The organism is Azospirillum sp. UENF 111221, from assembly GCF_058780625.1.
Genome location: NZ_JBSNCH010000003.1, coordinates 755095 through 810792 on the forward strand (window position 1 = coordinate 755095; position 55698 = coordinate 810792).

54 protein-coding genes and 1 pseudogene (1 of these 55 only partly in view) are annotated in these 55698 nt (G+C 67.8%); 30 read left to right on the forward strand and 25 right to left on the reverse strand.

Annotation, left to right across the window (positions count from 1 at the left end; genetic code table 11):
* Nucleotides 1–18: 18 nt before the first annotated feature.
* From ACWPN3_RS11565 to ACWPN3_RS11585, 5 genes are all read left to right on the forward strand, one after another.
* Entirely contained in the window at nucleotides 19–549 is a 531-nt protein-coding gene (locus ACWPN3_RS11565) for a YbaK/EbsC family protein (RefSeq protein WP_492242895.1), read from the forward strand.
* A gap of 231 nt (nucleotides 550–780) precedes the next feature.
* The gene (purU, locus tag ACWPN3_RS11570) at nucleotides 781–1455 is read left to right on the forward strand and encodes a formyltetrahydrofolate deformylase (protein WP_492261396.1); all 675 of its coding nucleotides are present in this window, start codon (nucleotides 781–783) and stop codon (nucleotides 1453–1455) included.
* Between the two features lie 19 nt (nucleotides 1456–1474).
* Nucleotides 1475–1651, forward strand: a complete 177-nt coding sequence (locus tag ACWPN3_RS11575; RefSeq protein ID WP_492242897.1) for a hypothetical protein — start codon at nucleotides 1475–1477, stop codon at nucleotides 1649–1651.
* 73 nt (nucleotides 1652–1724) lie between these two features.
* Nucleotides 1725–2999 (forward strand): MFS transporter, encoded by a 1275-nt coding sequence (locus ACWPN3_RS11580; protein WP_492242898.1) that lies wholly within the window; start codon nucleotides 1725–1727, stop codon nucleotides 2997–2999.
* Nucleotides 3000–3200: 201 nt separating this feature from the next.
* Nucleotides 3201–3866: a substrate-binding periplasmic protein gene (locus tag ACWPN3_RS11585; RefSeq protein WP_492242899.1), complete on the forward strand. Its 666-nt coding sequence runs from the start codon at nucleotides 3201–3203 to the stop codon at nucleotides 3864–3866.
* A gap of 137 nt (nucleotides 3867–4003) precedes the next feature.
* Here the strand turns inward: ACWPN3_RS11585 and fae (ACWPN3_RS11590) are convergent, their stop codons facing one another.
* From fae (ACWPN3_RS11590) to ACWPN3_RS11600, 3 genes and pseudogenes are all read right to left on the reverse strand, one after another.
* Nucleotides 4004–5392, reverse strand: coding sequence for a formaldehyde-activating enzyme (gene fae / locus ACWPN3_RS11590; protein ID WP_492261397.1), 1389 nt, complete (start codon nucleotides 5390–5392; stop codon nucleotides 4004–4006).
* A 343-nt stretch (nucleotides 5393–5735) separates the two neighbouring features.
* A pseudogene (locus ACWPN3_RS11595) lies at nucleotides 5736–6293 on the reverse strand (ATP-binding cassette domain-containing protein); the annotation flags it as partial.
* Nucleotides 6294–6439: 146 nt separating this feature from the next.
* Nucleotides 6440–7330 (reverse strand): glycine betaine ABC transporter substrate-binding protein, encoded by an 891-nt coding sequence (locus tag ACWPN3_RS11600; protein WP_109096722.1) that lies wholly within the window; start codon nucleotides 7328–7330, stop codon nucleotides 6440–6442.
* A gap of 596 nt (nucleotides 7331–7926) precedes the next feature.
* On the opposite strand from ACWPN3_RS11600, the gene ACWPN3_RS11605 reads away from it, so the two are divergent.
* The 11 genes from ACWPN3_RS11605 to pabB all read left to right on the forward strand — a co-directional run bounded on the left by ACWPN3_RS11605 (nucleotide 7927) and on the right by pabB (nucleotide 22244).
* The gene (locus ACWPN3_RS11605; protein ID WP_492242901.1) at nucleotides 7927–9207 is read left to right on the forward strand and encodes an aromatic ring-hydroxylating oxygenase subunit alpha; all 1281 of its coding nucleotides are present in this window, start codon (nucleotides 7927–7929) and stop codon (nucleotides 9205–9207) included.
* 44 nt (nucleotides 9208–9251) lie between these two features.
* Nucleotides 9252–10373, forward strand: a complete 1122-nt coding sequence (locus ACWPN3_RS11610) for an FAD-binding oxidoreductase (protein ID WP_492242902.1) — start codon at nucleotides 9252–9254, stop codon at nucleotides 10371–10373.
* 65 nt (nucleotides 10374–10438) lie between these two features.
* The gene (locus ACWPN3_RS11615; RefSeq protein WP_492242903.1) at nucleotides 10439–11635 is read left to right on the forward strand and encodes a GlxA family transcriptional regulator; all 1197 of its coding nucleotides are present in this window, start codon (nucleotides 10439–10441) and stop codon (nucleotides 11633–11635) included.
* Between the two features lie 167 nt (nucleotides 11636–11802).
* A complete protein-coding gene (locus ACWPN3_RS11620; RefSeq protein WP_492242904.1) occupies nucleotides 11803–13848 on the forward strand; it encodes an oxidoreductase in 2046 nt (681 codons plus the stop codon).
* Between the two features lie 50 nt (nucleotides 13849–13898).
* A complete protein-coding gene (locus ACWPN3_RS11625; RefSeq protein ID WP_492242905.1) occupies nucleotides 13899–15815 on the forward strand; it encodes a DUF3483 domain-containing protein in 1917 nt (638 codons plus the stop codon).
* Nucleotides 15812–17041: an electron transfer flavoprotein subunit alpha/FixB family protein gene (locus tag ACWPN3_RS11630; RefSeq protein WP_492242906.1), complete on the forward strand. Its 1230-nt coding sequence runs from the start codon at nucleotides 15812–15814 to the stop codon at nucleotides 17039–17041. The genes ACWPN3_RS11625 and ACWPN3_RS11630 overlap by 4 nt, the downstream gene beginning before the upstream one ends.
* Nucleotides 17034–17831 carry an adenine nucleotide alpha hydrolase family protein gene (locus ACWPN3_RS11635; protein WP_492242907.1) on the forward strand — a complete coding sequence of 266 codons (798 nt, stop codon included), beginning with the start codon at nucleotides 17034–17036 and terminating at the stop codon, nucleotides 17829–17831. The genes ACWPN3_RS11630 and ACWPN3_RS11635 overlap by 8 nt, the downstream gene beginning before the upstream one ends.
* A gap of 67 nt (nucleotides 17832–17898) precedes the next feature.
* A complete protein-coding gene (gene proV, locus ACWPN3_RS11640) occupies nucleotides 17899–19182 on the forward strand; it encodes a glycine betaine/L-proline ABC transporter ATP-binding protein ProV (RefSeq protein WP_492242908.1) in 1284 nt (427 codons plus the stop codon).
* Between the two features lie 3 nt (nucleotides 19183–19185).
* On the forward strand, nucleotides 19186–20070 hold the full coding sequence (locus ACWPN3_RS11645) for an ABC transporter permease (RefSeq protein WP_492242909.1): 885 nt from the start codon (nucleotides 19186–19188) through the stop codon (nucleotides 20068–20070).
* A gap of 116 nt (nucleotides 20071–20186) precedes the next feature.
* Nucleotides 20187–20789 (forward strand): GNAT family N-acetyltransferase, encoded by a 603-nt coding sequence (locus ACWPN3_RS11650; protein WP_492242910.1) that lies wholly within the window; start codon nucleotides 20187–20189, stop codon nucleotides 20787–20789.
* A gap of 3 nt (nucleotides 20790–20792) precedes the next feature.
* The gene (pabB, locus tag ACWPN3_RS11655) at nucleotides 20793–22244 is read left to right on the forward strand and encodes an aminodeoxychorismate synthase component I (protein WP_492242911.1); all 1452 of its coding nucleotides are present in this window, start codon (nucleotides 20793–20795) and stop codon (nucleotides 22242–22244) included.
* 104 nt (nucleotides 22245–22348) lie between these two features.
* On the opposite strand, the gene ACWPN3_RS11660 is transcribed toward pabB, so the two are convergent.
* The 4 genes from ACWPN3_RS11660 to ACWPN3_RS11675 form a co-directional block, all read right to left on the reverse strand.
* Nucleotides 22349–23422 carry an HAD family hydrolase gene (locus ACWPN3_RS11660; protein ID WP_492242912.1) on the reverse strand — a complete coding sequence of 358 codons (1074 nt, stop codon included), beginning with the start codon at nucleotides 23420–23422 and terminating at the stop codon, nucleotides 22349–22351.
* A 236-nt stretch (nucleotides 23423–23658) separates the two neighbouring features.
* Nucleotides 23659–24141, reverse strand: a complete 483-nt coding sequence (locus tag ACWPN3_RS11665) for a GreA/GreB family elongation factor (protein WP_492242913.1) — start codon at nucleotides 24139–24141, stop codon at nucleotides 23659–23661.
* 10 nt (nucleotides 24142–24151) lie between these two features.
* Nucleotides 24152–25216, reverse strand: a complete 1065-nt coding sequence (locus tag ACWPN3_RS11670) for a hydantoinase/oxoprolinase family protein (RefSeq protein WP_492242914.1) — start codon at nucleotides 25214–25216, stop codon at nucleotides 24152–24154.
* The gene (locus ACWPN3_RS11675; protein WP_492242915.1) at nucleotides 25209–26201 is read right to left on the reverse strand and encodes an ATP-grasp domain-containing protein; all 993 of its coding nucleotides are present in this window, start codon (nucleotides 26199–26201) and stop codon (nucleotides 25209–25211) included. The genes ACWPN3_RS11670 and ACWPN3_RS11675 overlap by 8 nt, the downstream gene beginning before the upstream one ends.
* Here ACWPN3_RS11675 and ACWPN3_RS11680 point away from each other — a divergent pair.
* A complete protein-coding gene (locus tag ACWPN3_RS11680; protein WP_492242916.1) occupies nucleotides 26200–26943 on the forward strand; it encodes a HisA/HisF-related TIM barrel protein in 744 nt (247 codons plus the stop codon). The two genes, ACWPN3_RS11675 and ACWPN3_RS11680, sit on opposite strands and share 2 nt — an antisense overlap.
* On the opposite strand, the gene fae (ACWPN3_RS11685) is transcribed toward ACWPN3_RS11680, so the two are convergent.
* From fae (ACWPN3_RS11685) to ACWPN3_RS11720, 8 genes are read right to left on the reverse strand one after another with little or no spacing between them, the layout of a single operon-like run.
* A complete protein-coding gene (fae, locus tag ACWPN3_RS11685) occupies nucleotides 26922–27410 on the reverse strand; it encodes a formaldehyde-activating enzyme (protein ID WP_244592669.1) in 489 nt (162 codons plus the stop codon). The two genes, ACWPN3_RS11680 and fae (ACWPN3_RS11685), sit on opposite strands and share 22 nt — an antisense overlap.
* Nucleotides 27305–28381: a triphosphoribosyl-dephospho-CoA synthase gene (locus ACWPN3_RS11690; RefSeq protein WP_492242917.1), complete on the reverse strand. Its 1077-nt coding sequence runs from the start codon at nucleotides 28379–28381 to the stop codon at nucleotides 27305–27307. Before ACWPN3_RS11690 ends, fae (ACWPN3_RS11685) begins: the two co-directional genes overlap by 106 nt.
* Nucleotides 28378–29295, reverse strand: coding sequence for an ATP-grasp domain-containing protein (locus tag ACWPN3_RS11695; protein ID WP_492242918.1), 918 nt, complete (start codon nucleotides 29293–29295; stop codon nucleotides 28378–28380). Before ACWPN3_RS11695 ends, ACWPN3_RS11690 begins: the two co-directional genes overlap by 4 nt.
* Before the next feature lie 13 nt (nucleotides 29296–29308).
* Nucleotides 29309–30274, reverse strand: coding sequence for a methenyltetrahydromethanopterin cyclohydrolase (gene mch / locus ACWPN3_RS11700; protein ID WP_492242919.1), 966 nt, complete (start codon nucleotides 30272–30274; stop codon nucleotides 29309–29311).
* Nucleotides 30249–31427 carry an ATP-grasp domain-containing protein gene (locus ACWPN3_RS11705; protein ID WP_492261398.1) on the reverse strand — a complete coding sequence of 393 codons (1179 nt, stop codon included), beginning with the start codon at nucleotides 31425–31427 and terminating at the stop codon, nucleotides 30249–30251. Before ACWPN3_RS11705 ends, mch begins: the two co-directional genes overlap by 26 nt.
* Nucleotides 31409–32311: an NAD(P)-dependent methylenetetrahydromethanopterin dehydrogenase gene (locus ACWPN3_RS11710; protein ID WP_492261399.1), complete on the reverse strand. Its 903-nt coding sequence runs from the start codon at nucleotides 32309–32311 to the stop codon at nucleotides 31409–31411. Before ACWPN3_RS11710 ends, ACWPN3_RS11705 begins: the two co-directional genes overlap by 19 nt.
* A 50-nt stretch (nucleotides 32312–32361) precedes the next feature.
* Entirely contained in the window at nucleotides 32362–32862 is a 501-nt protein-coding gene (locus ACWPN3_RS11715; protein WP_492261430.1) for a hypothetical protein, read from the reverse strand.
* Complete coding sequence (locus ACWPN3_RS11720) at nucleotides 32751–33395, reverse strand: GHMP family kinase ATP-binding protein (RefSeq protein WP_492261400.1); 645 nt, start codon at nucleotides 33393–33395, stop codon at nucleotides 32751–32753. The genes ACWPN3_RS11715 and ACWPN3_RS11720 overlap by 112 nt, the downstream gene beginning before the upstream one ends.
* A 346-nt stretch (nucleotides 33396–33741) precedes the next feature.
* On the opposite strand from ACWPN3_RS11720, the gene ACWPN3_RS11725 reads away from it, so the two are divergent.
* The 12 genes from ACWPN3_RS11725 (at nucleotide 33742) to ACWPN3_RS11780 (ending at nucleotide 45835) form a co-directional block, all read left to right on the forward strand.
* Nucleotides 33742–34938 carry a formylmethanofuran dehydrogenase gene (locus ACWPN3_RS11725; RefSeq protein ID WP_492242923.1) on the forward strand — a complete coding sequence of 399 codons (1197 nt, stop codon included), beginning with the start codon at nucleotides 33742–33744 and terminating at the stop codon, nucleotides 34936–34938.
* Complete coding sequence (locus ACWPN3_RS11730; protein ID WP_492242924.1) at nucleotides 34931–36619, forward strand: formylmethanofuran dehydrogenase subunit A; 1689 nt, start codon at nucleotides 34931–34933, stop codon at nucleotides 36617–36619. Before ACWPN3_RS11725 ends, ACWPN3_RS11730 begins: the two co-directional genes overlap by 8 nt.
* Nucleotides 36610–37515: a formylmethanofuran--tetrahydromethanopterin N-formyltransferase gene (gene fhcD, locus ACWPN3_RS11735; RefSeq protein WP_492261401.1), complete on the forward strand. Its 906-nt coding sequence runs from the start codon at nucleotides 36610–36612 to the stop codon at nucleotides 37513–37515. The genes ACWPN3_RS11730 and fhcD overlap by 10 nt, the downstream gene beginning before the upstream one ends.
* Entirely contained in the window at nucleotides 37512–38321 is an 810-nt protein-coding gene (locus ACWPN3_RS11740) for a formylmethanofuran dehydrogenase subunit C (protein ID WP_492242925.1), read from the forward strand. Before fhcD ends, ACWPN3_RS11740 begins: the two co-directional genes overlap by 4 nt.
* 440 nt (nucleotides 38322–38761) lie before the next feature.
* Entirely contained in the window at nucleotides 38762–39718 is a 957-nt protein-coding gene (locus ACWPN3_RS11745; RefSeq protein WP_247872867.1) for a GlxA family transcriptional regulator, read from the forward strand.
* 190 nt (nucleotides 39719–39908) lie between these two features.
* Nucleotides 39909–40406 carry a dihydroneopterin aldolase gene (locus ACWPN3_RS11750; RefSeq protein WP_492242926.1) on the forward strand — a complete coding sequence of 166 codons (498 nt, stop codon included), beginning with the start codon at nucleotides 39909–39911 and terminating at the stop codon, nucleotides 40404–40406.
* 4 nt (nucleotides 40407–40410) lie between these two features.
* Nucleotides 40411–41112, forward strand: coding sequence for an amino acid kinase family protein (locus tag ACWPN3_RS11755; RefSeq protein ID WP_492242927.1), 702 nt, complete (start codon nucleotides 40411–40413; stop codon nucleotides 41110–41112).
* Entirely contained in the window at nucleotides 41109–41678 is a 570-nt protein-coding gene (locus ACWPN3_RS11760) for a flavoprotein (RefSeq protein WP_492242928.1), read from the forward strand. Before ACWPN3_RS11755 ends, ACWPN3_RS11760 begins: the two co-directional genes overlap by 4 nt.
* Complete coding sequence (locus ACWPN3_RS11765; protein WP_492261402.1) at nucleotides 41654–43078, forward strand: DUF6513 domain-containing protein; 1425 nt, start codon at nucleotides 41654–41656, stop codon at nucleotides 43076–43078. Before ACWPN3_RS11760 ends, ACWPN3_RS11765 begins: the two co-directional genes overlap by 25 nt.
* The gene (locus ACWPN3_RS11770) at nucleotides 43075–43701 is read left to right on the forward strand and encodes a DUF447 domain-containing protein (protein ID WP_492242930.1); all 627 of its coding nucleotides are present in this window, start codon (nucleotides 43075–43077) and stop codon (nucleotides 43699–43701) included. The genes ACWPN3_RS11765 and ACWPN3_RS11770 overlap by 4 nt, the downstream gene beginning before the upstream one ends.
* Nucleotides 43698–44399: a (5-formylfuran-3-yl)methyl phosphate synthase gene (locus ACWPN3_RS11775; RefSeq protein ID WP_492242931.1), complete on the forward strand. Its 702-nt coding sequence runs from the start codon at nucleotides 43698–43700 to the stop codon at nucleotides 44397–44399. The genes ACWPN3_RS11770 and ACWPN3_RS11775 overlap by 4 nt, the downstream gene beginning before the upstream one ends.
* A gap of 152 nt (nucleotides 44400–44551) precedes the next feature.
* Nucleotides 44552–45835, forward strand: a complete 1284-nt coding sequence (locus ACWPN3_RS11780) for a CynX/NimT family MFS transporter (RefSeq protein WP_492261403.1) — start codon at nucleotides 44552–44554, stop codon at nucleotides 45833–45835.
* Between the two features lie 13 nt (nucleotides 45836–45848).
* Here ACWPN3_RS11780 and hydA read toward each other — a convergent pair whose 3' ends face one another.
* The 6 genes from hydA to ACWPN3_RS11810 all read right to left on the reverse strand — a co-directional run bounded on the left by hydA (nucleotide 45849) and on the right by ACWPN3_RS11810 (nucleotide 51509).
* Entirely contained in the window at nucleotides 45849–47285 is a 1437-nt protein-coding gene (gene hydA / locus ACWPN3_RS11785; RefSeq protein ID WP_492242933.1) for a dihydropyrimidinase, read from the reverse strand.
* A gap of 56 nt (nucleotides 47286–47341) precedes the next feature.
* A complete protein-coding gene (locus ACWPN3_RS11790) occupies nucleotides 47342–48595 on the reverse strand; it encodes a cysteine desulfurase-like protein (RefSeq protein ID WP_492261404.1) in 1254 nt (417 codons plus the stop codon).
* Between the two features lie 17 nt (nucleotides 48596–48612).
* Complete coding sequence (locus tag ACWPN3_RS11795; RefSeq protein ID WP_492242934.1) at nucleotides 48613–49140, reverse strand: ureidoglycolate lyase; 528 nt, start codon at nucleotides 49138–49140, stop codon at nucleotides 48613–48615.
* On the reverse strand, nucleotides 49137–49916 hold the full coding sequence (locus ACWPN3_RS11800; protein WP_109452509.1) for an amino acid ABC transporter ATP-binding protein: 780 nt from the start codon (nucleotides 49914–49916) through the stop codon (nucleotides 49137–49139). Before ACWPN3_RS11800 ends, ACWPN3_RS11795 begins: the two co-directional genes overlap by 4 nt.
* Nucleotides 49917–49932: 16 nt before the next feature.
* Nucleotides 49933–50604 carry an amino acid ABC transporter permease gene (locus ACWPN3_RS11805; RefSeq protein WP_492261405.1) on the reverse strand — a complete coding sequence of 224 codons (672 nt, stop codon included), beginning with the start codon at nucleotides 50602–50604 and terminating at the stop codon, nucleotides 49933–49935.
* Between the two features lie 104 nt (nucleotides 50605–50708).
* Complete coding sequence (locus ACWPN3_RS11810) at nucleotides 50709–51509, reverse strand: transporter substrate-binding domain-containing protein (RefSeq protein WP_492261406.1); 801 nt, start codon at nucleotides 51507–51509, stop codon at nucleotides 50709–50711.
* Between the two features lie 192 nt (nucleotides 51510–51701).
* Here ACWPN3_RS11810 and ACWPN3_RS11815 point away from each other — a divergent pair, with 192 nt between their 5' ends.
* Nucleotides 51702–52421: a FadR/GntR family transcriptional regulator gene (locus ACWPN3_RS11815; RefSeq protein WP_492261407.1), complete on the forward strand. Its 720-nt coding sequence runs from the start codon at nucleotides 51702–51704 to the stop codon at nucleotides 52419–52421.
* Between the two features lie 9 nt (nucleotides 52422–52430).
* Here the strand turns inward: ACWPN3_RS11815 and ACWPN3_RS11820 are convergent, their stop codons facing one another.
* From ACWPN3_RS11820 to ACWPN3_RS11835, 4 genes are all read right to left on the reverse strand, one after another.
* A complete protein-coding gene (locus tag ACWPN3_RS11820; RefSeq protein WP_109096759.1) occupies nucleotides 52431–53711 on the reverse strand; it encodes a TRAP transporter large permease subunit in 1281 nt (426 codons plus the stop codon).
* A gap of 35 nt (nucleotides 53712–53746) precedes the next feature.
* Nucleotides 53747–54292: a TRAP transporter small permease gene (locus ACWPN3_RS11825; protein WP_492242937.1), complete on the reverse strand. Its 546-nt coding sequence runs from the start codon at nucleotides 54290–54292 to the stop codon at nucleotides 53747–53749.
* Nucleotides 54293–54335: 43 nt separating this feature from the next.
* Nucleotides 54336–55274, reverse strand: a complete 939-nt coding sequence (locus tag ACWPN3_RS11830) for a dihydrodipicolinate synthase family protein (protein WP_492242938.1) — start codon at nucleotides 55272–55274, stop codon at nucleotides 54336–54338.
* A 71-nt stretch (nucleotides 55275–55345) separates the two neighbouring features.
* Nucleotides 55346–55698, reverse strand: the final stretch of a protein-coding gene (locus tag ACWPN3_RS11835) for a ribokinase (protein ID WP_492242939.1). 559 nt of this gene lie beyond the right edge of the window; only the last 353 of its 912 coding nucleotides appear in the window; the start codon falls outside the window, past its right edge; it ends in the stop codon at nucleotides 55346–55348.

The window sequence follows — 55698 nt, forward strand, 5'->3', positions numbered from 1 at the left end:
TCAACAAGGATGGCGACCATGCTCGACGACAATGACACAATGCAGTTGCACTGGCGCGAGGCCGGCATTCCCGAAGAGCTTTGCCGGGAACTCGCCCTGGCATCGACGCCGATGCGCCTGCACGCCCATCCGCCGGTGCGCACCGTCGCCGATGCGGAGGAGCATTGGCGCAGCGTTCCCGGCGTGCACACCAAGAACCTGCTTCTGAAGGACGCCAAGGGCGTGTTGTGGCTGGTGGTGCTGCCGCACGACCAGTCGGTGAACATGAAGGAACTGGCGCCGGTCATCGGCTCTGCCAAGCTGTCCTTCGCCTCGCCGGTCACGCTGGAACAGGTCCTGTCCATCGAGCCGGGCGGTGTCAGCCCGCTGGCCTTGGTGGCGGACAGGGAGCGTCGCGTCCGTCTGGTGCTGGAACGCCGCGTCCTGGCCGGCGACACCGTCAATTTCCACCCGATGACCAATCGCGCGACGCTGTCGATGCATCCCGACGACCTGTCGGCCTTCCTGGGCCGGCTCGGCTATGAGCCGATCATCGTCGACATCGCCTGACCACTCATCCCCCGGCCAAATCCCTAGGCGCGAGTGCTGCGATGCGTCCCAATCACAACCTCTTCTACATGAATGTCAGTTGCCTGAGCCGGCCGGGGATCATCTCCGCCATTTCCACCCACCTGTCCGACCGCGACTGCGACATCATCGAAAGCGCGCAATTCGTCGATCATGACGGCGAGCATTTCTTCCTGCGGATGGCTTTCGACGCTCCGGAATCGATCCGCAGCGATGCCGTTCCTGATCGAAGATCTGCAACCCATCGTCAGGCGCTTCGGGATGACCCTGATGCTGCGCGATGCCCGGCGGCGGCCGAAGATCCTGATCATGGTGTCGAAGTTCGGCCATTGCCTGAACGACCTTCTGTACCGCCACAGCATCGGGGCGCTGCCCGTCGACATCGTCGGCGTCGTCTCCAACCACGATGCCTTCCGGTCGCAGGTCGAATCGCACGGCATCCCCTACCACCATCTCCCGGTTTCGTCCGGCACCAAGCAGGAGCAGGAACTCCGCCTGATGGAGATCGTGGAGGCGAGCGATGTGGAACTCGTCGTCCTCGCCCGCTATATGCAGGTTCTGTCGCAGGACCTCTGCACGCGGATGGCCGGGCGGATCATCAACATCCATCACAGCTTCCTGCCCAGCTTCAAGGGGGCCAAGCCATATCATCAGGCCTACAAGCGCGGCGTGAAGCTGATCGGCGCCACGGCACACTACGTCACCGACGATCTCGACGAAGGACCGATCATCGAACAGGAGGTGGCGCGCGTCGATCACTCGATGTCGCCCGACGATCTGGTCGCCATCGGCCGCGATGTCGAAAGCATCGTCCTGGCCCGCGCCATCCGTCTGCACATCGAAGCGCGCGTCATGCTCCACGACCACCGGGCAATCGTCCTGCGGTAACAGAAGGAGTTCACCGATCTTGCAGCTCATCGACGAAAACGCCACCCAGGCGGTTCGCCGCGCTTTCGCATCGGGTGGCCTCGCCGCCGCAGTGCAGGAATTGCGCCGGCATGTCGTGATCGAGGACGAGCGCATGGCGCTCGCCACCGTCGAGACCTTTCTTGCCAGTGTCCACAACGGCGACACCCGGCTATAAGGTCGCCGTTCCCGCCATACCGGGACTGTCGGCCCCGACATGCGGGCGTTTCTCCCCTCCGGCGGATCACGCGATGTCCCTCATCCAACCGATTGTCCCGCTGCTGCTTGCGGTGTTCCTGATGATGGGGGGTACGGGCGCGCTGACAACCATCGTCAGCGTTCGGCTGGATGCCGCAGGCGCACCGCCCATCCTGCTCGGCGCCCTGACCGCCGCCTATTATCTGGGGGTGACGGTCGGATCGACACAGGCGTTCCGTCTGGTCGCGCGGGTCGGCCATATCCGCGCCTTCAGCGCCTCCGCGACGGTTCTGGTCGCGGCGACGCTCGGGCACACGCTGGGGTCCGATCCCGCAGCCTGGATCGCCCTTCGCTTCGTGGAAGGCTGCTGCATGGCCGGCCTGTTCGTCTGCATCGAGAGCTGGCTCAACCAGAGCGCCACCTCGGCCACGCGCGGGCAGATCCTGGCCCTCTACATGATCGCGCTCTACGGCGCGCAAGGGGTCGGCCAGTACCTGATGGTCATCGACGATCCGCACGGCTTCAAGCAGTTCGTCATCGTGTCGATCCTGGTCTCGCTCGCCCTTGTCCCGGTCGCGCTGAGCCGCAAGGCTCCGCCCCTTCTACAGAAGCTGGAGTCCATCAGGATCGGCCATCTCTACCGCGCCAGTCCGCTGGGATTTGCCGGCACGGTGATCAGCGGGCTGGTCGTCGGCGCCTTCTATGGGCTGGGTCCGGTCTATGTCCGGCATCTCGGCTACGATCTGGGCCAATCCGCGACCTTCATCAGCGCCGCCATCATCGGCGGCATGCTCCTTCAATGGCCCTTCGGCAAGCTTTCGGACCTTATCGACCGGCGGCTGGTCCTGGTCGGCCTGTTCGCGGTCCTGGCCGTCATCAGCATCGGCATGACGATGCTGCCGCAGGGCAGGTTCGGCCCGCTGCTGGCCGGCATCTCCCTGTTCGGCGGGATCATCTTCGCGATCTATCCGATCTGCGTCTCGCACACCAACGACTTCCTGACGCCGGCCGAAATGGTGCCGGCCAGCGGCGGCATGGTGCTGGGCTTCTCGATGGGCGCCATCGCCGGTCCCTTCCTGGCCTCCCTGGTGATGGCGGTGTTCGAGCAGGATGGGTTGTTCCTGTTCTCGGCACTGGTCGCCATCGTCGCGCTGGCCTTCGCGCTCTGGCGGATGACGGTCCGCCCCCCGGTCCCGTTGGACCAGCGCCTCCCCTTCCTCCCCCAGGCCCCGATTCCGGGGCCCTTGGACGGCGTGACGCCAGGAGCGGAGGCTTCCGGAACCGGCATCGGAGAGGCAGCGCCCGAAGCAGAGCCTTCACGGTCTTGAAGCCCCCTTGGGTGATGGGGGCCGGCACGACCGTCGATAAGATCCCTTCCCCAACCCAAAGCCGTCGATGTACCACTCACCGGAGACGGGGATGCATGCTTCCTCCATGAAGCATGCATCCCCAAACACTCCGGCATGTTGGCGAGATCGATGGTTCCTGTTTCCAGTATTCCCAATTCCGCGAAGCGGACGGCACCGATCATGAGGGCGCTGGGCACTGTCGTGGGATGCGTCGCGACGTTGCTGGTTGCCGCGCTGATTTTCAAAGCGGTCCCGGCCCGTGCCGAGAACTGGCTCGTCGCTTCCGAGGATTTCTTCCCGCCCTATAATTTCACGTTGCGGGGCAAGCGGACGGGAATGGACACCGAGATCGTCGAAGCGATGCTGAAGGAAATCGGCGTGTATCCGGTTCACCGTCCGATGACCTGGCCGGAGGTGGTGCGCGCCCACGACGAGAACGAGGTGGATGTCGCGTTCCAGTTCTTCACCTCGCCGCGGCGTCTGGAACGCGGTCATCTGATCGGTCCCTACCGGGTCGGGGCGACCGTTCTGATGGTCCGCAGCAATTCGGACATCGGTTACACGGGTATCGAGGATTTGCGGGGGCTGCGGGTCGGTGTCGTCGAAGGCTTCGAATACACGCCCGAGTTCGACAAGTCGCAGCTCTTCGAGAGGGTTCCCAGCAGCAGCAGCGTCGTTCTCGTTCCGGCGCCTGCTTCTCGGCCGTGTCGATGCCATCGCCGGCGATTTGCAGGTGCTCAAATATCTGGCCGACAGCGAAGGCCGTACCGCGTCGGTCAAGATCCTGCCCAAGCCTCTGGCGATGGTGCCGCGCTACATTTCGGTGCCGAAGGCTCGGGCGGATAAGGCTGAACGGCTGCGTGCGGCCTATGAAAAACTCAAGACGGACGGCACCCTCGACGCCATCGTCCGCAACTGGGACCGGTAGCAGAAGCCCCGGCAGCAAAGAGCCCTCGGCTCCTTGGCCGCGTCGGGACCAGTTCTTACTCCTGCGGATCCAGCATGAAGTGGCGAACCTTGTGCCGGTTCTCGATCAGTTCTTCGATGGTGGGTTCGTTGCGCATCGCCCGGCCGATGGCGATCTTGGTCGCCTCGTAATTGGTGCGATAGAGATCGGCACGGTCGAGATTCGCGTCGGTGGCGCAGCGGGGATCGATCCAGACCATCACCAAAATGCACAGGTCGTTGATCCCGTCGCGCGGCAGAAGGCCGTCGATGACACAGTCCAGCACCGCATCGGCGGTGGCGGCCTGGACGACGCCGCCGAACAGGTCGACATAGGCGCTGGACTTCATCGTCACCTTGGACACCATCATGGTGGCCGGGCGGACCATCTGGTTGCAGTCCCGCACCGCGAACATGCGGGTATGGCCGGCGGTCTGCCCCATCATGGTGGCGAATGCATGGCCGGCCGGACCGTCGACCGTGCCGATCACGATTTCCGGCATGGCGTCGGTGAACTGGCCTTCCTTGGCGAAGACGGTGGCCTCGCCGACACGGAACAGCGGATTGCTCATGGGATTTCTGCTCTCTTGAGAAAGGGTGGTGGAACCGGTCACCCGGTGCGGATGCCGTCCAGCAACTGTTCGATGCTGCCGCGCAGCCGTACGGTTCTGGCCGGCGAGGTCGGCGGCGGCGGACAGGACGTGACGCGTGGCGCTTTCGGTGTCGCGGGCGCCGCCGGTGACGTGCCGGGCGTTGCGCGCGACCACGCCGGCCCCGGATGCCGCCTGGTCGATGCTGGCATGGATGGTGGCCGACGCGGCGGCCTGCGCCTCCATCGACTTGGCGATGGCCAGCGAGATCGTGCCGATCTCCTCGATCACGGCGGTGATGCTCTGCAAGGCCTGGGCGGCGTTGCCGGTCGCGTCCTGCATCGCCTGGATGCGGAGCGAGACATCCTGCGTCGCCTTGGCGGTCTGGCTTGCCAACTGGCGCACCTCTTGCGCAACCACAGCGAAGCCCTTGCCGGCCTCGCCGGCGCGGGCGGCTTCGATGGTCGCATTCAGCGCCAGTAGATTGGTCTGTCCGGTGATCTCGTCGATGATGCGCACGACGTTGCCGATGCCGTCGGCCGATTGCCGCAGGCTGTGCACCGACTGGTCGGCCTTGCGGGCCTCCTCGACCGCCGCCAGGGCGATGCGGGTGGAATCGTCGATGCGGAGACGGATTTCCCCCAAGGACCGAAAGGTCTCGTCGGCCAATGCGGCAACGGACTGGACGTTGCTTGCGATCTGCTCCGCAGCCACCACGGTCTCGCCCGCCTGCTCGTTGGTGCGGTCGATGATGCCGGTCAGCTGGCGCGCAGTGCCGTCGAGTGCTCCCGCCGACGAATTCCACCGTGTCCAACCCCTCCATCGCCGTCCGTTCAAAATGGGAAATCAGTTCCTCCAGCTGGACGGAGCGCTGGCGCTCGCGCCGCCGTGCCGCGATATCCTGGAAGGCGGAGCGGACATGGTCGTTCGCGGGGGTCTCCAGAATCTCATTTAGCGTGCCGACCTGCGCGAAGCGGCCGTTCTCCATGAAGGCGATCCGGTCCGCGATCCGCATCGCCTCGTCCGGGTCCTGCGTGGTGAACAGCACGGCAGGCCGATGCGCCCGCTGCCAGTCGAGGAATTCCGCCTCAAGCTCCAGCCGCAGGACGGGATCGACCCCGGCGAAGGGAGCATCCATCAGCAGCAAGGGCGGATCGCCGATCAGGGACCGCGCCAGTCCGATCCGCAGCCGCGCCTCGGACGGAATTTCAAGCGGACGCCGGTCGGCCAGATGGGCCAGCCCCATACGCGTCAGTACGGCCAGGGCGCGGTCCTGACGCTCACGCCGGCGCAAACCGGCGACCTCCAGCCCGAACGCCAGATTCTCCAGAACGCTGCGGTTGGGCATCAGCGCCACGGCGCCGAAGGTCATCGTCATGCTGTCGCGGCGGGCGGCCACCAGTTCGGCCGGCTTCATCGCCGCCATGTCGCGCCCGTTCAGGCACACCATGCCCGAAGTCGGTTCGACCAGACGGTTCACCATGCGGATCAGGGTGGATTTGCCGGAGTTGGACCGCCCGAGAACCGCAAGGATTTCGCCGGCCGCAAGACCGAACGAAACGTCGGCGACAGCCACCGCCGCACCGGTTTCCCGTTGAATGTCGGCGTGGCCCCTCCCGGCATGCAGCAGGGTCAAGGCGCGGACGGCATTGCCGCCATACAGCTTGCACAGTCCCGTAACCGACACCATCCCGGTGCCGGCCGGCGAGGTGCCCTGCGGGTGAGCTGGCGAGTTCATCGGCGCCCCCGATCGTGGAAGGACTGGGAAGGACTGGAAACGGGAATGGCTGGAGACGGCCGTCCGTCACGCGTTTGCGCGTTGAGAACGGACCGCCTCCATCGACAGTGCCGGGAATGGCGCGGGAAAGGGCACCCGGCTGCGGATCAGAGCTTGCCGGTTACCCAGTAGTCGATCCGGGTCTTGTTGTTCTTGATGTAATTGTCGACCGCCTTCTCATAGCTGGTCTGGCGGGCTTCCTGCATCATCGCTTCCAGATCGCCGATGGGCAGGACCATCCGGTTCAGGAACTCGTAGACTTCCGGATGATCCTGGTAGAAGCCCTTCCGGACGACGGCGTTCACGCTTTCAAGCCCACCGAGCGCGCCCTTCGGATCCTCCAGATAGCGCAGCTTCCAGTTGGCGAACATCCAGTGCGGGCTCCAGCTGGTCACGACGATCCACTCGTTGCGCTTCATGGCGCGCTCCAGAGCGGCGAGCATCGCGGCGTCGCTGGCCGACACCAGCTGCACTCCCTTCAGATCGTAGGTCTTCAGCGCCTTTTCCGACGCCTGCATCAACCCCGATCCCGGATCGATGCCCTGGATCTTGCCACCGAGCTGCTTCTGCACCTCCGGCTTCTTCAGATCCTCAATGGTCTTGACCTGATCGACGGGGATGTAGTCCGGCACCACCCAGCCCAGGCGGGCACGGGTGTAGAGCGGGCCGAGATCGACGATGTCCTTGCCGACCTTGTCGAGATAGGGCTTGTGGGTCAGCGGCTGCCAGGACATCAGCATCGCGTCCAGCTTGCCGCTGGCGATGCCCTGATACTGGATGCCGATGTCGGCCATGGTCAGTTCGACCTTGTAGCCGAACCGCTCCTCAATCACCGCTTTGGCGAGTTTCGTCACCGCCTCGGCATCCGACCAAGCGGTCCAGCCGATGTTGATCGACTTCTCCGCGGCCTGCGCCGGGATGGCGGTCACAGAGGTCCCCAGACCGACCGTCATGGCCGCCGACAGCAGCATGCCCAAGGCTTTACCGAAGATTTTCATCAAGAAGCCTCCTCGTGTTGTTTGTTAGGTCGTTTGTTTGGGCTCTTCCGCCTGGATTTGCCGATCCGCCGTGCCGGGACTTGAACCGGATGCGTGCGCGTGGCCCGGCAGGTCATCTCCGACCTACCGGTTACTGCGGTCGCGTGACGGGTTGGCATCCATGGAAACGGGTGACCGACCGCCTTCCGGCATTGAGCGGAAAGCTGTTTCCAACCGATGCGAACCTTTGCTGGCATCAGTGCTGATTGAGGAAGAATGCCGGCCTTGAAAGCAAAAAACCTTCATCACAGCGGCAGTTCGTATCGCATTTGCGACAACTCCGCACAGCGCCCGCCCGGACGAACCGACTGGCCGGCCCGACCATTCGCAGCCTGTCGCAAACCGATCATTGTCCCCAGCCCGGCATGCGCAAAAAGACAGGATGTCCTGTCGGCCTTTTTAAAGTTGATGTCGCATTCCAGAACGCGACGCGCCGCGGCCGGCGGCAGGCTGTGGGTCGTGGAATCGAGAAAATCACAACCCGTTCAAGGTTGAAGCGGCTCCACGAACGCATTGCCCAACTCCCGCTGGCCCACTCCCGCAGAAGGTCAACCACCATGGCGTCCGAGATTTCCATAGAAGCCCTGCTGAAGCGCCGAAAGAAGGGTCACAGCCTGGAGGCGCCGTTCTACACCAGCGACGAGATCTTCAAGCTGGACATGGAAATCATCTTCGGGCGCCACTGGCTGCATGTGGGTGTGGAACCGGATGTGCCGGAGCCGGGCGACGTGATGGTGGTGGACATCGGCAAGACGTCCGTCATCGTCATGCGCGACGACGACATGGAACTGCGCGCCTTTCACAATGTCTGCCGCCACCGCGGCGCGCGCATCGTCCTGAAGGAGAAGACTTCCGTCGGCAATCTGGTGTGCAGCTATCACCAGTGGACCTACGGCCAGGATGGCGAACTTCTGTTCGCCGAGCATATGGGCAACGATTTCGACCGGAAGTGCCGGAACCTGAAAAAGGTCCACATCCGCTCAGTCGGCGGCCTGATCTTCATCTGCCTGGCGGAAGAGGCGCCGGACGACATCGACCGCATGGCGGCGGCCATCGAGCCCTACATCCTTCCGCACGACCTGAAGAACTGCAAGATCGCCAAGACCGTCGACCTGATCGAGAAGGGCAACTGGAAGCTCACGATGGAGAACAATCGTGAATGCTACCACTGCGTCGGCAATCACCCCGAACTGACCATCCCGCTGTTCGAATACGGCTTCGGCTTCGCCCCCGACGGCACCAATCCGAAGCGGATGGAACATGCCGCCAAATACGATGCTCTGGTCAAATCCTGCCACACCGGCTGGGAGGCCTCGGGCTTCCCCAGCCGCGAGATCGAGCATCTGACCGACACCACCGGCTTCCGCGCCGAGCGGCTGCCGCTGGACGGTGCCGGCGAGGCCCACACCAAGGACACGCGCAGCGCCTCCAAAAAGCTGCTGGGGTCGATCGCCGAGCGCAAGCTGGGTGCCTTGTCCTTCTGGACCCAGCCGAACTCCTGGAACCACTTCATGAGCGACCACATCGTCACCTTCTCGGTGTTCCCGCTCGGTCCCGACCGCAATCTGCTGCGCACCCGCTGGCTGGTCCACAAGGACGCGGTGGAAGGCGTCGATTACGACCTGAACCGCCTGACGGAAGTGTGGGAGGCGACCAACCAGCAGGACGCCGATCTGGTCGAAATCTCGCACAACGGCGCCATCAGCCCCGCCTACGAACCGGGCCCGTATTCGCCCTACACCGAGCCGCTCGTCGAGAAGTTCACGGAATGGTACGTCGGCCGCATGGCCGAGCATCTGCTGGGCAAGCAGGCTGCGGTGAGCGTCGCCGCCGAATGACGCTGCGCAGTTTGTGACCAAGGCGACACGGCTCAGGAAGAGAGATGACGATGCAGCAGGATGCGGCTCTGCCTCCGGTCCGGAACTGGGATCCCGAAACCGACGACACGCTGGTGTGCCGGGCGGTGCGGGACGAAACGCACGATGTGAAGACCTTCATCTTCGCACCGCGGCAACCCTGCCTGTTCCGGTTCAGGCCGGGCCAGTTCATCACGCTGGAACTGCCCATCGGCGGCGAAACCATTCACCGCAGCTACACCGTCTCCTCTTCCGCTGCCCGGCCGCACCGGCTCTCGATCACCGTCAAGCGGGTGCCCGGCGGCCCGGTGTCGAACTGGCTGCACGACACCATGAAGCCGGGCGACACCATCCGCGCGGTCGGGCCGCTCGGCGAGTTCACCCCCGGCGAATCCGAGACGCCGCGCAAGTTCCTGTTCCTGTCCGGCGGCAGCGGCGTCACGCCTCTGATGTCGATGACCCGGACCTTCGACGATCTCGGCGAAGATCACGACATCGTCTTCGTCCACGCCGCCCGCACCCCGGCCGACATCGTCTTCCGCCGTGAACTGGACGCGCTGACCGGCCCCGGACGACGCCTGCGCGTCGCCCATGTCTGCGAGGGCATCGGCACCGAGGCTCATTGGGCCGGCTTCACCGGCCGGTTGTCGCTGCCGATGCTAGGCCTGATCGCGCCGGACTTCTTGGAGCGGGAAGTCTATGTCTGCGGCCCCGGTCCCTTCATGAAGGCGGTGCGCGCCTTCCTGGAAGAGGGCGGCTTCGACATGAGCCGCTACCATCAGGAGAGCTTCAATTTCCAAGAGCTGGTGGCCGACTTGGCCGCCGGGGAACCGCCCCAGGACGCACCGGTGCAAAACGCCCCAATCGAGGACGCGCTGCAAGCGGCTGGATTCCGCATCGAATTCGCCAAGACCGGCAAGGTCTTCACCTGCCTGCCGGACATGGCCGTGGCCGATGCGGCATCGGCGGCCGACATCCGCGTTCCGACATCCTGCTCGCGCGGGCTGTGCGGGACCTGCAAGACAAAGTTGATTTCCGGCACGGTGGAAATGAACCACACCGGCGGCATCCGCAAACGGGAAATCGACCAGGGGTTGATCTTGCTTTGTTGCAGCCGTCCCACCAGCGATCTGGTGGTGGAGCGTTAGAAGCATCGCCAATGAATTGTCTTCCGGGGGCAGGCCGCTGACGCTAGCATTCCGAAGGATGGAAGATGGCCGTCAAGCGGGGGCCGTCGGACTGGGAGGGTGTCCTGGTGGGGAAGACAGTGGAATATCGCCGGTTTGGCGGTAGCGGTCCCGCCCCCCGGCAGGAGGAACGCGCGCTTCTGTCGGTCGGGTTCATCCTGACCAACAATTTCACCCTGACGGCGCTTGCCCCTTTCATCGACGCCCTGCGGCTGGCGGCCGACGAGGGCGACTGGTCACGGCAGATCCGCTGCCGCTGGACCATCATGGGGTCGCGGGCCGAGCCGGTTATGTCCAGCTGCGGCATCGGCGTTGCCCGCTGGGAGCCGCTGACCGACCCCCGCCGCTTCGACTATGTGGTCGTGGTGGGTGGGTTGCTGCATGGCGGACCACAGCTGGACGACGAGACGCTGGCCTATCTGCGCGCCGCGGCATCCTATGGCGTGACCCTGGTCGGCGTCTGCACCGGCAGCTTCGTGCTGAGCCGCATCGGCCTGATGAAGAACCGGCGCTGCTGCGTCAGCTGGTATCATCACCGCGATTTCATCGAGGAATTTCCCGATCTGGTGCCGGTAGCCGACCAGCTTTATGTGGTGGACCGCGACCGCATCACCTGTTCGGGCGGCGCCGGGGTGGCCGATCTGGCCGCTTTCCTGATCGAACGCCATCTGGGCCGCGCCACCGCCCAGAAGACCATGCACATCCTGCTGATCGACAAGGCCCGTCCCGCCAGCCAGTCTCAGCCGCAGCCTCCGACCGTGGTGGAGATCACCAACGACCGGGTCCGCCGTGCCCTGCTGCTGATGGAGCAGCACATCAGCGATCCGCTGTCGGTGGAGGAAATCGTCCACCGGCTGAATGTCAGCACCCGGCAGTTCGAACGGCTGTTCCGGCTGGCGGTGGGCACCAGCCCGGCCACCTATTACCGGGCTCTTCGCCTGCGCTATGGTCATTGGCTGCTGCGCAACACCAAGCGGTCGGTCACCGCCATCGCGAACGAGGCCGGCTTCGCCGACTGCGCCCATTTCTCCCGCCAGTTCCGGGAGCTGTTCGGCGTTTCGCCGTCCGACGTGCGCCGCACCGCCGTGCCGGATGCGGAGGCCGACCCGCATGTCTCGCCTCTCGCCGCCTTCCGGCGCACCAACGCCAACTCCCTTCTGCCCGACCGTCGCCTTTTCGAAGATCCGGAGCCGATGGCGCGGGACACCGCGCAAGTCGACTGACGGGGCAGATACGCGCCAATTTTCGAGAAAATTCATATGCTTGTTCGGCCGGTGCCCTCCCGTTTCCCGCCTGTCGCAAAAAGGTAATTCCCGGTCGCGGGGGGCAACGCGACAATCGCGCCGATGGTGAATTCTTGGCAGGCTCAATACTGGGGATCGTTCCTGCCATGTCCTCACCCGCCGAAGCCCTTCTGAAGCCTCTGCAGATCAAGCATCTGACGATCCGTAACCGCGTGATGAGCACGAGCCACGCGCCGGGCTACGGGTCCGAAGGCAAACCGAAGGAACGCTACCAGCTCTACCACGAGGAAAAGGCCAAGGGCGGCATCGGCCTGACGATGTTCGGCGGCTCCTCCTCCGTCGCGGTGGACAGCCCGGCGGCGCCGTGGAACCAGATTTCAGTCGCCGACGACAGCGTCATCCCCTTTTTCCGTGAATTCTCCGACCGGGTGCACCGCCACGGCGCGGCGCTGATGATCCAGCTGACCCACATGGGCCGGCGCACCCGCTGGGACACCGAGAACTGGCTGCCCACCGTCTCCGCCTCGGCCGCCCGCGAGCCGGCGCACCGCAACACGCCAAAGGAGATGGAGGATTTCGATTTCAAGCGGATCATCGCCGGCTATGCCGCCGCCGCCCGCCGCTGCAAGGAAGGCGGGCTGGACGGTTTCGAGCTGTCAGCAGCCCACGGCCACCTGATCGACCAGTTCTGGAGCCCCTCGGCCAACCGGCGCACCGACAAGTATGGCGGCAGCCTGGAAAACCGCATGCGCTTCGGCATCGAGGTGTTCGAGGCGATCCGTGCCGAGGTCGGCGACGATTACGTCATCGGCATGCGCATGTCGGGCGACGAGCTGATCGACGACGGTCTCAGCCACGAGGACTGCATCGCCATCGCCCGCACCTATGCCGAACGCGGGCTGATCGACTTCGTGAATGTGCTGGGCGGGCAGGCGCGCGACCATCTGGCGCATGCCATCTCGTTGCCCAACATGTCCTTTCCGGTCGCCCCCTTCCTGCATCTGGCCAGCGGCATCAAGCGCGAGGCCGGCATTCCCGTCTTCCATGCCCAGCGCGTGACCGACCTCGCCACCGCCGCCCGCGCGGTGGAGGAAGGCCATGTCGACATGGTCGCCATGACCCGAGCCCACATCGCCGACCCGCATCTGGTGCGCAAGCTGATGGAAGGGCGGCTGGACGATGTGCGCCAGTGCGTCGGCGCCGGCTATTGCATCGACCGCATCTATGTCGGCGGCGACGCGCTGTGCATCCAGAACGCCGCGACGGGCCGCGAGCGCAGCATGCCGCATGTCATCCCGAAGGCGGAGCGCAAGCGCCGCGTGGTGGTGGTCGGCGGCGGCCCCGGCGGACTGGAGGCCGCCCGTGTCTGCGCCGAGCGCGGCCATTCGGTCGTGCTGCTCGAACGCAACGCCGCCCCCGGCGGCCAGATCGGCATCGCCGCCAAGGCGACTTGGCGCGAGGCGATGAGCGGCATCACCCGCTGGCTGTCCCAACAGGTCACCAAGCTGGGCGTCGATGTCCGGCTGGGGGTAGAGGCCGACCGCGCCACCGTGGAGGCCGAGAGCCCCGATGTGGTGATCCTCGCCACCGGCGGCCGTCCCAACCGCGGCGACTTCAAGGGTGCCGATCTGGCGGTGTCGACCTGGGACATCCTGACCGGCGCGGTGGAGCCGACGGGGACCGTCCTGATGTATGACGGCACCGGCCAGCATCACGGCGCCTCCTGCGCCGAGTTCATGGCGAAGCGCGGTGCTCTGGTGGAGATCGCCACCCCCGACCGCATGGTCGCGGAGGAGGTCGGCACCACCAACCAGCCGATCCATCTGCGCGAGCTGTACAAACTGAACGTGGTGATGACCACCAACCACCAGCTCGTGGAAATCTACCCGGAGGGCAACCGCCGTGTCGCCGTCCTGCGCAACGAATACACCCACGAGGAGGAGGAGCGGCTGGTCGATCAGATCGTGGTGGAGCTGGGCACCCTGCCCAACGACGGCCTCTATTTCGATCTGAAGGACCTGTCGCTGAACCGCGGCGAAACCGACCTGGACAGCCTGATCGCCGGCCGGCCGCAACCGGTGCAGGCCAACGGCCATGGCGGCTACACGTTGCATCGCATCGGCGATGCGGTCGCCGGCCGCAACATCCACGCAGCCATCTACGACGCCGCCCGTCTCTGCAAGGACATCTGACACCCCTACCCCGCCCAGCGCCCCCAGCCAAGCGACAGGAGCCGTCCGACGTGATCGCCACCGCTCTCACCACCGTCGTCCTTGCCGTCCTCGTCATCGGCGCGGCATTGGCCGTCTGGCAGTCGCGGCGCTGGCTGGCCGGACGGCCGGCGGCGGTTGGCGTGGTCGCCGGGTTGCGCGCCCTCCCTGGCCGCTATCTGGTCGATGTCCACCATGTCGTGGGGCGGACGCCGTTCAACGCCCGCTTCCATGCGCTGGTCGCCGGCGGTTTCCTCGCGGCGCTGGCGCTGCTGGTGGCGATGGGCGTCGCCTTCGGTGGATCGCGCGCGCTCTGGTTGCTGCTGGCGGTGGTGCTGGCGGTCATGCTGGCCGGCGCCCTGATGGTCCGGTATCGCCGCCGGGTCTTGCGCCCGCGCGAGCTGTCTCAGGGGCGCTTCGCCCGCCTTCCCCTGTCGCTTCTGGGGTTTTCCGGCTGCCTGCTGCTGGTGGCGCTCGACCAGGCGCTGGGCGGTGTGATGCCGGAGGCGCTGGCGCTGGTGTTGATCGCGGCTGCCGGGGTGGCGCTGGCCGATCTGGTGTGGGGCGTGTGGAAGGGGCCGCTGAAGCATGCGGTGCACGGAGCGCTGCATCTCGCCTTCCATCCCCGCCCGGCCCGTTTTCATGATGGCGCAGGCCGTGACACCGGGCTGAAGCCGCTGCCGCTCGCTCCGGCAGAGGAGACTGAGCCGGGCACGCTAGGCGTCGAGCGTCCCGTCGATTTCGCCTGGAATCGCCTGCTCGGTTTCGACGCCTGCGTCCAGTGCGGGCGCTGCGAGACGGCCTGCCCGGCCTACGCCGCCGGCCTGCCGCTGAACCCGAAGAAGCTGGTCCAGGATCTGGTCGCCGCCATGGACGGACAGGCCAGCGACGCCGCCTATGCCGGCAATCCCCATCCCGGCCGCGGCGTCGGCAAGGCCCATGGCGGGGCGGCGCTGCCGCTGGTCGGGTATGACGCGATGATCCATCCCGACACGCTGTGGTCCTGCACCACCTGCCGCGCCTGCGTGCAGGAATGCCCGATGATGATCGAGCATGTGGATGCCGTCGTCGATCTGCGCCGCTTCCAGACGCTGGAGTTGGGGGCCACTCCCGGCAAGGCCGCCGTCATGCTGGAGGAACTGCGCGCCACCGACAATCCAGGCGGCCGTGCGCTCGCCCGGCGCTGGGATTGGGCGGCCGACCTGTCGCTGCCCCGGCTGGCGGCCGGCGGGTCGTGCGACACGCTGCTGTGGGTGGGAGACGGTGCCTTCGACCTGCGGGTCCAGCGCTCGTTGCGGGCGCTGGTTGTTCTGCTGCGCCGCGCCAGGGTGGACTTCGCCGTGCTGGGCGAGGAGGAGCTGGATTGCGGCGACGTGGCCCGCCGGCTGGGCGACGAAGCGACCTTCCAGTCACTGGCGACCCGCAACGTTGCAACGCTGAACGCCCGCCGCCTCAATCGCATCGTCACCGCCGATCCCCACGCTCTGCACACGCTGCGCAACGAATATCCGGCCTTCGGCGGCAGTTGGACCGTCGTCCACCACACCGCCCTTCTGCTGGACCTGATCACCGCCGGCGCGCTGACGGTGACCAAGCCGGTCGGGCGCAGCGTCACCTTCCACGACCCCTGCTATCTCGGCCGCTACAACGGAGAGATCGAGGCGCCGCGCGTCCTGCTCGATGCCATCGGCGTGGAGCGCCGGGAAATGCTGCGCGCTGGCCTGCGGTCGAGCTGCTGTGGCGGCGGCGGCGGCGCCCCGCTGACCGACGTGTCGGGCGAGCGCCGCATCCCCGACGTCCGCATGGAGCATGCCCGCGAAACCGGTGCCTCGCTGGTCGCCGTCGCCTGCCCCAACTGCGCCCTGATGCTGGAAGGCGTCGTCGGTCCCCGGCCGGAGGTGGCGGAGATCGCCGAGCTGGTGCTCGCCGCGACGGAGACCACCCGATGACCACCACCCAAATCCGCCGCCGCGTCGATCCCCGAGCCGAGCGCGCCGCCCGCACGATCCTGACCGGCCAACGTCCGCGCCTGCTGCGCCAACCGGTCGTTGCGGCCGTCAACGAGCGCCGCCGCGATCCGCGCGCCCTTCGCTCTGCCGCATTGGTGCAGAGCCAGCCGCGCCCGCGCTACGACTGGACGCGCGACGCCACTTCGCCCACCACCGCCGCAACTGTCGGCATCGCCATAGCCGCCGCTCCCATGATCCCGCTGAAGGTGATCGCCGAGCCGGCCTATCTGGTTATCGCCATGCTCGACCGCCCCGGCGGCGAGATCGGCGAGCATGACCGGCAGGTGATCGCCGCCGCCCGCCTGCTCGCCGATGCGGGGGGCGGTGCTGTTGTGACCGTCTGCACCGGTTCCGGCGAGGCGCTGGCTGAGGCCGGCTCCGACCGCCATGTCGCCCTGCCCAACCACTGGGCCGACGATTACGTGCCGGAACGGCGCGCCGCTGCCGCTTCGGCACTGATGACCGCATTGTCGCCCCGCCACATCCTGTTCCCGGACAGCCCGGACGGCGCCGACGTGGCGCGGCGCCTCGCCGCGGCGGCGGGAGAGCGGCTGTTCACCGGTGTGCAGAGCCTCGCCCCCGACCGCGCGACCCGCCAGTCCGCCGGCGGCTCGCTGGAGACCGGGCACCGCCCCACCCGGCTGATGACGGTCGCGGCCGACGCCTTCGCCCCACTCGACGGCGTGCGGCACGAGGCCCGGCCGCTCGACCTTGAAACTTCGTCGGTGGTCGCAGAGGAGGTCCTATCCCGCCTGGGCGGCGTCCGCCGGATGTCCGTCGATCCCGACGCCCTGTCCCTGTCGGAGACCGACTTCATCCTCAGCGCCGGCAATGGCGTGACCGACTGGCACAGCTTCGCCGATCTGGGCGAAGCGCTCGGCGCCACCCGTGCCGGCAGCCGCGTGGTCTGCGATGCCGGCCATCTGCCCCGCGAACGGCAGGTCGGCGCTTCCGGCACCGTGGTCAGCGCGCGCTGCTACCTTGCCTTCGGCATTGCCGGCGCGCCGCAGCATCTTCAGGGCATCACCGGCGTCCGCCACGTGATCGCCGTCAACACCGACCTCCATGCCGAGATGATCAAGCGCGCCGACCTGTCCGTCGTCGCCGATGCACAGGCGGTCATGCCCGCCCTGATCCGGCTGATCCGGGAGCGCCGCCATGACTGAAGCCGCCACGACCGATATTGCAGTCCTGCTGTCCATCGGCCGCCACCCCGTCTCCGGCCGTGCCCGCCGCGCCACCACCGACGCGCAGGCGTTGGAGATGGCGCTGGCGCTGCGCCCGAAGCGGCTGACGGCGATTCATGCCGGGCCGGCCGCAGACGGTGAGGCGTTGCGCGCCTATCTCGGCATGGGGCTGGAGCGGCTGACGCTGCTGGTCCTGCCGGAGGGAAGCGATCCGGTCGAGCCGCTGATCGCCCATCTGTGCCGTCTCGCCCCGTCGCTGGTCCTGACCGGTCGGCAGGCGGAAGATGGGGAGGGCAGCGGCATGCTGCCCTATCTGATCGCGCGCGGCCTCGACGCCGCCGTGGTTCCCGATGTGGTTCGGGTCGGCCCGGCCGATACTTCCGACGCCACGCCGGGCAAGTCGGCCATCGTCCAGGCGCTGCCGCGCGGACAGCGGCGGGCGCTGAGCGTCACCGGCCGCTTTGTGGCGACCGTCCATCCATCCGCCGCGTCCGCCCGCGCCTCGGCCTTCGGCCCGGCGCGGCGCGGCGTCATCGAACCGGTGACGGTTGAGGCGACCGCCGATCTCTTCCTGTCGGAGTGCGAGCATCGGCCGTGGCGCCCGAAGCCCAGGCTGATGCGCGTGAAGCGCGGCGGTTCGGCCCTGGACCGGCTGAAGGCGGCGACCGAGAGCAAGAGCGGAAAGGGCCAACTGCTGGTCAACCCGACAGCTGAAGCGGGGGCGCTGGCCATCTACGACAGCCTTGTCGAACAGGGAATGCTTCCATGAAAACCATGCAAAACGACCCTCCCAGTACCACAGGTCACGCTGTCGCCAACCCGGGGGAGGCACGCCGATGAACACGATGATGCGAAGCACGGTTTCGGTCGGCGGTCCCGCCAGCCTGGGCTTTCCCCGCGGAGCGGCCAGGACGGGCATCGGCGAGGATGCGGCGGTCCGGCTGGAGGTGCGGAACGTCTACAAGGTCTTCTCCGCCGATCCGAAGCCCGCCCTGTCGATGCTGCGCCAGGGCGCCAGCAAGGCGGAGGTTCTTGAAAAGCTGAACGTCAACGTCGGTGTCCTCGACGCCAGCTTTCAGGTCCGCGCCGGCGAGATTTTCGTCATCATGGGGCTGTCGGGATCCGGCAAATCCACCATGATCCGCCTGCTGAACCGGCTGATCGAGCCCAGCAGCGGCGAAATCCTGCTCGACGGCAAGGATCTGGTCAGCATGTCGAAGGCCGAGCTGATCCAGGCCCGCCGCCGCAACATGGGCATGGTCTTCCAGTCCTTCGCCTTGATGCCGCACCTGACCGCACTGGACAACGCCGCCTTCGGCCTGGAAATCTCCGGCGCCTCCAAGGCGGAACGCCACAAGGCGGCCCAGCAGGCGCTGGAGCAGGTGGGGCTGGGCACCTACGCCCACCGCTACCCGCGCGAGATGTCGGGCGGCATGCAGCAGCGCGTCGGCCTTGCCCGCGCGCTGGCGAACGACCCGACCATCCTGCTGATGGACGAGGCCTTCTCCGCGCTGGACCCGCTGATCCGCACCGAGATGCAGGACGAGCTTCTGCGTCTGCAGCGCGAACAGCAGCGCACCATCGTCTTCATCTCCCACGACCTCGACGAGGCCATGCGCATCGGCGACCGCATCGCCATCATGGAAGGCGGGCGCATCGTCCAGGTCGGCACGCCCTATGAGATCCTGAGCCGTCCGGCCGACGATTACGTCCGCTCCTTTTTCCGCAACGTCGATGCCTCCAAGGTGCTGCGGGCCGGCGACGTGGCGCGGTTCGAGGCGACCAACACGGTCATCCGCCTGCCCGGCGAACTGGCTCCTGCCTTGCAGCAGCTGCGCGAGAACAACCACAATTTCGGCTATGTCCGCACCCCGGAAGGCCACTTCGAAGGCATCGTCTCGCGGGCGACGCTGGAACGCGAGCTGAACGGACCGCAGCCGCGCTTCGTCAATGCCTTCCTGCCCGGCGTCCGCACGGTCAACGCCGCGGCGCCGATCCATTCCCTGCTCGCCCTGGTCGCCGACAGCGAATGGCCGGTACCGGTCGTCGACGACGACGACAATTTCCTCGGCGCCATCTCGCGCGCCCTCATGCTCCACACCTTGGTTCGGGGGGATTGACCGATGGATTTTGAAATCAGAATCGGCAAATGGGTCGAGGAACTGGTCACCTTCATGCTCGACCATTTCCAGCCGACCTTCGACGCGATCGCGACGGTGGTGAACGGCTTCGGCGCCGCCATCGACTTCGTGCTGGTGGGAGCGCCCGCGTGGCTGCTGATCGGGCTGATCGTCGCGACGTCCCTCTGGCGCGTCGGCACCGGCTTCGCCGTCTTCACGGTCGCCGCCCTGTCGCTGATCGCCGGCATGGGGCTGTGGACGGAGACCGCCTCCACTCTGGGGCTGGTCCTGACCGCCACCCTGCTCAGCCTGCTGATCGGCGTGCCGCTCGGCGTGTGGATGGCGCGCAACCGCGTGGTCGAGAGCATCGTCCGCACCACGCTGGACTTCATGCAGACCATGCCGGCCTTCGTCTATCTGATCCCGGCGGTGATGTTCTTCGGTCTGGGCCGCGTGCCGGGCATCCTCGCCACCGTGATCTTTGCCATGCCGCCGGCCGTGCGCCTGACCTCGCTCGGCATCCAGCAGGTTCCGGCCGAGATCGTGGAGGCCGGCAAGGCCTTCGGCTGCCATGACCGCCAGCTTCTGTTCAAGGTACAGCTGCCGAACGCCCTGCCCTCGATCATGGCCGGGGTGAACCAGACCATGATGATGGCGCTGTCGATGATCGTCATCGCCTCGATGATCGGTGCCGGCGGCCTGGGCAATGTCGTGTTGCAGGGGATCCAGCGGCTGGACATCGCGCTCGGCTTCGAAAGCGGGCTCAGCGTCGTTCTGCTGGCGATCATCCTCGACCGCATCACCCAGAGCTTCGGCCAGACCGCCGCCGCTCCGCGCCCGGTACGCTTCGCGTTCCTGCGCCGGTTCCTGCCGGTGCCGGCACGGTGAGCGCGGGGGCTCTTCCGGAAGGGGGCTCCGCCGCCGCTCTTCCGGCGCGGCCCCTGCCTCCTCACGGGCGGCGGCGGCATGCCGATGCACAGGAGGGTCGCACAGGGCCGAGCGGGATGCAGGTGGAGCGGCTGGCCGGCGTCGCCCTGGCCGACCGGCTGGAGGAGCTGGCCGCCCTGCGGCTGGCGGTGCTGGGCGAATTCCCCTACCTCTATCGCGGATCGGCAGCGTATGAGGAGCTGTATCTTTCCGGGCTCGGCAGCCTGCCGGGCGGGCTCATCCTCGCCGCCTTCGACCGCAACCGCATGGTCGCGGCGGTCACCGGCGCGCCGCTCGACCAGGAACTGGACGCCTTGAGCGATCCCTTCACCCATGCCGGCCGCGACCCGGGCGCGATCTTCTATTTCGGCGAGGTGGTGGTCCTGCCCTCACACCGCGGGCGGGGTGTCGGGACAGCCCTGCTCGAGATCGGCGAATCCCATATCCGCGTCGATGGCCGTTTCGCCTCCGCCGCCTTCGGTGAGATCGTGCGTTCCACCGACCATCCCCGCCGCCCGAAAACCTACCGGACGCCGGATGCCGCATGGCGGCGGCTTGGCTACCGGCTGGAGCCGGACATCGGCGGCACCCTGTCCTGGTGCGACTCCTGCGACCGGGAGGAAACCGCCAAACCCCTTCGCTTCTGGGTCAAATCCCTCCTCCCTGGCACCGGAGCATGACGCATGCCGCATGACGGCCTTGTCTTCGACCTCCCCACGGGGGAGAGCGCGGGCGACGAGTGCCCGTTGCTGATCCGCGACATTCCCTACCACGATCCGGTCGCCGCCTTCGCGCCCTGGTCCGGCCAGCCTTTCGCCACACTTCTGCACAGCGCCGCGGAAGCGGGCGGTCGAGGCCGATGGAGCATCGTCGCCGTCGATCCCTTCCGAACGGTCGAAGCGCGCGGCGGCTTCGTCACGGTGGATGGCGAACCGGTTACTGGCGATCCGTTCACGGTGCTCGAACGGGAACTGGACGCCCATCGCCTGCCCCTTCCCGCCGGCCTGCCCATTCCCTTCGCCGGTGGCGCCGTCGGCTTCCTCGGCTATGAGTTGGGACAGGTGCTGGAACGGCTGCCGGCACGGCATGGCGACGACAGCGGCCTGCCCGACATGGCTTTCGGTTTCTACGACACGGTCATCGTGTTCGATGAACGGGAGCGGCGCGGTTGGATTCTGTCCAATGGCTTCCCCGAACGCAGCCCGGTCCATCGCCGCCTCAGAGCGGCAAACCGCCTTCAGTCCTTTGCCGATGCGCTGGCAGCGGCGCCCGACGATTTGCCGCCGCCCAACCCGGTCACCGCGCCCTGGCGGCCCGAGATCGCGCGCGACGAGTATTGCCGCCGGGTGGAGCGGGTGCTGGAGTACATCTGCGCGGGCGACATCTTCCAGGCCAACTTCACCGGGCGCTTCCTGGCCGACCGGCCGGCGGAGCTGTCGGTGCTCGACCTCTACCGCCGCCTGCTGACGCGTAGCCCCGCCCCCTTCGCGGCGTGCCTGTCGCTGCCCGGCGGCACCGGTCTGGCCAGCGCCTCGCCGGAGCGCTTCATCCGGCTCGACGCCGACGGCCGCATGGAAACCCGTCCGATCAAGGGAACCCGCCCGCGCGGCGCCACGGCGGAGGAAGACGAGGCGTTCGCCCGCGAGCTTGAACACAGCATCAAGGACCGGGCCGAGAACCTGATGATCACTGACCTGCTGCGCAACGACATCGGCCGCGTGGCACGCATCGGCAGCGTCAGGGTGCCGGTCCTGTGCGGGGTGGAGCGCTTCGCCTCCGTCCATCATCTGGTGTCGGTGATCGAAGGACAACTGAAGCCGGGGCTGGGGCCGGTCGATCTGCTGCGCGCCACCTTCCCCGGCGGCTCGATCACCGGCGCGCCCAAGATACGCGCCATGGAGATCATCGATGAGCTGGAAGCCTCTCGGCGCGGCGCCTATTGCGGATCGGTGGCTTGGATCGGCTTCGACGGGGCGATGGACAGCAGCATCGTCATCCGCACCCTGACCGTCACGCCCAACCGCGTCATCGCCCAGGCCGGCGGCGGGATCGTCGCCGATTCCGATCCCGGCGGCGAGCATGACGAGATGATGGTGAAGATCCGCCCGCTGCTGCGCGCGCTGGATGGCGGCTAAGCCGGCGAAGACCGGCGCGGGTGCTGGAAAAAAACCAAGGCCCCGGCCGGTTTCACGGTCGGGGCCTTCCTGTTTTGGACGATGGCGGGCATGGGCCGCCGATGTCACTGGATATCGTTCGGCTGGACAACGACCCAGTTCCGGTCGGCGAGGACCGGCAGGTTCTGGGCCGCTTGGCCCGCGGCGGCGGTTTCCCACATCTGCTTGATCTGCTTCATATACTTGTCCTTGCGGTTGACCCACACCCGCAAGCCGCCATTCGCCGCATCGGTGGAATGCAGCAGCATGTAGCCGTCGCTGGTCGGCGTGTCTCCCGCCACCAGCACCGGCTTCTTCCATTGGTCGATGTAGGTGATGATCGCCGCGTGCTTGCCGGCGAACCAGGTCAGCGGCGCCCACAGATAAGTGCCGAGTTCCAGGTCCATCGTCTTTGCCCAGTCGTATTTCCCCTCGGCGATCAGCTTGCGTGCCGTGGTCACCTCGCCGGTGGAGCGGTTCTTCAGCAGCATGGTGACGCCGATGACGTTCTGCGGCTTGACGTTGTAGCCATACTTGGGATCGGACAGGACCATCCGGACCAGTTCCTCGCTGGCGGCGGTCACCACATAGACGTCGATCCCATTGGCGGCCAGATGGTTCACCAGTTCCTGCTGGCCGGTGTAGAATCTGGGCGGGCTGACCTCGACGGTCTTGACCGCGTCGCCGTCATAGTAGGTAGCGGGGATCGGCTTGCCGTCGGCCAGCATCTCGTCGACGAAGCCCTTCAACTGGGCCAGGGTGAAGCCGGAGAAGATCTGCGCCACCCACGGATAGCACACCTGATCGTCGATCTCGCACAGCCGGTAATAGTAGCTGTTGAGGCTCTCCTTGTGTCCATTCACGTCCTTGAACGGAATGATCTTCAAGGACGGATCCATGCTCTCGCGCGACAGCGCGCCCTTGCGCTCCAGATAGGGCAGCAGGGATTCCTCGAGGTCGTAGCGGTACAGCGTGTTGTCGGCATCGAACACCGCATAGGCGCCCTTGCCGGCATTTGCGGACACCAGCGCCTTGAGGCTCGCCGCCGCCTCCGCCGGCCAATGGGCGAGCGGTTGAGCTGAGCCGGATTGAGCCAAAGCGGTCATAGGAGCCATCGCAACCATGCCCGCGAGCAGCGCGGAGCGGAAAAGCGTCTTCATCTGTGCCCTCTCTTCCCTGTTCAAAGACACGATTCTTCGAGACCGGAACCACTGTATTGAACAGTGCCGGCTGTTCTGGGGATTATCCCGAACTGTCCAAGATTTTTTCAGTTGATGGACACAGTTTATGACAGATTATTTACACTTGTCTACTGAATCTAATTTTCAGGATCAGTCGCGGATTGGCCAGAATTTGTCGCCTATACAGTAGAATTTCTTGAAACATCTGTAACCGCTCAGTTCGGCGAGACCGAACGGATGGTGAGGGACAGGGCTTTACCCCGGCGCGGCCATTCCACCACGTCGCCGACCCGTCCGCCGACCAGCGCCTCGCCCAACGGGGATTGCCAGCTGATGCGGCCGTCAGCGGGGTCGGCCTCTTCCCCGCCGACCAGTGTGAAGGTCCACCGGCGCCCGGTCTCATCCTCGGCGACGACGACGGAGCCGAAGCCGGCTTCCTCAGCCGGGCCGGATGGGCGCACCACCACGGCGGCGGCCAGCCGGGCGCGCAACAGGTCGGCGCGCCGCTTGGCGCTGCTCATCGCCTGCCGGTCCTCCGGTGCATCCGAGCCGCGCAACTGCGCGACCTCGGCGTCGGCCGCGGCAAGTTCCTCCTGCCAAGCGGCGACGGTGGCGGCGGACACATGCAGCGGCCCGTTGACCTGGGGCAGCGGCCCCTCGGTCTCGGCATCGCTTTCCTTGACGAAGGCGCGGCTCATCCCGGTTTCCTCAGCCCAGCAGTGCCATGGCCGCGGCGGGAGCGCAGCTTGCGACCCAACCCTGACCGGGGGCACCCACCACATCGCAGAAATCCACGCAGGGGCGGCCAAGCCGGGAGGCCACCTCCGTCACCACGGCACGCCCGACACCGGCCCCGACCACGGGCGCATCCTGCGGCAGGGGCGGCGCACCGGCGGACAGCACCCGCGAGGCGGCATCATGGATGCAGCGCAGCTGGCGTTCGACCAGATCGCCGGCCATCGCCCGCCAGACCGCCGGATCGTAATCGCCGGCATCATGGCCGACCATGCGGGCCAGACGGCGCAGGCTGGCCTCGACCGTCTTGGCTCCATTGTCAGCCGCCGGGTGTTGGTCCGCAGCCTCGTCCAGCCGGCCCAGCACGCGGTAGAGGTCGGCGCTGGTGGCGAAATACTCGGCCATCATCGGCAACCGCTCGCCAGCGACCAGGGCGGTGCGCTCCATCGCCATCACCGCCGTGCGGGTCAGCCCGGTATAGAGCAGTTCCTCCACCGCCATCCGGTCATGATCGGTGACGCCGCGCGCCACCACCGCGCCGTCGCACACCGGCACGATGTCGGTGGTGGTGCTGCCCATGTCGACCAGCAGCGCCGCCGGCAGGCGCTTGGCGACCACGGCGGCGGTCGCCATCCAGTTGGCCGACGCCACGTCCATCACCTGCCCACGCGCCTCCTGCGGCGACAGCAGCCCGCGCCGCCCGGCATAGACACGCAGCCGTCCCGGCGGCACGGCCGCGGCGATGCGGTCGATCAGCGTGTGCACGCCCTGGGTGCGGTCGTTGAACAGGTCGACCAGTTCGCCCGTCATCGTCACCACATGGTCGGCATCGGCCGGCAAACGTTCCAACACTGTTGACAGCGCCGTGTCCAGCTCGCCCAGCCCTTGCCAGAGCCGGCAGGGCACCTGCACGGCATCGCGCAACCTGCCATCCTCCGCCCAGGCGGCCTTGAGATGGGCACCGCCGATGTCCCAACCGATCACCACTGTTCCACTGGGGGGCACTCCACGGGAGTCCGTTCCACGGGTGTCAAGCATGCGCATCCTCCCGGCCGGCATCGGCCGATCTGGTGTGGAACAGAACCAGGATGTCGCCCGCCGGGTTCCAGCCCAGCACCCGCGACAGGCCGGAATAGCCGACGGACAGCCGCGGATTCACCTCCACCACCACAGGGCCGTTCGAATCCGGGTCATCCGGCCGGTCGATGAGGTCCACGGCGACATAGCCGCGCAAGCCCGGGATCGCGGCGGCAATGGCACGTGCCAGCGGTTCCCAGGCGGCGCGGCGGTGCTCCATTGCCCCGACATCGACGCCATGGAAGGAGAAGCTGCCGCTCCCACGCTCCACCTTCTGGCGGTTGCAGCCGAGCAGCCTGACCCCGCCGGCACCATCGACCAGCATGGACAGGCTGCACGGCTCGCCTTCGATCAGCGGCTGGACGATCCAGCGGCCGGCGTGCGGCGGCCTCCAATTGGCGATGTCGTCGACGATGAAGGTGTCGAGGCAACCGGCGCCGTCGTCCGGCTTCACCACATGGCGGGCGGCGGGCGGCGGTAGGGCGCCGAAGGGAACGGTGGGAACGGTCGCGATGCCGTGGGCGGCCAGCCGGGCCGCCGTCGCCGTCTTCGACGACGCCAAAGCGATGGCGTCGGGAGCACAGGCGACCACCGGCAGGCCGGTGTCGCGGAACAGGGCGGTCACGTGCCCCAGCAGCCCGTCGGTCTCCGGCGCAATGGGCCAGACCACATCGCACAGGGCAGCCGCGGCTCGCCAGCGCGCCTCCGGTTCCTCACCCGGCGCCACCGGGAACAGGGCGACCCGCTCCGGCGGAAAGGATGGTGGGGAAAGGCGGTTGTCCCAGCACAGCGTGACGTGCAGTCCATCCAGAGCGATCAGGTCGCCGACCAGGGCCGCGACCATCGCGTTGGCCTCCGCCATCAGGTCGGTCGGAAGCGGCCCGTTGCACAGCGCGCCGCCGGTGACATATTCGCAGACCAGAACCCGACGAAGGCTGTTTTCCATGGACATCGTTCCCGTCATCGACCTGCTGGGCGGGCAGGTGGTTCATGCCAAGCGGGGGGAGCGCGACCGCTACCGCCCCATCGAAAGCGCGCTGACCGCAGGATCGTCACCGCAGGATATCGTGGCGGCACTGCTGGCGCTGCAACCCTTCCGCGCCTGCTATGTCGCCGACCTCGACGCGATCCGCGGGCAGGGCGACCATCGCTCCACCGTCGCCGCTCTCCAGGCGCGCTGGCCGGAGGTCGCCTTCTGGGTCGATGCAGGGCTGGCGACGGCGGACGATTGCCGCCGCTGGCTGGATGCCGGGCTGCGGCATCTGGTGATCGGCAGCGAAAGCCAGACGGACGGCAAGACGTTGGAGGCGGCGCTTGCGCTGACCGGCGAGGACCGGGTGGCGCTGTCGCTGGATGTCCGGCGGGGCGAGCCGCTGGGTCCGGCGGCTTTGCACGAGGACACCGGCCTCTGGCCCTCCCGGGTGATCGCCATGACGCTGGACCGGGTCGGCTCGGGCGAGGGGCCGGACCTCGACCGCATCGCCACGCTGGCGGCCCGACGCCCGGGGATCCGGGTGTGGGGTGCCGGCGGGGTGCGCGATGCGGCGGACTTGGAGGCGCTGGCGCGGCACGGAACCGATGCCGTTCTGATGGCCAGCGCACTCCACGACCGGCGCCTCGACGCCGGAACGCTCGCCCGCTTCGTCTCCGGTCAGCCGGTTGCCGGTCAGGAGGCGGCGAAGGGGTGAACCGCGGCGGCCATGCCGTCCAGCATCTCCTTGGCGGTCGGGCTGCCGGCGATGGCGCGCTTGAGCGCCAGCTTGGTGGCCTCGTGGTTGTAGTCCTGGATTTTGCGGTCGTCCTCCGCCTGCCAGTGGATGAAGACGCCGACCGAGATGAACAGGTCGTCTGCCTCGTCCGCCGGAATGGTGCCGTCCTCGACGCATTCGGCGACCGCCAGGGCGACGGCGCGCTGGGCCGGGCCGAACATCTGCACAGCCTGCTTGGCGTTCTTGATCGTCACCTTGTTGAACATGACCGTCGAGGGCTTGACCATCAGGTTCGGCGCCAGCACGGCCAACAGGCCGTTCACCCCTTCCTTCTGGTTGGTCAGGGTCTGGCAGAAGGCGGTCTCGGCGGCGCTGCCGCGCGGGCCGACGATGAGATCGATGTGGGCGACCTCGTTGCCGTCGCCGACCAGAGCTTCGCCGACCATAACCTTGTCGATCTTAGACATTGCGCATCCCTTGCGATGGTTGGTTCGATCAGAGTCCGCCGCTTGTCGTCCGGCGGCAACGGTCCGGCCGGCAGCTCGCCGGCCAGCCGAAGCACGAACAGGCAGGCCACCGTCAGATCGGCGGACGTGCCCGGATTGAGGCCGCGGCGCTTCAGCGCACGGTCGAAAGCGAGAAGCCGGTGGGCGGTTGCCGGATGTCCGCCAAAGGCAGGACCGGTGGATAGCCGACGTTCCAACCGGAACGCCTGCTCCCGCACCCGCTCCGCCACTGCCGCGCCATGCTTGCGGGCGATGTGGGTGTCGGGGTGCAGGGCCATGAAGCCCAGATGGATGGCGCTCGCCGCTTCCGCCGGACTGGCGCCGCGACGCAGGGCCGAGCGTCCGCGCGCGACGCCGAAGGTTAAGACGTCGGCGAAGGCGGTGGCGTACTGCCGGGCGATCAGGTCGCGGCCGGCCGCCGCAGTCATCGCGGCCCGCAGGTCGACACGCGGGGCCTCGGCGACGTCATGCTGCCGGGCGTCCCCCAGCCCGGCCGGCAGAGCCAGGCGGATGGCCGCGAAGGCGTCGGCGGCATCGGCGACGCTCAGCCGGTCGAGCACGCGCGCCAGCCTCAGCCGCAGCGGCTCCCCTTTGTCACGGCACAGCGCCGCGGCGGCGAGCGGCGCCAGCAGCAGGACGATGCCGAGATTGGTGTTGCAGCCGGCGACTTCCTGCGTCGCCGCGACCGCATGCAGGATCGCCTCCCCCACCCGGCGGCCCGGTGTGGCGAGGATCGGGGCGATGGCGGCGGCACTGTCGAGGAACTGCGCCACGCTCATCCCATGGCCGTCGGCATGGATGTGGACGTTGCCGGGCTTCAGCGCCATCAACTCCAGCCGGCAGGCGGTTAACACCGCCTCCTCCACCAAGGCCCGGCAATCGTGGAGCGGGGTCGGCAGCAGGGCGCTCATCCCACCCTCCGCGCATCTGCCGGCACCGGTGAGGCCGATGCCAGACGGGCCAGGACGAGATCGGCCAGCGCCTGCGCCACGTCCACCGGCGTCACCGCCTGCAAGCCACGCCATGCCGGCATGCTGTTGACCTCCAGCACCAGGAAGCGGCCGTCGGGCGCACGGATCACATCCACCCCGGCATAATCGGCGCCGACGGCGGCGGCGGCGACCACCGCCAGATCGCCCAGCATGCCGCCCGGACTGGCGGGATGGCAGCGAGCCCCCTGCTTGACGTTGGTGATCCAGTGGTCGCCCTGGCGGACCATGGCGGCCAGCGGGCGCCCATTCACCACGAAGACCCGCCAGTCGAACCAGCCGCCATCGGCCGCACCGACATACTCCTGCAAATGGTAGACACCCGCGACCTCCTCCGGACCGGGCAGAGCCATGCCGGGATCGAGCCGGCGCAGCCCCTTGCCCTGCGACCCGAACAGCGGCTTCAGCACCACAGACCGTCCCTCGCCATGGAGGGCGGCCAGGATCGCGGTGGCCTGGACCGGATCGGCGACGCTCCAGGTGCGCGGGGTCGGCACCCCGGCCGCAACCAGCCGGTAGGCGGTGGCGCTCTTGTCGACGCAGCGTTCGATGGCCGCGGGAGTGTTGGCAACCGGCACCCCGCCATGGGCCAGCGCATGCAGCACGCCAAGCCGCAGCGTCACCTGCTCGAAACTGCCGGCGGAGATGGTGCGGACCAGACAGGCGTCGGGCAGTCCGCCATCGAAGCCCGGAATCGCCGGCCCTTCGGGACTGAAGCCGCAGGCGCTGAGCGACACCGGAACCGCCTTGGCACCCCGGCGGGCGAAGGCGGCGGTCAGCCGCCGGGTGTGCCAGTCGGCGCCGTCCACGAAGATGGCGATGCGGGTCCGCCCCATGCCCCGGCCTCCCCTACCCGCCGATGCCGAAGGAACGGTCGAGCAGCGCCGGAGCCAGCGCCCCAGCGGTGAAGCTCCGTCCGCTCTCGAAGGCGGTGACGATGACGCGGGCCGGGCTGAACAGCATCGGGTCGATCTTGAAGAAGTCGAAGCCGCTCGCCGCAAACAGGTCGGCGAAGGGTCGGCCATAGTCGGCGGAGGCCGAACTGGGCAGGCGGGCCGCCAGATCGGCCGCGTCGTCGTCCGGACCGTCGACCAGCAGATGGACGGTTCCGCCGAACAGGATGGCGTCGTTGGTCCGGCCCATCGCCTGGACGAAATCGCGCCCCGGCGGCGGCAACGGCGCGCAGCCGACGCCGTCGCGCACCCGCTCCAGCGGGAAATGGAGGGCTTGCAGCTTGTGCAACCCGACCTCCAGCACGCGGGCGACGATCTGGACCATGCCGGCCGGGCTGCGGGTCGGCGTCAGGATCAGGGTCACGCGCTCCGCCGGCACGCCGCAGTCGCGCGCCACCTTCTCCACTACCGAGACCGGCGGCCGCTTGTCCGTCTCCAGCACCAGCACGGCGCGGTCGGCCATGTCGCGATAGCCGAGTTCGGCGAACAAAGGCTCCTTCACCGCCAGGGCCCGCCCGGGACCGGAACCCAAGGCCGAGAATTTCTCGCCCGACAGGCTCCAGCCCGCATATTGGCTGCCGAGGCAGGCCAGGACCGGATCGGCGGCCGTCACCGTCACCTGCGCCGGCCAATGGACGAAGGGGGAATCCATGGCGATGCGCACGCTGCCGGCACCGCCCAGGCAAATCTCGGCGATGCGGCGCCCGGCCTCCAGGCTGCCCGGCCGGTCGATGCCGGCATCGATCACGGTGCAGCCGGCGGGATGCTGCTCCACCCCGATCCGCAGCATGGCGGCGTCCGCCACCAGGGCATGGACCAGGGGGGCGGCAAGCCGGTTAACACTGAAGGGAAGCGAGGCCATCGGCGGTTCTCTCCACAAAGCAGGCCCGCCGCGAGCAGTCCGCGACGATGCGTTTGATCCGGCAGGACAGGCGGTGACGCGCCTCCTCCTCGTCCCCGCCCCAGGCGGTTACGCTGCACAACGGTTGTCCACCCCCCACCGCGCTGCTGGCCCGAGGCAGGTCGGCGCACCAGGGGGGCCAGGAGAACACTGTCGGCACCGTCAGGGCAGAGGCGGCATAGGCCACCGCCCCGGCAATGACGCCCGGACGCGCCGCTCCCAACGTCCAACCGCGTCCGGCGGCAGCGTCGAGATGGGCGCGCATCACCCCGCCCAGCCGGTGACGTTCGAGCAGGTCGAGCGTGGCCCCCAGACGCGGGTTGACCTCCAGCACCGTCACCGAATTGCCGTCGACCAGCAGGTCCAGGCTGTTCAGCCCGACCAGCCCGAAGGCGGCGGCGATGCGCCGAGCTGCCTCCGCAAGCCGGTCGGCCAGCGACTGCGGCACCGCGGCCGGAAGCACCGCCCCGCCATAGCGGAAGGGCGCATCGGGCGCCGGATAGGTCCATTGCCGGCTGATCGCCACCGTTTCGCACCGGCCGGTACAGTCGGCGATGAAGGCGACGGAGGTTGGCCATCCCTCTGCCCGCCGTTGCAGGTAATGACCGTCCGGCAAGGGACTGCCGGCCCAGGGCACGATATGCCAGCCCCCGGCCGCTCCCGTCCGTTTGACCAGCCAGTGCCCGGGGATCGCATCGTCTGGCATTGCCAGCTGCGTTTCCGGATGCCCGATGCCCAGGTCTTCCAGGCCCAGCGTCGCCAGCCGCGCGGCGAAGCCAGCCGGATCCTCGACCGCCCGCACGATATCCGGCCCGTTGCCAAGCAGCCGGTACGGACCGGCCTGCATCAGCGCGCCAAGCATGTCGGGCGCCTGCTCGAACCCCGACCCGACGACCAGAGCGCTGCCCGGCGGAGCCAGCGTCCGGGCGGCGGCGATCAACGCCTCCCGGTCGAAGCCGGCGACGGGATCGCCGGCGACGCAACGGGCAGGCATCGGCAGATCGGCATCGCCGAACTGGTCCAGCGTCGCGACAATGGCCCCGGTGCGCGCCACCGCCTGGGCGATGGCCCGGCCCGACAGGGCGGCGACCAGGATCACGCCGCTGTCCGGCATTGGGCGCGGGCCAGGGCAAAGGCGTCGTCGAAGGCCAGATAGACCGGCTTCGCCGCCTCGCGCATCGCCTTGAACAGGCCATGCTGGGTCTTGAACTTCACATTGCCGATGGCGAGCGCGCCGATGCCAACGGCGTCCGTGCCCTCGATGGGGGCGCCGTCGCTGAAGGCGTCCACCCCCTCCACGCCGGCCGGCGGCACGGCATTGACGTCGGCCACCACCCGCACCGACGGGGTGGCGGCGATCTGCGTGCGGCTCAGCACCCGAACGCCGGCGCGGGCAACCGCCAGCACCACGTCGGTCTCCGCCAGAATGGCGGACTTGTGGGCATCGGTCGAGCCGTCGACCGCGCTCAGCGTCACGCCGAACCGCTGACGGTAGGAGGTCGCCCGCTCGGCGACGGACGCCGCACCGTCATGGCCGACCAGTTGAACGGACGCACCGGCACGCGCGGCCAGCACCGCGGCGACGCCGCCAACCGGCCCCTTGCCGCCGAACACCGCGACCCGTGAGCCGGCAAGCGTCAACCCAACTTTCTCCAGCTGGGCCTCGACCTTCGCGATCATCGCCGCGGCGGTGGTGCAGGCGCCGGACGGATCGGCGAAGACCGAGATCTCGAACGGCGGGACCATGGCCCGGCGCGCCGCCTCCAGCATGTCCAGCGCCGTCAGGATGTCGCGGCCGGCGATGAACAGACCGGTCCGCTTGGCGTCGCCCGGAGCGCGGGAAAAAATCATATCCTGGACAAGACCCGGCACTTCGCCAGTCTCGACATGGGTATAAGGCACGAGGACGCCATAGCCGGCGTCACACGCCATGTTGATGTCGAATGGACTGACCGCCTTTACCGGAGTAATGGCGTGCATGACATAGGGCTTTTCCATGAAACGAAGTCCTCGGTTCGCTTCATGTCACTGTCTTTCACCTCACGGGTTCAAGCTGTCTTTTTTGCGACTGTTTTATATCCGGCAGCGACTACTTTCTGACCGGAGAAGGTCTCCACCACCGCCCCGTGATTCCGCCCCCGGCAGACGACGAAACGCAGGTTGGGCCGCGTCCGCCAGCGCGCCTGCGCGCCCTCCGCCGCCCGCTCCGCCGATGCCGCATCGCCGAAGACGGCAAAGCCGGTCGGCCCCCAGGAACTCTGCCCGACTTCCGCGGCGCCGGCCACTGGGAGCCACCGCAGAACCTCAGCCACATCCAGGCTGCTGAAGCGCCCGCCCTGGGCCGGGGCGAAATGGTCGCCGACCACGCTCTGGAGTTCGGTCACGGCGGCGCCGAACCGCATGGCATCCCCTTCCGCCAGCGCCGGCAGCCCGACCATCAACGCCAGCCGGCACAGATAGGCCGCCTTGTCCGCCGGAAAGGGGGGCAGATCGCGGAAGGCGACCGTCTCAGCCGTGCCGGACAGGCCGCGGTTGGCATCGTCGAACACCAGCAGCATGCGCCACGCCTCCGGCAGAGCCATGCGGCTGATGACGGGAGGCGGCTCGTCGAGCGCACCCTTGCCGCCGTCCAGAATGACGCCGCCCTGTTCGAACGCACCGACGCCGATGCCGACCGCGCCCCCCGGTCCAGCAGGCTGGCGACCCGGCGCGGCGGCAGCGGCCGGCCGGTCATCGCCGACAGGGCCGCCCCGACGGCCAGCGCCAGCTGGGTGCCCGACCCCAGCCCGGAATGGGACGGGATGGTCCGACCCAACCGCAGGGAAAAGCGGTTTTCCACGCCCAGCGCCCCGCACAGCCGGTCGAGATACCCCGCCGCCCGGCAGTCCGGACCGACAGGAACATCGCTTCCGGATTTCCCGCGCATCAACATCAGGTCCGTTCCCAGCCCGTCGAGCGTCAGGCCCAGGCTGCCGAAGCGCCGGCCCAAGCCGCCCTCCATGTCGAGAAACCCAAGATGCAGCCGGGCGGGCACCTCCACCCGCACCGTGTCGACTGTCATGCGCTGTTCGCCGCAAATCATGGCCTACCTGTCGCAAAAGCCAAGGCGACCAGCCGCCTTTCGCACATAATAAAATTGGCGGCGGCAAAATCAATGAGAACAACAACAGAAAACAGATTATATTCTGAAAATCTTTAAATATCGGATCCGATTTATTCATTTCCGTAAAGAATATGAACTGAAATTTCATGCCTAATATTATTTAATATAACCTTCTACACTCGACATCATGCGCGGAGTTTGGGATATGGACTATGGACTCGGCGGGAATGACCTCCCACCGCCCATGAGCGATGTCGTTTGCCCATTCTGCGCAATGGCCTGCGATGACCTTGCAATCGCACGCGATGGCACAGGACAGCTCAGGGTGACCGACAACGGCTGCGCACGGGCGCGCACCCTGTTCGCCCTTCCGACATTGCCGGCCCACTGCTTTATCAAAGGCCGCGCCGTTCCACTCGACGAAGCGCTGGACGCCGCGGCGGCCTTGCTGCGCGATGCGGCCTCGCCGGCCGTCGGGGGGCTCGCCGCCGACACCGAGGGAGTCTCCGCGGCCCTGGCGCTGGCGGAGCGGCTGGGTGCGGTGGTGGACCACGCCGCGTCCGACAGCCTGTTCCACGGCCTGCGCGCGCTCCAGGTGACCGGCGCCATGACCGCCACCTTCGGCGAAATTCGCAACCGTGCCGACCTGTTCGTCCTGTTCGGAACCGAGTTCGAGCGCCATGTCCCCCGCCTGTTCGACCGCATCGTCCGTCCGCCGACAGCCCTGTTCCGCGATGCCGGCGCGGCGCGCGGCTTCCTGATCGGTCCCAACGACGGACCGGTACCGGACGGGTTCGAGCGGCTTAGCGCCGACCTGACGCACGCCTCTGCCATCGCCGCCGCCCTGTCTCAGCTGGTGGCCGGCGAAACACCCCGCGGCGGCCGGGTGGGCTCCATCGCTATGGAGGATCTCGCCCGCGTCGCCGTGGCGCTGCGGGAGGCGCGCTTCGGCGTCGTCGGCTGGGTCGCCGCCACGCTGGACCCGGCGGCAGGCGATGTCGCCATCGAGGCCTTCAACCGATTGGTGGTGACCGCCAACGCCTCCACCCGCTGCGCCGGCTTGCCCCTGGGCGGCAAGGGCAACGCGCTGGGCGCCAACTACGTGTGCGCTTGGCAATATGGCGTGCCGCTGCGCTCCCGCCTGGGGGCCGGCCCGCCGGAACACGATCCGCTGCGCTATCGGCTGAAAAGCCTGCTGGCCGGGGGCGAGGTCGATGCGCTGGTCTGGCTTTCGGCCCTGAACGGCGCGGAACTGCCGGACACCCGCACGCCGATGATCGTGCTGGCCCGCCCCGGACAGCCGTTGCCCCGCGACCCGGAGGTGCTGATCCCGGTCGCCATCCCCGGCCTCGACCATTCCGGCAGCATCCACCGCGGCGACGGCGTCGCCGCCCTGCCGCTGCGCCGCTTGCGAACGACCGCCATGACGCTTCCATCGGCCGCGTCGGTGCTGAGCGCCCTGCTCGACCGCCTCCCCTCCTCCCATCTCCCCATTCGGTTTCGGGAGACAGCGCATGTCTGACGCCTACACCCTGCTGCGCGGCGGTCGCGTCTGCGATCCGACCGAGAGCACCGACGGTGGCAGGTTGCGTGACCTGTACCTGAAGGACGGCCGCATCGCTGCGACGCCTCCGCAGGAAGCCCGCATCGGCGAGGTGATCGATCTGGAAGGTCGCATCGTCATGGCCGGGGCTATCGACATCCACAGCCACATCGGCGGCGGCAAGGTGAACCTCGCCCGCCTGCTTCTCCCGGAGGAGCATCGCGAGCATGCCAGCGGCCCCGACGGGCTGCGCCGCTCCGGCAGCGGCCTGTTCACCCCATCCAGCTTCGTCACCGGCTACCGCTATGCCGAGATGGGCTACACCGCAGCCTTCGAGCCTGCGATGCTGCCCTCCAACGCGCGCCACACCCATCTGGAACTGGCCGACATTCCGATCATCGACAAGGGCTGCTACGCCGTCCTCGGCAACGACGATTTCCTGCTGGAGCGGCTGGCCGCCGGGGCGACGCAGTCGGAGGTCAACGACTATGTCGCCTGGATTCTCCACGCCACCCAGGCGGTCGGCGTCAAGGTGGTGAATCCCGGCGGCATCAGCGCCTTCAAGTTCAACCAGCGCCGCCTGGATCTGGACGAGGCGCATCCCCATTACGGCATCACGCCACGCCGCATCCTGACCACGCTGGCCACATCGCTGTCCGACCTCGGAGTGCCTCATCCGCTGCACATCCACTGCAACAATCTGGGCATCCCCGGCAATGAAGCGGTGACGCGCGAGACCATCGCCGCACTGGACGGGTTGCCCGCCCACCTGACCCACCTGCAATTCCACAGTTACGGGACGGAAGGCGACCGCCGCTTCTCCTCGGCCGCCGCCGAGATCGCTGAGGCGGTGAACCGCAGCCCGAACATCTCTGTCGATGTCGGCCAGATCATCTTCGGTCAGACCATCACTGCCTCGGCCGACATCATGTCGCAGTTCCGCAACAGCGGCCTCGCCAGCCCGCGCAAATGGGTGTGCACCGATATCGAATGCGACGGTGGCTGCGGGCTGGTGCCGTTCCGCTACCGCGACAAGGCATTCGTCAACGCCTTGCAATGGGCGATCGGGCTGGAGCTGTTCCTGCTGATCGAGGACCCCTGGCGGGTCTATCTGACCACCGACCATCCGAACGGCGGCCCCTTCACCAGCTATCCGCATTTGATCCGGTTGCTGATGGACCGCAGCTTCCGCAACGAGCAGTTGGCGCGGATCAATCCCGATGTCGCCGCGCACAGCCGGCTCGGTTCCATCGAGCGCGAATACACGCTCGACGAGATCGCCATCATGACCCGCTCCGGCCCAGCCCGCGTGCTGGGGCTGCGCGACCGCGGCCACCTGCGCCCCGGCGCCGTCGCCGACGTGGTGGTCTATGACGATTTGCCCGACCGCGAGGCTATGTTCGCGGCCCCCGCCTGGGTGTTCAAGAACGGTCGGCCGGTGGCACGGAACGGGGAGCTGACTGCGACCGGCTGGGGCGACACCATCGTTGTCCGGCCGGACTTCGACCCCGCCATCGAACGGCGGCTGAAACCATGGTTCGAAGATCACCAGACCGTGCGGCTCGGCAACTTCCGCATCGCGGACGGCGAGATCCTCGACCATGGCCGCGGCGGCCTGTCCATCGTTCCGATCCTGACGGCGTCCGACCCATGCTTCTGAACGGCATCCACATCGAAAACAGCTATGCCGAGGCCTTCGACATGAAGGCGACCCGGCTGATCGTGACCGCCGACACACCGGCCTGGGCGCGCCATGCCGGCATGGCTGCCACCGGTTTCGCCACCTCGGTCATCGCCTGCGGCTGCGAGGCCGGGATCGAGCGGGAACTGGCGCCGGAGGAAACCCCCGACGGGCGCCCCGGCGTCGCCCTGCTGTTCTTCGCCACCGGGCGCAGCGTGCTGGGAAAGCAGGTGGAGACCCGCGTCGGCCAATGCATCCTGACCTGCCCCGGCACCGCCTGCTTCGCCGGCGTGCCGCGCGGGGTGAAGGAGGATTCGATCCCGCTGGGCCGGAAGCTACGCTATTTCGGCGACGGCCAGCAGATGTCGAAACTGCTCGGCGGCCGGCGCTACTGGCGCATCCCGGTGATGGACGGCGAGTTCCTGTGCGAGGAATCGAGCTGGAGCGTGCCCGCAGTCGGCGGCGGCAACCTGCTGATCCTCGCCGATGCACGGATGGCCGCGCTGGAGGCAGCGGAAGCGGCGGCGGATGCCATGCGCGCCGTGCCCAATGTGGTGCTGCCCTTCCCCGGCGGGGTCGTCCGCTCCGGCTCCAAGATCGGGGCGAAGTACAAGGGGATGCCGGCCTCCACCAACGATGCCTATTGCCCGACGCTGCGCGGCCTGCCGCGCTCACTCCTGCCGGCCGAGGTCGAATCGGTGCTGGAGATCGTCATCGACGGGCTGACCGCCGCCGACGTCGCCGCCGCCACCACGGCCGGGCTGAAATGCCTGATCGAACGCGGCCGCGGCTCAGGCGTCTGGGGCGTCACCGCCGGCAATTACGGCGGCAAGCTGGGCCGCCATCATTTCCATCTTCACGAGCTGCTGCCATGAGCGTGCTGAGCTTCCGTCTGAAAGGCCCGCTGACCGGCCGCATCGACGCCTCCCCCCTGCTGCCGCACCGGCTGGCGGAGCTGAGTTTGGCGGAGATCGCCGCGCTGCCGTTGCGTCTCGGCCGGGGCCATGTCGCGGTGGGCGATGTGTTCGACCTGTCGGGCAGCCCCGGTGACACCGTCGAACTGGAGGGCGACGGGCGGCTCGATTTCGTCGGGGCGGGGCTGGCCGGCGGCACCATCCGGGTCGCCGGACCGGTCGGCCACCGCGCCGGCACCGGCATGAGCGGCGGCTCCCTGCTGGTTGAGGCGTCGGCAGGGCTGGCAGCGGGTGCCTCCATGCGCGGCGGCGAGTTGATCGTCCGGGGCGACGCCGGCAGCGAGCTGGGCGGCGCCCTCCCCGGCGAGCGGGCGGGAATGACCGGCGGGCGGATCCTGGTCCATGGCGCGTGCGGCGACCGCGCCGGCGCGCGCATGCGTCGCGGGCTGATCGCCGTCGGCGGCGATGCCGGCGCCTACGCCGCCCTGCACATGACTGCCGGCAGCCTGGTGATCGGCGGCAGGCCGGGTACCTTCACCGGCCATGGCATGCGAAACGGCACCATCCTGTTCCGCGGCGAGATCGATCCGCTGCCGGGGTTTGCCGATTGCGGCCTCAACCGGCTGCCTTTCCTGTCGCTTCTGGACAATCACCTGTCAGGGCTTAACGAAGCGCCGCCCACCTGCCGGGGCCTGACCGGACAGGTACGTCGCTGGCTCGGCGACCGTGGATTCGGTGGGCGCGGCGAGATTCTGGCCTGCCTGTGAAGGCTCGCTCGTCGACGGTCGGCAAGCGGCGGCAGTCCACGCCAAGAGGGGCTACCTCATAGAGAGTGAGTGGTTGCTCCGCCGGACGGTGCTATTGTTCTTATCACCGGATTATTTGCATGAAAAACAATCCCGACTCGGTCAACGTCGCGCTCCTTCAAGGATTATGTCCGCTTTGTTCAATGTCGCAGGGCCCCGACCTGCGTAGGCTGCTTGTCATAAAAACTTGATGGTGCGCAAAGGGATCGATCCCCGCCCATCCGAACGCGGCCGCCACTGCAAACAAGGCCGCGGGTAAACAGCGTGTTCGCCGACCATTCGCGACCCACGATACGAACAGGAAAGCGGAAGAGGGGCACGGGACAATGAAGTGCAGCGAGCAGCAATCCGGCGTTTCCCAGGCCGACACGGTCGGTTTTCTCCTGGTTCCCGATTTTTCCATGATCGCGTTCACCGCGGCGGTTGAGCCTCTCCGCCTCGCCAATCACATCAGCGGAAAGGAGTTGTATCGCTGGGTGCTGCTCTCGCCGACCGGCGGCGTTCAGCGGGCCAGCAACGGCATCGGCATCTGCGTCGACCATGCCATCGCAGACGCCATCGCCGACTGCCCGCCGTTGTCCACGGTGATGGTGTGCAGCGGCATCGGCGGCCACTGGTACGAGGATCGGGCGATGTTCTCATGGATGCGGCGTTCGGCCGCCCAGGGAATTGCCTTCGGCGCCCTCTGTACCGCCAGCCACATCCTGGCCCGCGCCGGCCTGCTGAACGGCTACCGCTGCACCATCCATTGGGAGAACATGGCCGGCTTCGCCGAAACCTTCCCGGAGATCGAAGCGACGGGCGAGCTGTTCACCATCGACCGCAACCGCTTCACCTGCGCGGGCGGCACCGCCGCCACCGACATGATGCTGCACCTGATCGCCGCCCGCCATGGCGAGAAGCTGGCAATGGACATCGCCGAGCAGCTTCTGCACACCAAGATCCGCGCGGGCAGTATCCGCCAGCAGGAAGAACTGCAAGCCAATCCGGTGCTTGACCACGAGGATCTCCACGCCGCGGTGGCGGTGATGCAGGCCAACATCGAGGAACCGCTCGATCTGCTGACGCTTGCCGCGGAACTCGGCCAATCCCGCCGTAATCTGGAACGGCTGTTCCGCAAATACATGAACTGCTCGCCGGCCAAATACTATCTCGGCCTCCGGATGAAGCGGGCGCGGCAGCTGCTGTGCCAGACCCGCATGTCGGTGATGGAGGTGTCGATTAGCTGCGGCTTCATCTCCGCCACCCATTTCAGCAAATGCTACCGCGACCATTTCGGCATCGCACCGCGCAGCGACCGGCAGAGCCAGCGGCACAGCCCGCTCGCCGCCGCGCATGAGTTCGCCGGACTGAGCTGACACCGCAGCGGGGGCGGACGGTCAAGCGGGACCGGATCGGGGGAACGGGCATGGGGCGGCGGAAATCGCCAGATTGCTGTCGCTTTCGAGCAGATGCAGCCCTCCGGATGTCGGTAAGGTACAAATGCGGCCCGCCCGACACCAGATCCACGCTCGGCCCCGCCGGACAACAGCCAGGAGGACGGCACCGATGCTAGACGCGATTCTTTCCGCCCAATGCGCGCGTGGCCTGACCGCCGCCGGCTCCGGCCCGTCCACCATCCCCGCCGGCCTCTACGAGCTGTTCCTGGAAAACGTGGTCCTGCCTTGCCGGATCGGCGTCTTCGATTATGAGCGCGACGCGCCACAGCGGGTGCGCATCGACCTTCTGCTGCAGGTGCGCCAGGACGGCGCCCAGTTCTCCGACGACATCGGCGACGTGCTCTCCTACGACGATCTGCTGTCCGGGCTGAAGCGGATCCTGATGGACGAGCACACCAACCTTGTAGAGATGCTGGCGGAAAAGATCGCCCGCATGTGCCTTGCCCACGGACAGGTGCAGTCGGCCCGTGTGTCGGTGGCGAAACTGGACATCTATGACGGCGTCGCGGTGCCGGGCATCCGGCTGGAGCGGACGCGTGACCAGATGCCGGGCCAACCCCTGCCGGCGTCGCGCCGCCCGCTGGCGATGGCGGACCGGCGGATCTGACCCGATGACGGCCAACGCATCGCCAGAGGACGGATCCCCACCCCCCGCGGCGCGGCCCTGGGTGATCAAGATCGGCGGCAGCCTGTCCGACTGGCACCGGCTGGGAACCTGGCTGGACCTGATCGCCCGGCCCGGCCATCTCCATCCCGTGGTCATCGTGCCGGGTGGCGGTCCCTTCGCCGACGCCGTGCGCGATGCCCAGGACAATTGGCGCTTCGACGACCGTCTCGCCCACCGCATGGCCCTGCTGGCGATGGAGCAGTTCGGGCTGATGCTGCACGGCATATGCCCGACCCTGCACACTGCGGCGACGCGCGAGCGTTTGCGCTCGCTGATCCGGGCGCGGATGCCGGCGGTGTGGCTGCCGTCCGCCATGGCGCTCGACCAGCCCGAGATTGCCGAAAGCTGGGAGGTCACCTCCGACAGCCTCGCGGCATGGCTGGCGGTGGAACTGGACGCGGCGGCGCTGGTGCTGGTCAAGTCGGGGCCCTGCCCCTGTGCGGCGACCGATGCGGCGTCGCTCGCCCGCGACGGGCTGGTCGATGCCGCTTTCCCGCTCTGGCGCGCCCGCTTCGCCGGCGAGAGCTGGTGCATCCATCGCGACAACCACCTCCTGATGGAGGAGGCGCTGGCGGGTCGCGCCGCTCCCGGCTGCGCCCTGCTGCGCTGCCCGGAGGTCGAACCCCTGCCAAGCGTGCGGGTATGAACAGCATCGCTCCTCCGCCGGCGCCGCCGCGGCTGGCCTGGGCGCTGACCGGGTCGGGCCATTACATCAAGGAGACGCTGGACCTGATGGCGCGGCTGGCGCCGCTCGACGTCTTCCTCAGCAAGGCGGCCGAGGAGGTCATGCGGATGTACCGCCGCCGCGACGGCAACTTTCCTCCCGGCACCCGCCTGTTCCGCGACCGGGCTGCCAGCGCCCCGCAGATCGGACGGTTCTATTTCGGCGAATACCACACGCTGGTGGTGGGGCCGGCGACCTCCAACACAGTCGCCAAATGCGTGCAGGGGATTTCCGACACGCTGCCGACCAACGCCTTCGCCCAGGCCGGCAAATGCCGGGTGCCCTGCATCGTCTTCGCCTGCGACACCGCGCCGGAAATGATGACCGAGGCGCCGCACGGCATGGTGCCGGTCTATCCCCGGCGCATCGACCTGGAGAATGTCGAACGGCTGCGCGGATTCGAGGCGACCACCGTCGTCGAAACCGTTCCCGACCTCGAATCCGCGCTGAAGGCGCGCCTTGAATGTCTGACCACCTCGTCTTCGTGACCGGAAAGCTGGCGGAGCCGCGCCTGCGGGCGATGCTCGACGGGATGGCGCCCGCCCCCTTCCGCTTCGACGTGGTGCAGATCGGCGTCAGCGTCGCCGCCCTGATGACCGAGGAGCTGATCAGGCGCCGCCTGCCGCCCCCGCCCCCCGGCGCGCGCGTGCTCCTGCCCGGCCGGACGCGCTGCGATCTGGCGGCATTGTCCGCTCATTTCGGCGTCGCCTTCGAACGCGGGCCGGAGGAGCTGCGCGACATTCCCGCCTATCTCGGCGGGAGGGCGGCGCAGGCCGACCTGAGCGCCCATGCGGTGACGATCTTCGCCGAGATCGTCGACGCTCCCCGCCGTTCCGTCGACACTCTGCTGGAGACCGCCGCAAGGCTGCGCCGCGACGGCGCCGACGTCATCGATCTGGGCTGCCAGCCGGGTGAACGGTTCGAGGGGCTGGAGACCGCCGTTTCCGCCCTGGTCGCCGCCGGCCACAGCGTCAGCGTCGACAGCGCCGACCCCGACGAGCTGCTGCGCGGGGCGGCGGCCGGCGCCTCGTACCTGCTCAGCCTCAGCGAGGACACGCTGTGGGTGCTGGACCGGACGGACGCCACCCCGATCCTGGTCCCGGCCAAGCCGCGCGACCTGGAGTCGCTGTGCCGCGCCGTCGACCGCCTGCGGGCCGCCGGCCGGCGTTTCCTGGCCGACCCGGTGCTCGACCCCATCCATTACGGCTTCACGGAGTTGGTGGTGCGCTATCACGAGCTGCGCCGGCGCTACCCCGACATCGGGATGCTGATGGGCATCGGCAACCTGACCGAACTGACCGACGCCGACACCACCGGCACGACGGCGCTGCTGATGGGCATGGTGTCGGAACTGTCGATAAACGCCGTCCTCACCCTTCAGGTCAGCCCGCATGCCCGCACCGCGGTGCGCGAGGCCGACCGGGCGCGGCGGATCATGCATGCTGCATCGGAAAGCGGCAGCCTGCCGAAGGGCATCGACGACGGGCTGATGGCCCTGCGCGACCGCCGCCCCTTCGCCGTCACGCCGGCGGAGATCGCGGAGACCGCCCGCAACATTCGCGACCCCTCCTTCCGGGTCGAGGTGGCGGAGGACGGGGTCCATGTCTACAACCGCGACGGCCACCATGTGGCGACCGACCCTTACCAGCTCTATCCCCTGCTCGGGCTGGCGGACGACGGCGGACATGCCTTCTACATGGGGGTGGAGTTGCAGAAGGCCTTCCTCGCCTGGCAGCTCGGCAAGCGCTACGTCCAGGATGAGGATCTCGCCTGGGGCTGCACGGTGGAGGCAATGCCGGAGGCGGAGGCGGGCAGCGACCCCCACGGCTTCAAGGCGGCGGGCACCACCTTGCAGGAGCGGCGGCGGGCCTGTGGAAAGGCATCATGATACTCGAGACCATCGTCACCACGCTGGGCGCCGACGGGACCCCGCACATCGCCCCCTTCGGGGTAACGCGGACCGCTGACGATCTGGTGATCGCGCCCTTCCGCCCGTCCGTCACGCTCAACGCGCTGGAAGCCACCGGCCGGGCCGTGATCAATTTCACCGACGATGCGCGTCTGTTCGCAGGCTGCCTGACCGGACGGCGGAACTGGCCGCTGGTGCCGGCAACCGCCATCGCCGGCGTGCGTCTGGCCGACAGCCTCGCCCACTGGGAGGTGGAGGTGGTCCGGGTCGAGCCCGACCCTGTGCGCCCGCGCTTCCATTGCCGGACCGTCCTTCGGGAGGCGCATCGCCCCTTCGAGGGCCACAACCGTGCCGCCGCCGCCGTGATCGAGGCGGCGATCCTGTGCAGCCGGTTGCACATGCTTCCCTGGGAGAAGGTGGAGCGGGAGATGGCCTACCTTGCCATCGCCGTCGAGAAGACCGCCGGAGCCCGCGAGCGGGAGGCCTGGGGCTGGCTGTCCGACCGCGTGGCGGCCTTCAGGTCCGAAAGTCTCGCCGCGGCGGAGCCGCCCGCCGCCGGCCCCGCTGCGGACCATATGGCCAAACCACAGGTGCTCTCATGATCCGCATGCTCGCCAGCGTGACCAATCCCGTGGAAGCCGGTATCGCCGTGACGGCCGGCGCCGACCTGATCGATCTGAAGAACCCGGACGACGGCGCGCTGGGTGCGCTGCCAGTCGGCATCATCGAGGCCTGCCTGCGAACGGTCGATGGACGCAGGCCGGTCAGCGCCACCATCGGCGATTTGGCCATGGACCCGGCAACCATAACGGCGGCGGTTTCCCGGACGGCGGCCACCGGTGTCGACATCGTGAAGATGGGCATCGGCGCCGGGGGCGATCCGCTTGCCTGCATCGCCGCGGCAGCACGGGCGCGCGGCGCCGCCGCGCTGGTCGGCGTCATCCTGGCCGACCTGACCGCCCCCACCCCCGATCTGGTCCGTGCCATGGCCGATGCCGGCTTCATCGGGGTGATGCTGGACACCGGCCTGAAGGATGGCCGCACCCTGCGCGATCATCTGTCGGCCGACGCGCTGGCCGCCTTCATCGGACAGGCGCGCGGGGCCGGAGTACTGGCCGGGCTGGCGGGGTCGCTCAGGCTTGCCGACATCGGCCCTCTGGCAGCGCTCCGCCCGTCGATCCTGGGATTCCGCGGCGCGCTTTGCCAGGGCGGCGCGCGGCGCGACGCCATCGACCCGGACAGGATCGCCGAGGTCGTCGGAAGCGTGCGCAATGCGGTTGCACCGAGCGAGTGCCTCTGACCCCAAAACGTCTGCTCCGGATTTGCCGTTTTCTTGCCGCCCGTGACGGGTCCCAACGGTCGCTGGGGTGGGTTGCAGCGTGGGCGGGTTGACCCTGCGGGCAACCAATGGTCGATTGCTTGGCCCCGCCAACAAAGCCGTTCAGGTTGTTCATGACCATCGAAAGCGCCGCCGGCCGATCCGCCGATACTCCCAGCGGCGGCCCGGCGGCCACCCGGCCCGAATCCCATTCGACGGAGAATGCCCGGACTCAACAAGCCCAGGCGGAGACTTCGGCGCTGCATCATCCGCTGCTGATCGCCGTCACCCTCGTGCTGGTGGCGCTGAACCTGCGGCCGGCGCTGTCGAGCCTTGCACCGGTGATGGGCGATGTGGTGCGCGATGCCGGCCTGAGTTCCGGGCAGGCCGGGCTGCTGACGACGTCGCCCGTGCTGTGCCTCGGCCTGTTCGGGGTGATCGCCCCGCGTCTGGCCCAGCGCTTCGGCACGGAGCGGACGATTTTCTTCACCCTGCTGATCCTGGGCTTTGGCGTCGCGCTGCGCGGGGTCGGCAATTTCGCGGCACTGTTCGCCGGGGCGACGCTGGCGGGTGCGGGGATCGGCATCATCGGCGTGCTTCTGCCGGCCGTGGTGAAGCGCGACTTCCCCAGCAAGATCAGCCTGATGATGGGGGTCTACACCATGGCGCTCTGCGCCGGGGCGGCGATTGCCGCAGGGGCGACGGTGCCGCTGGAGCGGGCGCTCGGGCAATGGACCGGCGCCCTGGCCTTCTGGGCAGTCCCGGCGGTGGTGGCGGCGGTGGCTTGGCTGCCGCTGACCCGTGGACGCCAGAGCGCGGCCGGCCCTGCCCGCGCATCGGTGCGCGGCCTGTGGAGCAACCGCCTGGCCTGGCAGATCACCCTGTTCATGGGGCTGCAATCGGCTTTGGCCTACATCGTGCTCGGCTGGATGGCGCCGATGCTGCGCGACCGCGGGTTCGACCCGACGACGGCGGGGCTGATCGTTTCCGGCTCGGTCATGGTCCAGGTGGTGGCGGCGCTGGTCGCCCCCATGCTGGCGACCCGCACCCCGAGCCAGAGCCTCGCCGCCGTCTCCATGCTCGGTTGCAGCCTCGTCGGCATGGTCGGCTGCCTCTACGCTCCGCTCTGGACCATCGCGCTGTGGGCGGCGATCCTCGGCATCGGCCAGGGTGGGGCCTTCGCCGTGGCACTGACCCTGATCGTGCTGCGCTCGCCCGACAGCCGCATCGCATCGCACCTGTCGGGCATGTCGCAGAGCGTCGGCTATACCCTGGCGTCCAGCGGCCCCTTCCTGGTCGGGCTGCTGCATGGCTGGAGCGGCGACTGGCACGCCTCCGCCCTGCTCTTCGTCGCGATCGCGCTGGCGGCGGGGGTCTTCGGTTACCTCGCCGGCCGGCCCCGCCAACTGCGCCTCTGATTACGCGCTCCGCTCAGTCATACTGCGTCGGGCGGCGGCCGCGCGGTGCCGCGAAGGGCGAGATCGACCGGTGCAGGAACCGGCCATCGCCAGACTTGCCGGTCTGGACGCCCTTGTCGATGATGACGGTGCCGCGCAGCAGGACGGTTTCGGGCCAGCCCGTCACCTCCATGCCTTCATAAGGCGTGTAGTCGGCCCCGTGATGCATCAGCTCCTGGGTGATCGTCACCTTGCGGTCGGGATCCCACAGGACGAGGTCAGCATCCGCCCCGATGGCGATGCTGCCCTTGCGGGGGGCAAGGCCGTACATCCGGGCATGGTTGGTGGATGTCAGGGCGACGAACTCCTGCAAGGAAATCCGTCCCTTCCCCACCCCTTCGGAGAACAGGATCGGCAGCCGCACCTCGACGCCGGGGATGCCGTTGGGAACCCATTTGAAGGCCGTCCGCTCGCCCTGCTTCTTCTTGCCGGCGGGGCTGTCGAAGCGGAACGGGCAATGGTCGGAGGAGAAGACCGAGAACAGCCCCGATTGCAGGCCGGTCCAGCAGGCGTCCTGGCTTTCCTTGTCGCGCGGCGGCGGGCTGCAAACGTATTTGGCGCCCTCCATGTTCAGCCCCTTCAGGTCTTCGGCCGTCAGGGTCAGATATTGGGTGCAGGTTTCGGCATAGACCTTCAGGCCGCGGCTCTGCGCCCAGCGGATCTGTTCGATGGCGTCGGCGGACGAGACGTGGACGATCATGATCGGCACGTCGACGATCTCGGCGAAGGAGATGGCACGGTGGGTCGCCTCGCGCTCCACCGGGATCGGACGGGATTCGGCGTGGTAGTAGGGATCGGTGCGGCCGGCCCGCTCCAGCCGCTCGGTCAGGAACTTGATGGCGTCGTAGCCTTCGGCATGGACCATCACCAGCGCCTTCTCGCGCCGGGCGACGTCGAACACCTCCAGCAGCTCGCGGTCGTTCAACTTCAAATCGTCATAGGTCATGAAGACCTTGAACGAGGTGTAGCCGTCCTGCACCAGTGCCGGCAGTTCCTGGCCCAACACCTGCTCGGTGGGGTCGGAGATGATGAGGTGGAAGGAATAGTCGGTCAGGCACTGGCCTTCCGCTCGCGCATGGTAGTTCTGGACAGCAGCGCGCAGCGACTTGCCCTTGGGCTGGAGCGCGAAGGGAATGACCGTCGTGTTGCCGCCGAAGGCCGCGGAGAGCGTGCCGCTGCGGAAATCGTCGGCCATGATCGTGCCGTCGTCGCCGTCCTGCGCGATGTGGACGTGACTGTCGATGCCGCCCGGCATCACCAGCCTGCCGGAGGCGTCGAGGACCTGTCCGGACGTGTCGAGCCGTTCGGCCAGCGCCACGATGCGGCCGTCCTTGATGCCAATGTCGCAGCGGCTGACATCGGCGGCCGTGACCACCGTGCCGTTGCGCACCACCAGATCGAACTCAGCCATGTGCCTGATCCTGTTCCAGATGTGATCGGTCGGTCATCCTTCGGTCGGCCCTAGGCTCACCGCCGCTGCGGCATGGCATTGCCGAGGGCGTCGATGAGGCGGTCGACCTCGTCCAGCGTGTTGTAATGGACCAGCGACACACGGATCACGCCGTTGACCGCGGTCAGCCCCAATGTCTCGATCAGGCGCTTGGCATAGAAATCGCCGAAGCGGATGCCGATCATCGCCGCATCGACCGCGCCCACCACCTCGTCCGACCGGTATCCGTCCACCACGAAGCTGATGGTCGGCACCCGCAGGGAGCGGTCGGCGGCGGCATGGCCGATGACCCTCACATCGTTGCGTCCGCGCAGATAGGCGAGCAGCCGTTCGGCAAGCGCCTCCTCATGGGCGGCGATGGCGTCGAAGGCTGCCACGATTTTGGCCCGGCGCGGCCCGGCGGCACCGCAGCGCTCGCCGAGCTCGGCAAGGTAATCGACGATGCCGGTGCAGCCGACGGCGAGTTCGTAATTCACGTTGCCGGGCTGGAGCTTGTAGGGGATCACCGAGCGGTCGATGAAATAATGGTTCAGGCTGGGCAGCGCGGCCAAAAGCTCGTGCTTGCCGTAGAGAACGGCGAAATGGGGTCCATAGACCTTGTAGAAGCTGAAGACGTAGTAATCGACGTCCCAGCCGGCGACATCCACCGCGCGGTGCGGGGCGTAGGCGACAGCGTCGACCAGCAGCTTCGCGCCGTGCCGGTGCACCAGCCGGGCGATGTCGGCTACCGGGTTGATGGTGCCGAGGATGTTCGAGGCATGGGTGACGCAGACGAGCCGCGTGCGCCCGTTCAGCAGCGGTTCGAGATCGTCCAGCGCCAGTTCCAGGCTGTCGGGGCGGACGGCCCAGGTCCGGATCACGGCGCCCTTCTCCTCCAGCTTGCGCCAGGGGCCGATGTTGGCCTCGTGATCGGAGTTGGTGACGACGATCTCGTCGCCGGGCCGGATCTGTTCGGCCATCGCCGCCGACAGGGTGTAGAGCAGGGCCGTGGTGCTTCCGCCCATGACCACCTCGTCCGGCCGCTTGGCGCCGATCAGCTCGGCGATGTCGGCATGGGCGTCGGCGACCCGCGCGCCGGACTGCCGCGACACGGCGTAGCTGGCGCCCAGCTGCACGTTGCTGGTCAGCAGATAATCCCGGATGCGGTCGGCGACACGCGCCAGCGTCTGGGAACCCCCGGCATTGTCCATGAAGATCCAGTCACCGGCGAGCGCCGGGAACTGGGCGCGGACAAAGGACAGATCGAGCGGGGAGGTCGTCACGTTCGACACGGGTTCAATTCCTTCGGTCAGATCGCGGCGGCGTGGTCGGCGACCAGCAGCGGCACGGACAGGGAGACGACGCGGCAGTCGGCGTCGGGATCGGGGGCGCGCCACATCATCATGGCGAAGTCGGCGGTCTCGTCGAGAGCCACAAGCGGACAGTGCCAGACGCCACCGGCATAGGTAATCGCCTGATCGGGACCGGCGACGAAGGCACGGGCGGTCTCCGGATCCGGGTCGCCCCCGTCGTCGGCGAGGGCGGCCACCACCAGGAAGCGCCCGCCGGTCATCGGAACGAATGTCTGGCTGCTGAGCGGGTGCTGTTCCATCGCCGTCACGGCGAAGGGCAGCCGTGACGGGGTGATGCGGTAGAGCGCCAGCACCGGCGGCAGCGGCTCACCGGCAAAGCCCAGCCCATGCTCGGCGTCATAGCGGATGCCGCGCCCGTCATTGACCAGGGACGACCGGCCCATTCCGGCGGAAAGCACCGTGCCGAACGGGGCGAAGGTGTCGCCGGTCAGCGGCACCGCCGGGATGATCCTCGCGGCGCTCAATGGTTCAGGACCGCTTGCAGGAAGGCACGGGCGCGCTCTTCCTTGGGTGCGGAGAAGAAGGCTTCCGGCTTCGCCTCCTCGACGATCTGGCCGCGCTCCATGAAGATGACGCGGTCGGCCACGCGGCGGGCGAAGCCCATCTCATGGGTGACGACCACCATCGTGACGCCGGTGCGGGCCAGCGACTGCATGACGTCCAGCACCTCGCCGACCATCTCCGGATCGAGTGCCGAGGTCGGCTCGTCGAACAACAGGATTTTGGGTTCCATCGCCAGCGCGCGGGCGATGGCGACGCGCTGCTGCTGGCCGCCCGACAGCTGGCCGGGGAACTTGCCGGCCTGTTCGGCGATGCCGACGCGGGTCAGCAGCTCCATGGCCCGTTCCTCGGCGGCCTTCGGCGCCAGCTTGCGCACCCGGATCGGCGCCAGCGCGACATTGCGCAGCACGGTCATGTGGGGGAACAGGTTGAAGCTCTGGAACACCATCCCGACCTCGCTGCGGACGGCAGCCAGATTGGGACCGGGCCGGACGGCGACGTCGTCCACCGTCACCGTTCCGGAATCGTAGGTCTCCAGCAGGTTGATGCAGCGGATCAGGGTCGATTTCCCCGACCCCGACGGGCCGAGCAGAACGACCACCTCGCCTTCCGCGACATCGAGGTTGATGCCGGAAAGGGCGCAGAAGCTGCCATACATCTTGCGCAGGTCGCGGATGGCGATGATCGGCCGGGCGGCCGGGCGCGCGGATGCCGCCCTGCCCGCTTTCCCCGCCTGCATATCGTTGATCTGCATGTCAACGGCGCTCCTTGGCGAAGTGTTTTTCCAGCGTGCCCACGGCGCGCACCATCGGCAGGAGCAGCAGCACATAGAGCGCGGCGGCGCCGATCAGCGGCGTCGGGTTCGCCGCCAGCGCCTGGGCCTGCGTCGCCTGCTTCAGAAGGTCCGGCATCGCGACGACGGAGGCGAGTGCGGTGTCCTTCATCACGTTGATGCAGTTGCTGGTCATCGGCGGAATGACGATGCGGACGGCCTGCGGCAGGACGATGTCCCCCATCATGCTCCAATAGGACAGGCCGAGCGCTTGGCTGGCCTCGAACTGGCCGCGGGGGATCGCCTGGATGCCGGCCCGCAGGATTTCAGCGCTGTAGGCGGCGCTGACCAGCGACAGGGCGGTGGTGGCCGATGCGAAGGGGGAAAGCCGGATGCCGACGAACGGCAGGGCGTAATAGACGATGACCAGAAGCACCAGGATGGGAATGGCGCGGAACAGGTCGATGTAGAGCACCCACAGCCCGCTCAGTGCAGGCGGGCCGTAAAGACGCAGAAGAGCGAGGACCAAACCGCCGACCAGGCCGAGCACGATGCTGAGAATCCCCAGCGACAGCGTGGTTCCCAACCCCATCAGCAGGAGCGGCAGCGAATTCCACAGCACCCTTCCATTGAAGAAGGTGTCGATCAAATCCATGAGAGAATGTCCAGGCATGGGCCGGGCACGCGCAACTCAGGCGCCGTGTGCCCGGCCATGGCATCCGATGACGGAGTTTCCAATGGCGGTAAGTCAGTCCGCGCTCAGGACTTCTTCGGGATGTCGAGAACCTTGGCGGTGCTGCCATCGGCATCCGGCTTCACGCCGAACCACTTCTCATGCAGGACGGCCAGGGTGCCGTCCTTCTTCATCGCGGTGATCTGGTCGTTGACGGCGGGCAGCAGCGGGCTGTCCTTGGCGAACATCACGGAATAGCGCTCGCCGGTCGGGATGCGCTGGACCACTTTGAACTGCGGCTTGTCCTTGGTGTAGTAGAGCAAGGCCGGAATGTCGCTGATGTAGCCGTCCAGGCGCCCGGCCCCGAGGTCGAGCATCGCCGGCTGCAGCCCTTCATAGCGGCGGACATCGCCGAAGCTGTATTTGGCCTGGTTCTGGTTCACCCACATGTCGCCGGTGGAACCGGTATCGACGCCCAGCGACTTGCCCTTCAGATCGTCGACGCTCTTGATCGGGGTGTTCGCCCGCACGGTCAGCGACTGGTCGCTGTCATAGTAGGGCTGGGCGAAGGACACCAAGTCCAGCCGCTTGTCGGTGATGGTGATCGACGAGATCGCCATGGCGATCCGGCCCGACTGGACGGCGGAGAACAGGCCGTTGAAGGGGATGTTGACGATCTCCACGGTCTTACCCAAGCGCTTGGCCGCCTCGTTGACCACATCGATCTCGAAGCCGACGAACTTGCCGGTCGCGTCCTGGAACTCCCACGGGACGTTGCCGATGTTGGCGCCGACGGCGAGGTCGGCGGCGCGGGCCGGTGCGAAGCCGCCCCAGACGGTGGCGGAGGCCGCGGCGAAGAGAGCGAGTTTGAGGATCTGTCTGCGCATGGCTGTACCTGCGTCTCCCTGCATGGGTGGGTGAATGCCTGACGCGAATCCCTGAAAGCCGGTTTTGTCGTTTTCTTTGGTCTGAGAGGCCATACCGGTCTGACCAGTTGGATTGCACGCCCTTTCTGGGCTATTGTCAAGGCGTCGCGTGGGGCACCCCGGCAAGAGCAACGACAGACAGGGATCGGCAGGATGCGTGGACGGCTGTTGGTGCCACAGGCGGCGGTCGAGAAGATCCGCCGGATCATCAACGAACAGGGGCTGCGTCCGGGCGACCAGCTGCCGCCCCAGCGCGAGCTTGCCGAGAGGCTGAGCATCAGCCGGGCATCGCTGCGCGAGGCGCTGTCGGCGCTGGAAACGCTCGGCATGATCCGGATCGAGGTGGGGCGCGGCGTCTTTCTCACCGACGGCAAGCCGCCGGACCCGGTCGCCGCCTGGCGGTTCGCCGACCTCTACTCACCGCGTGAAGTCTACGAGGCGCGTCTGGCGTTGGAGCCCCACGCCGCCCAGCTTGCCGCCATCGCCCTGCCCGCGGCCACGCTTGAAACGCTGGCCAGCACGCTGGTGCGGATGCGCAGCGCCTTCGAGGCGCATGATTTCGCCCAGGCCGGGGTGGAGGACAGCAAGTTCCACCACCTGATCGTCGAAGGCTGCGGCAACCGCATGGTCCTGGACCTGTTCCGGACGGTCGATGCGGTGGTCACCGAGATCCAGACGCTTCCCTTCGCCCAGGAGGACCGCATCTGGGAAACCCTGGAGGAGCACGAGCGGATTTTAAAGGCCTTGCAGACACGCGACAGCGCCCGCGCAGCACAGGCGATGTCCGACCACATCACCGGTGCCGCGGGGCGCCTGGGCATCCTGCTGGGTGCCGGGAGAGCTGCCGAACCCGTGGCCGGCAGCTCCCTGTAGGGGATCGGCTCAGCCCGCGAACCAGCGGGCCGGCACCATCACCAGCGACGGGAACAGCACCAGCAGGGTCAGCACTAGAAGCTGCGCCAGCAGGAAGGGCCAGACGCCGCGCATCAGGCTGCCCATGTTCAGCTTCGCCACGCCGGCCACCACGTTCAGCACGGTGCCGACCGGCGGGGTGATCAGGCCGATGGCGTTGTTGATGATGAACAGCACGCCGAAATAGACGGGGTCGATCCCGGCCTGCTTGATCACCGGCATCAGGACCGGAGTCAGGATCAGGATGGTCGGCGTCATGTCCATCGCCGTCCCGACGATCACCACCAGCACCATGATAGCGGCCATCAGCAAGGTCGGGCTGCCCATGAAGGGCTCCAGCATCTCGCCGACCTGGGCCGGCAGATTGGCGATGGTGATCATCCAGGCCGACACCATGGCGGCGGCGACCAGGAACATCACCACCGCGGTGGTGGTGGCCGCCGAGGCGAACAGGTCGAACAACTGCGACGGCTTCAGTTCGCGATAGACCACCACGGCGACGAACAGCGCATAAACCGCCGCGACCACAGCCGCCTCGGTGGGCGTGAAGATGCCGAACTTCAGGCCGAAGATGATGATGCCCGGCAGCATCAGCGCCCAGAAGCCATCCTTCACCGCCGCCGCGACCTCCCCCTTCGTCGCCCGCGGCGGCGGGGCCAGATCCTCGTGGCGGACCACCAGCCACCAGGCGGCGACCAGACCCAGACCCAGCATCAGGCCCGGGAAGATGCCGGCCAGGAACAGCTTGGTGATCGACACGTTGGCCGCGACGCCGAACAGGATGAAGCCGATGCTGGGCGGGATGATCGGCGCGATGATGCCGCCGGCTGCGATCAGCCCGCAGGAGCGCGCCTTGTCATGGCCGGCCCGCACCATCATCGGCACCAGCAGGGCCGACAGGGCGGCGGCATCGGCCACCGCCGACCCGGACAGGCTGGCGAGGATGCAGGAGGCGAGAATCGCGACGTAGCCGAGCCCGCCGCGGATATGGCCGACCAGCGCCATCGCCACGGCGACAATGCGCCGCGACAGGCCGCCGGCATTCATCACCTCGCCCGCCAGCATGAAGAAGGGCACGGCGACCAGCGGGAAGCTGTCGGCGCCGTTGATGACGTTCTGGGCGACGATCTGGGCGTCGAACAGGTCGAGATGGAACATCAGCGCCACGCCGCACAGCAGCAGCGCGAAGGCGATCGGCGTGCCGATGGCCATGGCCCCCAGCAGCGAGCCGAGGAAGACGGTGACGGTCATGGCAGGAACTCCTTGCCGCTCGGGCTATCTGGGGATCAGGCGGGCCGGCCGGTGGGCGCATGCGTGGCGTCGGCCGTTTCCTCGGACTCCGTCACCGTGATCAGCTCGCCGTCCTTGAGGCGGCCGGTCAGAGCGCGAAGGAGGTTGAAGACCAGGATCACCAGCGCCAGGACGCCGAACACCACGCCGGAACCGTAGAAGAACCCCATCGACAGGCCGGTGGCTGGCGCCGTCACCTGCAGGTTGATCAGCGTCTGGTCCCAACTGCCGCCGAGCAGCAGCCCGGTGGCGTAGATCATCAGCAGATGGCTGAGGCAGAAGCAGAGCAGCCTCCCCGTCCTGGGCAGCAGGGCGACCATGGTGTCCATGCCGAGATGGCCGTGCTTGTGCAGCGCCACCACCGCCCCCATGAAGGTCATCCAGACGAAGAGAAGCCGCGACAGCTCCTCCGACACCGTGATGCCGCTGTTGAAGCCGTAGCGCAGCACCACGTTGCCGAAGACCAGCACCAGCATGCCGGCCAGACAGGCCACGATCGCGACCTTCAGAACGAAGACATACCCGTCGATGAAGCGGCCCATCCGTTCCTCCCCTAAAGCTCTTTTCGTTCAGGACCCCGTCAGGTCATTCGGCCGGCAGCGCCGCGATCTTGGCGCGGAAGGCGTCGGTGCCGGCGACCACCTTGTCGAGCACCGCGTCGAGCGCCCAGAAGCGTTCGCGCACGTCATACTGGATCACGCGGCAGCGGATCGACCCGAAGGTGCCGAGGCGCTGGTGGTACATCTTGGCGAAGGCCGGATAGCCCAGGCTTTCCGACACCGCGGCCACCACCAGGAAGGTCGCCAGCTCGTCCGCCAGTTCGGGATGGCGGTCGCCATGCAGCCGCATCCAACGGTAGAGGTCGGGGTGGATGTTGGTGAAGACGCCGGTGAAGCCCGGCGATCCCGCCCGCATGGCGTCACGGGCGATGGCGGCGTTGGCGTTGATGATGGCGAGGCCGGAGCCCTCGGCGATCTTCAGCCGGCGCTCGACCGTCGGCAGATCGCAGCTGACGTCCTTCAGCAGGACGAAGCGGCCGCTGTCGATGCACAGCCGCAGCTCCTCGTCACTCAGCAGCCGGCGGTAGGGCGCCGGGCATTCGTACAGCCCCAGCGGCATGTCGCTCGGCAGACGCTCCAGCAGATGGGACAGGTGGCGGCGGAATGCCTCGGTTCCCTCGTTCTTCGGGTCGAGGTGGTTGGTCACCAGCACCAGCGCGTCGCCGCCGGTGGCGGCCATCGCCGTCAGTTCCTCGACCTGGGTGTCGAGGTCGTCGCTGATGTGGCCCGACACCACCACCGGCACCCGGCCGGCGACGGCGGCGACGACGAATTTCGCCAGTTCCACCCGCTCGGCCAGCGACAGGAATTGCATCTCGCTGGACTGGCAGACGGCGAACAGGGCGTCGGCGCCGTTGGCCAGATACCACTCGATCAGGCGGGCCAGCCCCGGATAATCGATCTCGCCGGCATCGGTGAAGGGGGTCAGCATCACCGGAATGATGCCGTCAATGCGCTGCGCCATGGGAAGACTTCCAATCGGGAGGGAATGCGAAAGCAAGGAAATGGAGCGCGGAACCGAAGCTCGGGGGCCGGTCAGGCGACCGCCAGCCCGCCGAGAGCCGCGTCGGTTTCCGGCGCCGCCGGCAGGCTGGCCTGACCGCCGGCCCGCGTGCAGGACAGCGAAGCGGCGCAGGCGGCACGGCGGATCGCCGCGGCGAGCGGCCGGCCGCGGTCCAGTTCGGCCGCCAGCACCCCGACGAAGCAATCGCCGGCTCCGGTGGTGTCGCGCACGGCGACGGTGGGAGCCGGCTGACGGCCGCTGCCGTCCACCGCGCTGCCGTCGACAGACGACCATTCGACACCGTCGCCGCCCAGCGTGCGGATCACCGTGCCGCCCAACAAGGAGCGGAGCGACGCCGCGTCGCCGGCACATCCGAGATCGCCGG

Excerpts from the sequence above, each read along its gene's own strand:
- ACWPN3_RS11565 (WP_492242895.1), top strand. The coding sequence starts at position 19 with ATGCTCGACGACAATGACACAATGCAGTTGCACTGGCGCGAGGCCGGC.
- purU (WP_492261396.1), top strand. The coding sequence starts at position 781 with ATGCCGTTCCTGATCGAAGATCTGCAACCCATCGTCAGGCGCTTCGGG.
- ACWPN3_RS11580 (WP_492242898.1), top strand. The coding sequence starts at position 1,725 with ATGTCCCTCATCCAACCGATTGTCCCGCTGCTGCTTGCGGTGTTCCTG.
- ACWPN3_RS11585 (WP_492242899.1), top strand. The coding sequence starts at position 3,201 with ATGAGGGCGCTGGGCACTGTCGTGGGATGCGTCGCGACGTTGCTGGTT.
- ACWPN3_RS11600 (WP_109096722.1), bottom strand. The coding sequence starts at position 7,330 with ATGAAAATCTTCGGTAAAGCCTTGGGCATGCTGCTGTCGGCGGCCATG.
- ACWPN3_RS11605 (WP_492242901.1), top strand. The coding sequence starts at position 7,927 with ATGGCGTCCGAGATTTCCATAGAAGCCCTGCTGAAGCGCCGAAAGAAG.
- ACWPN3_RS11610 (WP_492242902.1), top strand. The coding sequence starts at position 9,252 with ATGACGATGCAGCAGGATGCGGCTCTGCCTCCGGTCCGGAACTGGGAT.
- ACWPN3_RS11615 (WP_492242903.1), top strand. The coding sequence starts at position 10,439 with ATGGCCGTCAAGCGGGGGCCGTCGGACTGGGAGGGTGTCCTGGTGGGG.
- ACWPN3_RS11620 (WP_492242904.1), top strand. The coding sequence starts at position 11,803 with ATGTCCTCACCCGCCGAAGCCCTTCTGAAGCCTCTGCAGATCAAGCAT.
- ACWPN3_RS11630 (WP_492242906.1), top strand. The coding sequence starts at position 15,812 with ATGACCACCACCCAAATCCGCCGCCGCGTCGATCCCCGAGCCGAGCGC.
- ACWPN3_RS11635 (WP_492242907.1), top strand. The coding sequence starts at position 17,034 with ATGACTGAAGCCGCCACGACCGATATTGCAGTCCTGCTGTCCATCGGC.
- proV (WP_492242908.1), top strand. The coding sequence starts at position 17,899 with ATGAACACGATGATGCGAAGCACGGTTTCGGTCGGCGGTCCCGCCAGC.
- ACWPN3_RS11645 (WP_492242909.1), top strand. The coding sequence starts at position 19,186 with ATGGATTTTGAAATCAGAATCGGCAAATGGGTCGAGGAACTGGTCACC.
- ACWPN3_RS11650 (WP_492242910.1), top strand. The coding sequence starts at position 20,187 with ATGCAGGTGGAGCGGCTGGCCGGCGTCGCCCTGGCCGACCGGCTGGAG.
- pabB (WP_492242911.1), top strand. The coding sequence starts at position 20,793 with ATGCCGCATGACGGCCTTGTCTTCGACCTCCCCACGGGGGAGAGCGCG.
- ACWPN3_RS11660 (WP_492242912.1), bottom strand. The coding sequence starts at position 23,422 with ATGAAGACGCTTTTCCGCTCCGCGCTGCTCGCGGGCATGGTTGCGATG.
- ACWPN3_RS11665 (WP_492242913.1), bottom strand. The coding sequence starts at position 24,141 with ATGAGCCGCGCCTTCGTCAAGGAAAGCGATGCCGAGACCGAGGGGCCG.
- ACWPN3_RS11670 (WP_492242914.1), bottom strand. The coding sequence starts at position 25,216 with ATGCTTGACACCCGTGGAACGGACTCCCGTGGAGTGCCCCCCAGTGGA.
- ACWPN3_RS11680 (WP_492242916.1), top strand. The coding sequence starts at position 26,200 with ATGGACATCGTTCCCGTCATCGACCTGCTGGGCGGGCAGGTGGTTCAT.
- ACWPN3_RS11675 (WP_492242915.1), bottom strand. The coding sequence starts at position 26,201 with ATGGAAAACAGCCTTCGTCGGGTTCTGGTCTGCGAATATGTCACCGGC.
- fae (WP_244592669.1), bottom strand. The coding sequence starts at position 27,410 with ATGGTCGGCGAAGCTCTGGTCGGCGACGGCAACGAGGTCGCCCACATC.
- ACWPN3_RS11690 (WP_492242917.1), bottom strand. The coding sequence starts at position 28,381 with ATGAGCGCCCTGCTGCCGACCCCGCTCCACGATTGCCGGGCCTTGGTG.
- ACWPN3_RS11695 (WP_492242918.1), bottom strand. The coding sequence starts at position 29,295 with ATGGGGCGGACCCGCATCGCCATCTTCGTGGACGGCGCCGACTGGCAC.
- mch (WP_492242919.1), bottom strand. The coding sequence starts at position 30,274 with ATGGCCTCGCTTCCCTTCAGTGTTAACCGGCTTGCCGCCCCCCTGGTC.
- ACWPN3_RS11705 (WP_492261398.1), bottom strand. The coding sequence starts at position 31,427 with ATGCCGGACAGCGGCGTGATCCTGGTCGCCGCCCTGTCGGGCCGGGCC.
- ACWPN3_RS11710 (WP_492261399.1), bottom strand. The coding sequence starts at position 32,311 with ATGGAAAAGCCCTATGTCATGCACGCCATTACTCCGGTAAAGGCGGTC.
- ACWPN3_RS11720 (WP_492261400.1), bottom strand. The coding sequence starts at position 33,395 with ATGATTTGCGGCGAACAGCGCATGACAGTCGACACGGTGCGGGTGGAG.
- ACWPN3_RS11730 (WP_492242924.1), top strand. The coding sequence starts at position 34,931 with ATGTCTGACGCCTACACCCTGCTGCGCGGCGGTCGCGTCTGCGATCCG.
- fhcD (WP_492261401.1), top strand. The coding sequence starts at position 36,610 with ATGCTTCTGAACGGCATCCACATCGAAAACAGCTATGCCGAGGCCTTC.
- ACWPN3_RS11740 (WP_492242925.1), top strand. The coding sequence starts at position 37,512 with ATGAGCGTGCTGAGCTTCCGTCTGAAAGGCCCGCTGACCGGCCGCATC.
- ACWPN3_RS11745 (WP_247872867.1), top strand. The coding sequence starts at position 38,762 with ATGATCGCGTTCACCGCGGCGGTTGAGCCTCTCCGCCTCGCCAATCAC.
- ACWPN3_RS11750 (WP_492242926.1), top strand. The coding sequence starts at position 39,909 with ATGCTAGACGCGATTCTTTCCGCCCAATGCGCGCGTGGCCTGACCGCC.
- ACWPN3_RS11755 (WP_492242927.1), top strand. The coding sequence starts at position 40,411 with ATGACGGCCAACGCATCGCCAGAGGACGGATCCCCACCCCCCGCGGCG.
- ACWPN3_RS11760 (WP_492242928.1), top strand. The coding sequence starts at position 41,109 with ATGAACAGCATCGCTCCTCCGCCGGCGCCGCCGCGGCTGGCCTGGGCG.
- ACWPN3_RS11765 (WP_492261402.1), top strand. The coding sequence starts at position 41,654 with ATGTCTGACCACCTCGTCTTCGTGACCGGAAAGCTGGCGGAGCCGCGC.
- ACWPN3_RS11770 (WP_492242930.1), top strand. The coding sequence starts at position 43,075 with ATGATACTCGAGACCATCGTCACCACGCTGGGCGCCGACGGGACCCCG.
- ACWPN3_RS11775 (WP_492242931.1), top strand. The coding sequence starts at position 43,698 with ATGATCCGCATGCTCGCCAGCGTGACCAATCCCGTGGAAGCCGGTATC.
- ACWPN3_RS11780 (WP_492261403.1), top strand. The coding sequence starts at position 44,552 with ATGACCATCGAAAGCGCCGCCGGCCGATCCGCCGATACTCCCAGCGGC.
- hydA (WP_492242933.1), bottom strand. The coding sequence starts at position 47,285 with ATGGCTGAGTTCGATCTGGTGGTGCGCAACGGCACGGTGGTCACGGCC.
- ACWPN3_RS11800 (WP_109452509.1), bottom strand. The coding sequence starts at position 49,916 with ATGCAGGCGGGGAAAGCGGGCAGGGCGGCATCCGCGCGCCCGGCCGCC.
- ACWPN3_RS11805 (WP_492261405.1), bottom strand. The coding sequence starts at position 50,604 with ATGGATTTGATCGACACCTTCTTCAATGGAAGGGTGCTGTGGAATTCG.
- ACWPN3_RS11810 (WP_492261406.1), bottom strand. The coding sequence starts at position 51,509 with ATGCGCAGACAGATCCTCAAACTCGCTCTCTTCGCCGCGGCCTCCGCC.
- ACWPN3_RS11815 (WP_492261407.1), top strand. The coding sequence starts at position 51,702 with ATGCGTGGACGGCTGTTGGTGCCACAGGCGGCGGTCGAGAAGATCCGC.
- ACWPN3_RS11820 (WP_109096759.1), bottom strand. The coding sequence starts at position 53,711 with ATGACCGTCACCGTCTTCCTCGGCTCGCTGCTGGGGGCCATGGCCATC.
- ACWPN3_RS11825 (WP_492242937.1), bottom strand. The coding sequence starts at position 54,292 with ATGGGCCGCTTCATCGACGGGTATGTCTTCGTTCTGAAGGTCGCGATC.
- ACWPN3_RS11830 (WP_492242938.1), bottom strand. The coding sequence starts at position 55,274 with ATGGCGCAGCGCATTGACGGCATCATTCCGGTGATGCTGACCCCCTTC.